We start from the raw sequence: 47,139 nt of genomic DNA on the forward strand, positions 1-47,139 counted from the left end.
CAAAGGTGGGATTTGTTAGAAATAGCATTTACGAAAAAGGATTAAAGAAAATGGCTAAAGCATGACGTAATGCTGTAGAAAGAAGAATGTCGGAAAGCCGTGTGAGGGAGACCCTCATGCACGGTTTGATGAGGGGCGGATGAAAGGTTCATCCGCCTACTCTACCATACATATGAGAAAATCAACCGTTATATTCAGAATGGAGAAAATTCTTGACAGCAGAGTGAGAATTTGTTAGGTTTAAAGAAAAAGAAATGGATGAGGTCAGCTTAAGACGCCGTTTGAATCGGGGCCGAAGCAGCAAAGATTACAGCCAGATGCATCCAGTGTAATCGGGAAACTAGCAGGCAAAAGGAAGGCCGACTGACAATTCTTTGGAGAGAATACGAACGCAGGATTTCTGAAATTCTGGACGGGTATCACCTACGAGGACATAACCAACTGGTAAAAGGACAGAGAAGATCAAGATGCACGATGGGAGTGCGTCTTGTTTTCTTTTTTTGCCGGGTAGAGAATAGAATAATGAGACAACGATCCGGAATATGGATGCCGGTCAGGAGGTAAGGTTATGAGAATGATGCTTGTGGGAAGCGGAGCTGTAGGTGAGTGCATCGTGAAGATGCTGAAAGAACGTGATGAGGCGGGGGAATGGTTTGAATTCTGTCTGCTTTGTGACATCAGTTTGGAAAGAGCGGAGGAAGTGCAAAGGAATCTGAATGATGCAAGATTTTATGCAGAATACTTGGATGCGACTAAAAAAGAAGAAATAAAAAAGTTGATAAAAGAATATAATATTGATTTTGTAATGGATGCATCCAGCCCATTTTGCGCAAATTACATTTTTGATGCAGCTTTTGAGTCGGGCGTGGACTATTCCAATATGGGAACTTGGTCTGTTCCTAAGGAGAATCCTGCCTATGGACTTGGGATTGAGAACAGCTATGATGAAGTGATGACGGCCTATAATTTTGACCGAGATGATGCTTGGCGGAATCAGGGAAATACGGCGCTGATCTGTCTGGGAATCGATCCGGGTGTGGTAAATGTGTTTGCAAAATATCTCTGTAAATACGAATTTGATGAAGTGGAAGAACTTCACGTGCGGGACGGCGGCAATCTGGAAGTGGCCGGCGAGGAAGATGATATTGTATTTGGATTTAATGTCTGGACGGTGCTGGATGAGGTTATGAATCCGAATGTAGAATACGATAAGGACCGTGGAGGATTCCTGGTGGAGAAGCCGTTCGCCGGGCAGGAAGTCTTCTGCATGCCGGAGGTCGGAGATAATACCTTCGTCAAGGTAGAGCATGAAGAAACGGTAACCATGCCAAGATATCTCTCTCAATATGGACTGAAGCGCTGTACGTTTAAGATTTCTCTTGATGAGAAGCTGATTCAGGCACTGAAGGTTCTGGACCATCTGCATTTGAATACGACGAAAAAGGTTAAGGTCGGGGATGTGGAAGTGGTACCGCGTGATGTGATCGCTGCATGTGCACCGGCACCGAAGAATATCAAGGACGAGATGTCCGGAGAGATGGTGGTGGGTGTTCTTGCTATCGGGAAAAAAGATGGAAAAACAAAGAAGATAATGATGTATCAGTCGTATTCCAATGAAGAAGCGATGAAACGGTTCTCCATGCAGGCGGTCGTGGCACAGACCGGATTCGGTGCAGCGCTTGCGATTGAACTTTATGCGAAAGGGATTTACAGGAAACCGGGTGTCTTTTCGTTGGAAGCATTTGAGCCGGAACCGTATCTGGCGCTGATGAATGAAACGGGATTCACATATGCGTTCCGGGAATATGAATAGAGTGGAGTTTTTATTATGATGACAGAACTGGAGAAATACTATAACAAGTTTAACGAGGAGAAGCGCTTGAACAGCCGCCATGGACAGGTGGAATTTCTGACTTCTATGAAATACATTCACGAATATCTTCCGGAGGATAAATCCGCGAAAATCCTCGACGTTGGTGCAGGAACCGGACGTTATTCGGTGGCGCTGGCGGAAGAAGGATATGATGTGACGGCGGTGGAACTTGTAAAGTATAATCTTGGAATTCTGAAGAAGAAGAACAGTACTGTCAAAGCATATCAGGGAAATGCCATGAAGCTTTCCAGATTCCCGGATAACGAGTTTGACGTTGTGTTGGTGTTTGGGCCGATGTATCACCTGTATACGATGGAGGACAAGGTGAAGGCGCTGAAGGAGGCGAAGCGCGTTGTTAAAGAGGACGGCGTGATTCTTGTGGCGTATGTTATGAATGAATACAGTGTGCTGACGTATGGATTTAAGGAAAATCATATTCTGGAGTCTCTGGAGAAGGGGAAGCTTACAGAGGATTTCCACGTGATCGCAAAGCCGGAAGATCTGTACGATTATGTCCGGATAGAAGATATCGATGCATATAACCAGGCGGCAGGACTGGAACGGATCAAATTGATCTCTGCGGACGGAGCGGCCGATTATATGCGTCCGATTTTGAATGCAATGGATGAAAAGACATTTGAAAGTTTCATAAAGTACCATTTAATGACATGCGAACGGAAAGAACTGTTGGGGGCAACAGCACATACAGTGGATATTTTAAGGAAACAGAAGAAGTCTGCGGACATCCATGACAGTGTACGACGTGATTATGGAAAGATTGCAAGGGAAGAATTTGAGGGATCTGTTCTGAGTGGAAATAATGGTTCCAAGGAAATATCGTCCAGTGTGGGGTATACGCAGGAAGAACTGGCATTAGCTCCAGAAGGGGCAAATATGGGACTGGGATGTGGAAATCCGCATCGGAAGGCAGAGATTTCTCAGGGAGAAGTGGTGCTTGATTTGGGAAGCGGAACCGGACTTGACTGTTTTATCGCAGGGAAAAAGGTCGGCAGAAGAGGAAGAGTGATTGGCGTCGATATGACACCGGAGATGATCTCTAAGGCGCGCAAAATTGCTAAGGAAAACAAAATACGTAATGTAGAATTCCGACTGGGAGAGATTGAGAATCTTCCTGTCGCTGACTGTACGGCGGATGTATGCATTTCCAATTGTGTGATCAATATGTCCGATAATAAACCAAGAGTGTACCGGGAGATTTACCGGGTGCTGAAGCCCGGAGGAAGGATTTCCCTGTGTGATATTGTGATCATGAAAGAGCTGACCGAAGAAATGAAGAGGGACGAAGCCATGCATTCCTGCTGAGTGTCCGGAGCGTCTTCGGTAGAAGAATTGGAAAAAATTATTAAAATGGCAGGATTTGAGGAAGTGGAAGTGATTGCGAAGCCTGTCTCCAAGGAATATGAAGAACGATGGGGACGATCCCTGGCGATTGGTGAATATATCATGTCTTCAGCCATCACGGCAAGAAAACCATTATAAAAAATATTTTATAAAACCTACAAAAATCGATAAAAATATTCGGTAATTTTATGTATTATGCTTCTTGAATTCAACGTCTTAAAGTGGTAAAACAATGAGGTGAGAATTGAGGAAAGAGACGAAAGAAAAGAGACGAAAGAAAAGAGGAGTGATTTTATGAATGGTATTTTAATGATGGTGATCGCCATTGTGGTGTTGAGTGCAGGATACCTTTTCTATGGACGATACCTTGAGAAGAAATGGGGAATTGACCCGAATGCCAAGACACCGGCGTATGAGCTGGAGGATGGCGTAGACTATGTGCCGGCTGATACAAATATTGTATTTGGTCATCAGTTTGCATCGATCGCAGGAGCGGGACCGATCAACGGCCCGATTCAGGCAGCAATTTTTGGATGGCTTCCGGCATTCTTGTGGATTCTGATTGGCGGTGTTTTTGTAGGAGCGGTACAGGACTTCGCAGCAATGTATGCTTCAGTAAAAAATAAAGGCCGTACAATCGGATATATTATTGAAGAATATATTGGAAAGTTGGGAAAGAAATTATTTTCAATCTTTTGCTGGCTGTTTTGTATTTTGGTTATTGCAGCATTTGCTGATGTGGTTGCAGGTACATTCAACGGCTTTTCGGCAGATGCATCCGGCGCTGTGACGAAAGTGGCGGCAAACGGGTCTGTTGCGACTACTTCTGTACTGTTTATTTTTGAGGCGGTTGCACTTGGAATGATTCTGAAATACGCAAAGTTGAATAAATGGGTGAATACAGCAATTGCGATTGTCATGCTGGTAGCGGCAGTTGCAATCGGACTTGCCTGCCCGGTTTATATGAGCCTTGGAACCTGGCACATTATTATTTTTATATATATTATGATTGCCTGTGTAACTCCGGTGTGGGCACTTTTACAACCACGTGATTATTTGAACAGCTATCTGCTGATTTTCATGATCGGAGCCGCAGTGATTGGCGTTTTTGTGGCAAATCCATCATGCAACCTTCAGGCGGTGACAAGCTTTAATGTAGATGGAAAGAGCATGTTCCCGATCCTGTTTGTGACGATTGCGTGTGGTGCGGTATCCGGATTCCATTCACTGGTTTCATCAGGAACTGCTTCAAAGCAGATTAAGAATGAAAAGAATATGCTTCCGGTTTCCTACGGAGCAATGCTTTTGGAGAGTATGCTTGCGGTATTGGCACTGATTGCGGTTGCTTCCTTCGCTGAGGGAGAGGCTGCCAGTCAGGGACTTCTGACCCAGCCTCAGATTTTTGCAGGAGCGATTGCAAATTTCCTGTCAGTGATCGGGCTTCCGCATGATCTGATCTTTACATTGATCAATCTTTCCGTATCTGCATTCGCACTGACATCTTTGGATTCTGTTGCACGTGTGGCACGTATTTCTTTCCAGGAGTTTTTCCTTGAAGACGGAGATACTTCGGATACAATGCCTGCATGGAAAAAAATTCTGACGAATAACTATGTTTCTACAATTGTGACTCTGATTGTCGCATATATGCTTGCGAAAGTTGGATATGCTGAGATCTGGCCATTATTTGGCTCAGGAAATCAGCTTCTTGCAGTACTTGCTCTGCTGGCTTGCGCTGCATTCCTGAAGAAGACACATCGTCAGGGTGTTATGCTTTGGATTCCGATGGTATTTATGATGGCGGTAACTTTCACTGCGCTTGCGACAACAAGTATCAATCTGTCAAAACAATTGATGACAACAGGACTTAGTCTTGGAAATACACTTCAGCTTATCTTTGCTGTACTGCTTCTGATTCTCGGTATTATTGTAGCGGTACAGGGAATCAAGAAACTGACAGAGAAAGAAGATACAGTTCCTGCATCAGCAAAATAAATAATATAGAAGAAAGTATACATGGAAACAGCCCGGCGTTTTGATTTGAACGCCGGGCTGTTTCTTATGGGTTCTATGAAATTATTCCAGCACGGCTCCTTCCGGAATCGTGGCTGTTTCGGTATGTGCGAAACGCTTCTTGAATACGGTTGATCCAACCACGCCTGCTGTAATTCCTCCAAGGATTGCAAGTCCGATGGCAGCAATTACTTTAAGCGGCGGATTAAAAGCAAACGGTGCCAGAAGTCCCGGAATCGGGGAAGCAGTACCGGGAGCGTTGTTAATTATACCAAATACTGCAGCTGATAATCCAGCCAGTGCTCCTCCGCAGAAGTTTGAACAATAAATAGGTATCGGATTCTGTGTTATAATATCTGCCTGAGTCAGTGGCTCCAGCATGACGGCGATAATGTTGCTTCTGTCACCCAGTTTTAAGCGATGGAAAATAATTCCGTTTGTAAAAGATCCGCCCACACATGCGATGGCTGCGATTCCCATTGCAAGTCCGTCGAGTCCGAGCATGGCGGTAAGCGCCATGGAACTAAGAGGAGAGGTACAGATCATTTTCATGATGCCTCCGAGCAGAAGTCCCATGACGATCGGAGACTGATCTGCAGCAGCGGAGATTGTCTGGCCGATTTTCAATAAAGTAGAGTTTACTACAGGATCTACGAGGATTGCGATCGCTCTGGCAGCAGGAGCGATGATCAGTGCACCTGCTATGATATTCAGCCCTTCAGGAAGTTTCTTTTCGAGTATCGGAGAAATCAGTCCTACGATGTAACCGGCGATAAATCCAGGAAGAATTCCGTAACCGCCTACAGCAACACCGGCTACGACAGCAAATACCGGATTCGCACCCATGCTGATTGGTACTGTGATCGCTGCAGCAACACCGCCAAGACTTCCGGATGTTGCGCCGAGTTCCTGAAAGAAAGCAAGTCCAAGCAAGTCGCCTGTGATATAACGATGAACAGCCTCTATCAGAAATGTAGCGATGGCAGCATTTGCCATACCCGACATGGCAGCCTGGCCTTTCGGCATTTTCAGACTGAAGAGAGAGAAACCAGCGAGGGTCAGAAGTAACAAACCAATTCCAGAAATAATTGTAACCATAATTGCCTCCTAATTAAATATTTGTTTTCGTGATAACATTGAATATGCGGATATCATAGGAAGCAAGTTTCAAAAAGATTCAAATGGTATCAAAATGGAAAGAAAGTTCTAAAAAAGTCACAAAAAAAGAGCCTGGCAATTGTATATTTTGTCAATAAACGGCTCCTTTTATAGATGAAATTAATATATGTATATTAGTGATCTTCGCAGGCAAGAACCAGTGAATTCAGAAAGTTTTTAATTTTTACATTTCCATGTTTGTCACTTTTTCCACGGATATAGTCCATTTCCCGACGTACTTGCTCGAAATTGTAGAGTGTATTGGCATACGTCGTGAAAATATCATTTGAGTAGTCTTCCAGCCCGAGATTCGCAAGATTTACCATGCCGGTAAAGGCAGTGCGTCGAATGCGCTGCTCCATAGATTTCGGCGAATCCGTGAAGTTGCTGCAGAGATCACTTAAAGTGGTGTCGTCCATATTTTCATCATTTTCCATCAGATAATCGACCAGAGTAATGATGTCACGGCTTCCTTTTTCGCCGATGATTCCAAGTTGACGGAGGATGCTCCTGAGTCGTAAAATCTGTTGCTTTTCTGCCGTTTCTTCCACCGCAGGAGAGGGTGTACGCATCTGCTGGTCAAGAAAGATGTTTTGTACTTGAGTCAGAGTCCGTCTTGCACCCAGGGAATCGATCACCTTTCGGATCACAGACTCTACTTCGATACTGTTGACCGGTTTCTGGATATAGAATTCAATCCCGCTTTCGTAAGCACTTGCGATCATATCCTTGGATGTAACCTGAGAAAGCATGATATAGGCACAATCCGGAAGAATATTGCGGGCTTTTTTGACGAAAGAGATACCATCTATTTCCGGCATCAGAAGGTCGACTATGATAATGTCGGGCTGGGCCGTAAGCAGATCATCCAGTCCGTCGGTTCCACTCTGGGCGGTTCCGCATACTTCGCCGAGCTGCCTGCTTTTGATAATCAATTTCAGAATATTCAGAACATTGCGGTCATCATCGATTAAATAGAATTTCATTTTATATTACCTCCAGTCACTTTTGGGTATGCGGATGTGAAATGTAGTGCAGCCCGGAACGGAAGAAACCTGGATTTCCCCGTTCCACTGGTTTTTAATCAGATCCTGTACCAGATTAAGGCCAAGTCCCCGACTGATTTCGCCCGTTGTAAAATTAATCTTGGTTGAAAAACCGGGAGAAAAGATCTGCTCCAGATCCTCAGGCAGAATTCCCGGACCGTCATCGGTAACGTCAAAAAGGTAAGAGTCAGCATCTGTGGATTGGATCACGTGAATCTGCGGATTGTCTTTCTCAGAAGCTTCAATCGCATTCGTAAGAAGATTACGGAATACACTCATCAGGAAATAATGATTTTCCGTGTAGAGATTTTCCTGAATCTGGAATGAGATGTCTGCTTTTTTATCCGAAGATTCTGTGGTGAGGCTTTGCTTTAGGACGGTGAGAATATCGGTCAGATACATTCCTTCATCTTTCAGATTCAGGTCCAGAGCTTCCGATAAACCTCGGAGAATCAGCAGATATTCTTTTTTTATCTCGTGGATATCTTTCGCAACACCAAGTGCCTTGCGGGAAAGTGTCTCATCGGTTCCGTTTTCTTCTAGCTCGCGGTATAGCTGGTAGGAGGTATTCATGGTTTCTTCAATCAGACCTGTATTCTTCTTCATCCACACAACTTCTCCGTTTAATTTCGAGATCAGCAGAAGAAGACGCTGATAGCGCAGAGCATGTTCCCGGCGAAGAAGGCTGAACTTATAATGATGAAGGCAGAACAGTATTCCATAAATAATGAGGGAACGTGAAAAAGCAACCAGCAAAATCCCAAACTGTGATTTTATGTTAAATGCGCCTGCCCCCAGTCTTACCAGCAACTCCGTCAGATTGGAAATATAGTCAAAGATAAAGAGTACTGCTGCACAATCTGGGGAAAGTGTTTCTTTCTTGTGGCTGTAAATATAGAACAGAGTTCCGTAAACCAGATAAAATATCATTTCCGGGAAAAAACTGTAGAATTGAATCTGATCATATCGCAGCCATTCTGAGAGAACACGTGAAGTCAGCACACCGACAGCGGAGATAAATGTTACCGGAAGAACCGGATATTTCCCAAACATAACAAAGGTAATAGGAAAGATCAGAGTGCCGATCGAAATTCTGAAGTTGTCAATAAAAAGATTCATATTGATCTGTGCACCGATGATAATGAAAATGCCGATCAGAAGAATCTGCTGGAAATGTTTTGCATATTTTTCTGCCATAGCTGCCTCCTTATGAATGAGACTGTTTTAAATTCCGGTTATCAGTTCGACCAGAAATACACTGATGCAGGAGATCAACGATACACTGATCAGACTTCGTTTCTGCCATGCGAGGATAAGCGCGACTGCAAATCCCACGGCAGCTGACCATATATTCGCCGTTGCACTCAGAATGGCGGGGAAAGTCATAACTGCCAGCGTGACATACGGCACATAATACAGAAATGAGCGTATAAACGGATTCTTGATCTCTTTTCGGATCAAAGTCAGCGGTACCAGCCGGATCAGATAGGTGACTACTGCCATAACAAGTATGTAAATGTAAATATTATGCTTCATTTTCAGAACCCTCCTTTGCGGATGCAGGACTGTTTTCAGCGGTGTCGGGATTTTCTTCCTTTACAGGGAAGAAAAACGCAGCAGCGCCTGCGATAACCAAAGTCAAAATAATGATCCGAAAGCCGGATGAGATCTGGTTCAAATAAGGCGCTTTCGTAAATATAAGGCTCAGGATCATGGAAACAAGAACCAGAGCGCGAATCACCCGGCTCTCTTTGGCAGGAGGAATGATGACTGCGATGAACATTCCGTAAAGCGCAACACTGAGTGCACTGACAACTCGTGTCGGGAGGACATTTCCCATAACAATCCCGAGAAACGTGCCAAGAACCCATCCGGGAGCAGCAACACTGATCACACCGTAGGAATAATAGGGGCTTAATTTGCCTTTACAGCCTATGGACACGCCGAAAATCTCATCTGTAACACCGTAAGCAATGAAGAAACGGTGAAAGAACGGCAGATGATTATCCAGCTTCTGAGACAAAGCGCAGGACATCAGGCAGTATCTCAGATTGATGATGAACTGGGTGACTGCCATTTCCATGTAGGACGCGGATGCGCTGATCAGGGACAATCCTGCAAATTGTCCGGCACTGGTCAGATTGGTCGCGGAAATGAGCACAGCCTCCCAGGCTGAGATTCCGGCATTTCTCCCCATTATGCCGAACGTAAAAGAGACTGCCATGTATCCGAGAAAGATTGGAATTCCATCCCGGACTCCGGCAGTAAAATTCGCTTTTTTATTCATTTGTAAAACCTCTCTTCAGTTTAAATTGGCATATATTGGAATTACGTATACTTTATCATTCTAACACCTGAACAGCGGTTTGTAAATTCTAGATTATAGCTTCTTGAGCACGGTCCGGCGCATGGTCAGATAGCAGGCAAGTCCGCCGATGACATTTGAAATCGGTTCTGCGAGAAAGACTCCGTTCACACCCAGTCCTCCGATATGAGGCAGGAGTAAGGTAAGGGGCGTTACGATGATTGCCTTCCTGAGAATCGAGAAAAATACGGCATATTTTGCTCTGCCCAACGCTTTGAACACGCTCTGTCCGGTAAACTGAAAGGCCATCATACAAAATCCGAAGAAATAAATATGCATGGCGGGGATTGCTTTTAGCATCAGCGAAGGATCCCGGTTGAAAATTCCGATAAATAACTCCGGAAACAGGGAAATGAGTCCCCAGATGCAGACGGTGTAGCCAATGCCGAGCTGGCTCATGAAGCGGATCGCTTTTTTCATCAGTGGGATCTGATCGGCCCCGTAATTGTAGCTGATGATCGGAGATGCTCCGTCAGCAATGGCCAGAACCGGGGCGGAGGCAATCTCACGGACGGAATTCAGTACAGTCATGACCGTGATGTAGAGGTCGCCTCCGTATATCTGCAGCATGGAATTGCAGGCGATCTGCACAAGCCCGTTGGTGAAAGACATTACGAATGAAGAAATTCCCAGTTTCGTGATTTCGGCAATACATGCAAAATCAGGGCGGAACCCTTTGAAATCCAGAGTGAGCTCAGCATGCTTTCCGGTGAGGAAGAAAAGTACCCACAAGGCAGAAAAAAACTGGGAAAGGACGGTAGCGATCGCAGCACCTTTTACGCCCATATGGAAACCAAAAATAAATACAGGATCCAGAATCAGATTACATAGAGCGCCGAGCAGGACGGTCTTCATCCCTGTCCGTGCAAAGCCCTGGCAATTAATGTATGGGTTAAGTCCGAGGGAGATCATGACAAAGACCGTACCCAGAAGGTAGATGATCATATAGCCGGAGGCATAAGGATAAAGCCGGTCACTTGCGCCGAAAAGGTAAAGTAGCGGCTTGTGAAAGAGTATGCCAAGCAGTGTGATCAGAATTCCAGTGATTATTAGGCAGAAACAGGCATTGTTCATGATGCCCCGGGCCGTTTTCGTGTCCCCTTTGCCCCGGGCGATGGAGCAAAGGGGAGAGCCGCCGGTGCCGAACAGGTTCGCGAAGGCAGTCACCATTGTAATGACCGGGAAACACAGTCCCAGTCCGGCGAGCGCAGTACTCCCTTCACCCGGAATCCTTCCGATATAGATACGGTCTATGATATTGTAGAGCAGATTGATGAGCTGGGCAACAAGCATCGGAGCCGCGACAGAGAGGACACTGCGGCGGACATGATTGCTGCCGAAATCGACTTGTTCAGATACCATGAGTTTTTCCTTTCTATATTTCGCTATAGTTTTTAATTATAGTACAATTTCAGGATGTGAGTATACGCATGTATTGTAACGCCTTGAGAGATAGGCTTCAAGTAAAAAATGTGGTTAAATCTGTGAAGATAAAAAATATTCTGGAATGCAGTGAAAAATTACAGCGCGTTTTCATATTTTTTCGAAATTCAGAAATTGTGCAAAATAATTATGGAATACGAAACAACAGCGTGTTAAAATATTGTCAAAAAGTCATTTGGGAGAGAAAAGAATGCGAAGGTATTCTTGAACGGGGGAGATATGGATCAAGATAATAAAAAAAATGCAGACATGTTATTGACAAAAGAAACAGCTGGTAAGCTCCTGCATATATTTCTGAATATGGGAGAAAAACTCATGGGATGCGGCGCGGAAGTGAAGCGTGTGGAAGATACACTGATCCGTCTGGGAAATGCGTATGGTGCAGTGAAAATGAATGTATTCGTAATCACTTCCAGCATTGTAGTTACGATGGAACTGCCCGGAGGAGAGAGAATTACACAGACAAGAAGAATCCTGGGCGCGGGAGGAACGGATTTTACAAGGATGGAGTGTCTGAATGAATTGAGCAGACGGTGCTGTGAACACCCTATGGATCCGGAAACGTTTCAGTATGAGATGGAGCATTTGAAAAAGGCACCCGGTGGTCTTTTGTTGTATGCAGGAAGTGCACTGGCTGCAGGAAGCCATGCGGTTTTTTTTGGCGGAACACTGATTGATGCGATGTTTGCCGCAGTATTCGGAATCCTGATATGTTACCTGCAGAAGGTTCTTCCGAAAATATGTCCGAACAATATGATTTTTAATCTGACGGCGGCCTTTCTCGCCGGATCGGGAATCTGTGCTGTGGGAAGAGCACTTCCGTTTCTGCATACTGACAAAATCATGATTGGTGATATTATGCTTCTTATTCCGGGGATTGCGATGACGAACTCGATTCGTGATATTCTGGTAGGGGATACGATATCGGGCCTTATGAGATTGATAGAAAGTATTCTGTGGGCCGGAAGTCTGGCGTGCGGATTCATGACGGCGATTTTGCTGATTGGGGGTTAAAAAATGAAAGAAATCATAGTACAGCTTTTTATGGCTTTTTCTTGCTCTTTGGGTTTTGCTATTGTGTTTGGCGTCAGGGTTGGACTTATGATACCGGCTTCTCTGGGGGCGACGCTGAGCTGGGCGGTTTATCTGATTGGTATTCACTATGAAAAAGGAATTTTTATTTCCTGCCTTGCCGGAGCTGCAATGGCAGCACTCTATGCTGAGATTCAGGCGCGTGTCTGGAAGGCTCCTGCAACTTTATTTCTGGTGCCGGCTCTGATACCTCTGATTCCGGGAAGCACGCTGTATTATACGATGAGCGGCGTGGTAGGAAGAAACTGGGAGATGGCAAGTGATTACGGGAGCAGGACATTGCAGTATGCGTTGGCAATTGCGGCGGGCATCAGTCTTGTATGGGCGGTAACCTCTATGATTTTTTATATAGTAAAAAAAGGAAATGAATAAAAATAAAAAAAGGCTTATCGGGCCTTTTTTTATTTGACATGCATAAGTGCCCGGTATTATAATATACTTAGCAATACAAAGTATATGAGGTGATGATTCTGAACGATAAATATGAGACGCAGATGAAGAAGGGAGTTCTTGATATGCTGGTGCTCAGACTGCTCAAAGAGGAGGAAAAGTATGGATATCAGATTATCAGTGAGATGAAGGAAAAAAGCAATGGAAGATTCGCACTGAAAGAAGGGACTTTGTATCCGGTGCTTTATCGCCTGGAGAATGACCGTTTGGTAGAGAGCCGGTGGAGTGAACCGACAGGGAAGCAGGCATCCAGAAAATATTACGCACTGACACCGCAGGGAGAGACCGAGCTTTGCGAGATCGAGAAGGTATGGAGCGAGATTACGGACAGTGTAAGAATGATCATGGAGGAGTCGTAATATGAATGAGAGATTCGATGAGAAGCAGTATGTTCAGCAGGTTGTAAAGATGCTTAAGTGTTCCAAAGAGCAGAAGGAAGAGATACGCAGGCAGCTGGAGGCTGATATCAGGGATGCGAGAGAACGAAATGAAAGTGATGCAGAGATAAAACAATCTCTTGGTTCACCGGTTGCGATGGCAGAGGAATTCAATCGTACTTTCCCGGAAAGCGAAGGAAGAAAATACAGGAAGGCTAAACGGATTCGCATTCTTCTCTTGATTCTGGGAATCGCAGTGATCGTGGCAGTGGTTGTATATCGTATGCTTCCCAAGGGTGTACCGATTGAAGAAAGCAGTATCTTTAAGGAAACAGAAGTGGAGGCTCAGTCTGAGAAACTCATTGCTCTTCTGGATGGAGGGGATTATGAGGCGATGGCAGAGATTGCAACTTCGGAAATGCAGCCTTACCTAACCGAAGAAAAAATGGAAGAAGCAAAGAAAACGATTGGCGACGATTGGGGAACATTCCGGAATTTTGGGAAAACGTATATGACAGAAATAAGGCAGAATGGGCAAAGCTTTGCCATGGTACAGATGAATGCTTCTTATGATAATGTAAGTGTCACCTATACCTTAACGTTTGATGCCGAGATGAAGCTGGCGGGAATCTATATGAAATGATTCGGGGATAACGGTTTCTTAGAATAATATGAATTTTGAAAAGTGAGATGTGACAAGGAGGGGAAGAAAATGGGTTTCTGGATATTTATGCTGGTAATGAATTTGTTGATTCCGATCACTATGATTGGATTCGGAAAAATGTTTATGCGAAACAGTCCGAGAGCAATCAACGGGATCTTCGGTTACCGGACGGCAAATTCCATGAAGAATATGGATACATGGCAGTTCGCGCACAAGTATTTCGGAAAAAGATGGTATAAGCTGGGATGGCTGATTCTGCTACCGTCTATACTGGGGATGATACCGGTGATCGGGAAGGATGACGATATTGTGGGAATTGTGGGATCGGTTATCATAACGATACAGTGTGTGGTGTTGATCCTTCCGATCTTCTCGACGGAAAAAGCTTTAAAAAGAACCTTTGATAAAGACGGAAAACGGATCAACAAGGAAGAATGGGAGGATGAGTAGGATGACTGAGGCTGGAATTGGATTTATCATATGGGCACTGGCGGGAGCCGCATTTATCGGATTGGGGATATATTGTATTTTCAGCAAAAAGTCTGCCGCATTTGGATTCTGGGCAAATGCGAAGATGTTCGAAGTGGAAGATGTGCGGGGCTATAATCGGGCATTGGGAAAATTGTGGTGTGCATACGGAATCGGTTTTATCCTGCTTGGGATTCCTTTGGTTAACTACGAGCAAAATTCTCCGGTAATCCTGCTGTCTGTAATCGGTGTGATGGCTGAGACCATTGCGGTTATGGTAGTTTATATAACGAAGATCGAAAAAAAGTACCGGAAAAAGTAAAAACAGAGAAATCTTAATTATTTTGCAGAAATACTGGAAATATGTCGTATGGTTGGTTATAATTAATCTGATAAATCGTCGTATAAAAATAAGTACAAGTTATAAAAGGAGAATCAGACATGGATATGTTATCTATTGAAAAAGAACTGCAGAGCAATTCTTATCCGGGAAGAGGTATTATCATCGGCAAGTCTGCTGACGGAACCAAAGCGGTAACTGCTTATTTTATCATGGGCAGAAGTGAGAACAGCCGCAACCGTGTATTTGTGGAAGAAGGAGAAGGAATCCGTACACAGGCTTTTGACGAGTCAAAGCTGACAGACCCGAGTCTGATCATTTATGCACCGGTTCGTGTATTGGGGAATAAGACGATCGTAACGAACGGAGATCAGACAGATACGATTTATGAAGGCATGGACAAGCAGATGACATTTGAACAGTCCCTGAGAAGCCGTGAGTTCGAACCGGACGGACCGAACTATACACCTCGTATTTCCGGTATTATGCATATCGAAAGCGGAAGATATAACTATGCAATGTCTATTTTGAAGAGCAACAATGGCAATCCGGAAGCATGCAACCGTTATACATTTGCGTATGAGAATCCGGTGGCCGGAGAAGGACATTTCATCCATACTTACAAATGTGACGGCAATCCGCTGCCGAGCTTTGAAGGAGAACCGAAGCTGATCGCAATTCCGGATGATATGGATGCATTTACGGACACATTATGGAACAGCCTGAATGAAGACAATAAGGTTTCACTGTTTGTCAGATATATTGACATCGCAACCGGTAAATATGAGACCAGAATTGTAAATAAGAACAAATAAGCAAAAGGAGCATATGTCATGAATGAATTAGAATTAAAATACGGATGTAACCCGAACCAGAAACCATCACGTATCTATATGAAGGACGGAAGTGAGCTTCCGATCAAGGTGTTATGCGGACGCCCGGGATACATCAACTTCCTCGATGCATTTAACGGATGGCAGCTTGTCAGCGAGCTGAAGAAAGCGACCGGACTTCCGGCGGCAACTTCATTCAAGCACGTATCTCCGGCAGGAGCGGCAGTCGGACTTCCGCTCGACGAGACACTGGCGAAGATTTACTGGGTGGACGATCTGGGAGAACTCTCTCCGCTTGCAAGTGCTTATGCGCGTGCGAGAGGTGCGGACAGAATGTCTTCTTTCGGTGATTTCATTTCTTTATCTGATGTGTGTGATGTAGATACCGCAAAGCTGATCAAACGCGAGGTTTCCGATGGTGTGATCGCACCGGGATATGAACCGGAAGCACTGGAGATCCTGAAACAGAAGAAGAACGGTAATTATAATGTGATCCAGATCGATCCGGATTATGTGCCTGCTCCGCTGGAACACAAAGATGTCTTCGGCATTACCTTTGAACAGGGAAGAAATGAATTGAAGATCGATGAAGATTTCTTCGCAAATGTAGTGACTGAGAATAAGGAAATTCCGAAAGAAGCGAAGATCGATCTTGCAATCTCCATGATTACGTTGAAATATACACAGTCCAATTCTGTATGCTATGTAAAGGGCGGACAGGCAATCGGTATCGGAGCAGGACAGCAGTCCCGTATCCACTGTACTCGTCTTGCCGGACAGAAGGCAGATAACTGGTGGCTGAGACAGTGCCCGAAGGTTCTGGAGCTTCCGTTCAAAGAAGGAATCAGACGTGCAGACAGAGACAATGCGATCGATGTGTACATTGGAGATGAATACATGGATGTGCTGGCAGACGGCGCATGGGAGAACATCTTCACAGAAAAGCCGGAAGTCTTCACAAGAGAAGAAAAGAGAGCATGGCTTGATAAGATGACCGATGTTTCTCTTGGATCCGATGCGTTCTTCCCATTTGGCGATAACATTGAGAGAGCACATAAGAGCGGCGTGAAATACATTGCACAGCCGGGCGGATCTGTGAGAGATGATAATGTTATTGAGACATGTAATAAATATGGAATGGCGATGGCATTTACCGGAATCCGTTTGTTCCATCATTAAAAATGCAGCTTATGTGTGTATCATAAGAATAAAAAAATCCCGTGGGTTCACGGGATTTTTTTTTGCCCTGAAATTAGCAAATGTTATGAAACTTATAACTCTGAAAAAACGACAAAAACAGACAATTGTAGTAAAATTTTGAACAAAAACAGAAGTTTGAAGATTTATTATCCGTATGTCGGGTCATAGAATAGGAAGGGAGAAAAGGAAAAGCAAAGGAAAAGCAAAGGAGGCATATCTGTGGGTATATTAGAAATTCTTTTGATTTCTATAGGTCTTTCGCTGGATGTGGTGGTTGTGCACGTCTGTGTAGGAGCAGGGTTTTCCAGACCTCACAAACGGGATGCACTGATATCGGGGATTCTGTTCAGCGGTTCTCAGCTTCTGGCGCTTCTTCTGGGAAATGCGGTTGCCTGGGTTCTGAGACCGGGGAAGGCAGGAGAGGAACGACTCTTTGCTGCGGCAAACAGTTGGGAAATAGGTTCCGTTTTCATTTTTATCGGACTTGGAATCTATATGCTTCTGAAGGCAGAGAAGAACGAAACGGTATTTGAGAGGAGAAATGACCAGATCAACTGGAAACGTATGGGGATGCTTGCGGCAGCGACTAGTGTGGATGCATTGTTTGCGGGAATCGGGATTGGATTCTGGAACGTGGATTTTGCGAACCAGATGCTGATTATGGGCCCCATCACAGTGATCCAGTCCATTCTGGGAATCTATATCGGATACCGGCTGGGATGTGAACACAACCGAAGAACCTATGGAATAGGCGGAATTATGCTTTTAATTGCAGGATTTGATATTGCGATCACCTGTATACTCCGATAGGAGAAAGCAAAACATTTTATTTTTCATCTTTTTGTTTCGAGAGGAGAAAGAATATGAGTGAATTGACACACAGAGCTGCAAGGGCTACATTCGGAAAAACAATTGATGTGGTAATCAAACATGTAAACAAAGACAGAGAAAAAGGGTTTCTGGAAATGGTGGACCTGACGGAAAGGTATATGGGGGATCATTTTCCAAAGTCTGCCTATGAGGGAGCGAGAAAATTGATCCAGGACCCCGAATCAAAATGGATGAAATATGTGGAGTGTCTTTTGAAAGAAATTGATCCGAACGTGATCCGGCAGACCGCATTGAATCTTGGGGTTGAAGCGGCACTCAACGGTACAAAGAAAATAAGAAGTATGCGTGAAGTGCATCAGTGTAATATTCCGTGGCTGATCCTGATGGATCCGACAAGTGCCTGCAATCTGCACTGCACCGGCTGCTGGGCGGCCGAATATGGTCACAAGATGAATCTTACATATGAAGAAATGGACCGGGTCATCACACAGGGCAAAGAACTTGGGATTTATTTCTATATGTATACGGGTGGAGAGCCCTTGGTGAGGAAGAAAGATATCATCCGGTTGTGTGAAAAACACTATGATTGCGCATTTCATGCCTTCACGAACGGAACGCTTGTGGATGAGGAATTCTGCGAAGAAATGAGAAGAGTCGGGAACCTCTCGTTATCGATCAGTCTGGAAGGGTTTGAGGAGGTTAATGACCTAAGGCGCGGAGCGGGTGTGTTTGATAAAGTCATGCATACAATGGATCTGCTGAAAAAGCATGGTCAGATTTTCGGCACTTCAATCTGCTATACAAGCAAAAATATTGAGACGGTCACTTCCGATGAGTTCTTGGATATGATTATTAAAAAGGGATGCCGTTTTACATGGTATTTTCACTATATGCCGGTCGGAAATGATGCCGCACCGGAGTTGATGCCGACCAGGGAACAGAGGGAATACATGTATCACAGAGTTCGGGAGATCCGTGGAATGTCCGGTGGAAAACCGATCTTTGCGATGGATTTCCAGAATGACGGAGAGTATGTGGGAGGATGCATTGCAGGAGGAAGAAATTATTGCCATATTAATGCCAACGGAGATGTGGAACCGTGTGTTTTTATCCACTATTCTTCTGCAAATATCCGGGAAATGACGCTTCTGGATGCTCTGAAACAGCCGCTTTTCATGGCGTATCGTGACCGGCAGCCATTCAATACGAACCATCTGCGTCCGTGTCCGATGTTGGAAAATCCGGAGATACTTCAGGAAATGATCCGGGAGAGCGGTGCGAAATCTACGGATCTGATGTCACCGGAAAGTGCAGAGCATCTCTGTGGAAAGTGTGTGGAGTATGCGGCAAGCTGGCAGAAGACGGCAGATGAACTCTGGGAAAAACATCCGCGTCAGACAAAAGGATATACAAATTATAAAAAGAAAACGGCTGTGCATTCCTGAAATGCTGGCGGCATAGTTTGAAAATGAGATGCTTTTGTGCTATGATAGCCATAAATGCAGTCCGGACAAGGGCAGGAGGGAGTCTGTATTTCAGGATAAATCTGTGAGAATCAGGGTGTTTACATGGAGAAGAAAAGAGAACTGACGAAGAGCCTTTTGGCGGAAAGCTTTAAGGAACTTTTGATCAAAGGATCGTTTGACAAAATAACAATTAAGACGATAACGGATCTGGCTGGAGTAATCAGACCTACATTCTATAATTATTTTCAGGATAAATATGAAGTGATGGAGTGGCTCCTGGAGACGGAAGTGTTTCAGAATGCCCGTGAAATGGTTGTATCGGATATGCCGAAGGGAGCCATACATCTGGTTTTTAAAAAGATGGAGAAAGACAGAGTATATTATCAGAAGGCATTTGAAGTGACAGGGCAGAACGGTTTTGAAGAAATACTGACTCGTCAGGTCATGGAACTGCTTGAACTCCTTCTGAATAAACATGGAGTCAAACTGGAGAAGATGCAGGGCCTCAGAAACCGGGAGACCTTCGTTCTCTTTCAAACGATTTCGGTGGTCAATGGTTTGAAATACTGGATTACAAATAAAAATACTACACTTACAGCAGATGAGGCAATGGAATTTTGCAATTTCATGATGTCACACTCGATTCTGGATATTATGGATTAGGAAGAAACTAAATGATCCGGATCAAAAAGCGCAGAAAGGAAACGATGAGGTATCTCCGGGAAAAGGGAGACCTCATTTTTTTCGCCTTTTAAGAGGCCCTTAGCGGTAGTTTAGCCTTTTTGTGTATTTACTGGACTTTACTGGAAGAAAGTGTTAAAATGATAACGTTTTTTGTAAGGGTTACCCGAAAGTAAGGATTATGAAAAAAATCTCTGATTAGCAGAATGGAGGAGAGAGATGTTTTTACTGTATTTTTTATTGTGGATTATCTTTAACGGAAATTTCACATTAGAGATATGTCTGTTTGGTATGGTTATCGCATCGGCAATGTTTGCGTTTACATGTAAATTTATGGATTATAGTATTGAAAAAGAAAAGCGAAATATGTGTCGAATCTTTCGTTTCCTGAAATATATTTGTGTGTTGGTCAAAGAGATCGTGAAAGCCAACCTTGTGGTAATTCACATGATCTTATCGGAAAAGGAGGAAATCGAGCCGGCGCTGGTAAGCTTCCATTCGGATATGAATACACCGGCAGGAAAAGCGTTCCTGGCTAATGCGATTACGCTGACACCGGGGACGATCACGGTGACTTTGGAAGAGTCGGACTATACCGTGCATTGTCTGGATGAAAGTCTGGCAGTGGGGATTGCGGATTCTGTATTTGTGGAGATGCTTAGCGAGCTGGAAGAGGAGGATGCAAAATGGGAAGAGGAATAGCAGGGCTTGATAAGATGTATCATATTGTATTTATTGCGGCGCTTATTTTTCTGGCGGTGATGCTGATGCTTTGCTTGATTCGTGCCATCATAGGCCCGCGGATTGCAGACCGGATCGTCTCGGTCAATATGATGGGAACGATCGTAATGGTGATGATTGCGATTCTCGCACTGATGCAGGAGGAAGGTTATCTGGTTGATATTTGTCTGATCTATGCGATGATCAGTTTCCTTGCAGTGATTGTGCTGACAAAGGTTTATATGGGAGTATATATCCAAAAGAAAGAAGAGGAGGAGAAGAAAAATGGCAGTCATTGAGTGGGTAAGATTTCTGGCAGGCACAGCGCTTCTGGTGAGCGGTCTGATTATTTTTGCGATTGAGATGATCGGTGTGTTCCGGTTTAAATATGTATTGAACCGGATGCATGCAGCGGCAATGGGTGATACACTGGGGATCGGCTTCTCGCTGGCAGGTCTGATTCTTATGAGTGGTTTGAATTTCACATCCTTGAAGCTTCTGTTTGTTATTGTGTTTTTGTGGTTTTCATCTCCGGTATCATCTCATCTGATCGCGAGACTCGAGGTGACGACAGACGAAGAGAAGGAAAAGCATTATAAGATTCTTTCGTTGGAAGAATTGGAGAAAGAAGTGGAGGAATAGGATATGCAGATGTTTATATGGATATTACTTAGTTTCCTTGTAGTGTGCGCAATCTCAGCCAGTCTGTCCAAGAATCTTCTGAATTCTATTTTGATATTTATGTCGTACAGCCTGATCATGTCAATTATATGGATCCTTCTGGAGTCACCGGATCTGGCAATTACGGAAGCAGCAGTTGGGGCAGGGATCACAACGGTACTTTTTCTGGTCACTTTGAAGAAAATCCATGCAATCATGAAAGAGGATGAGGAGGAACAGAAGGATGAGTAGAAAATTAACGGATGAACAGTACCGGAAGACGAAATCCTGGAAATTCAGGCAATGGCTGGATGGGACAAAAGATCCCTATCTTGATGCAGTGGAGATGAAGCCTCAGATAGCTTATCAGGAAGACAAGAAGGCAAAACATTTACGAAGTGAGGAGAAGCGGGAAATTGTAAGGCGTGTTTACGATATAGAGCATAATGCAGAGATGAAGATATTCCGAAAAATTTATCGTATTTTCAGTGTGATCTTCTGTATCGCACTGGTATTTATGCTTCTCGTCGCCGTTTCCAATCTGCCGCCTTTTGGAAATGCCGATAATCCGGCCAATAATGAAGTCGCTGCGCGTTACATTGAGCAGGGACTTGAGGAAACCGGCGCGGTCAATCTTGTGACCGGAATGATTTTGGACTACAGAGCTTTTGACACACTGGGAGAGTCCCATGTACTCTTTATTGCAACTTGCACCGTCCTGATTCTGCTTCGGACAGACCGGAAGGAAAGCCGTGAGTATATGGAGGCAAATGACAGGACCTATGAACCGAAGAATGATGTGATCCTTCAGACGGCAGCCAGGATTCTTGTGCCGCCGATCATGATTTTCGGTGTTTATGTGATTCTGGCAGGCCATCTGGGACCGGGGGGTGGATTTTCCGGCGGCGCCGTGATCGGAGCCGGTCTGATCCTGTATCTGAATGCATTCGGATTTGCCAAAACAGAACGTTTCTTTACAGTAAAAACCTATAAAAAGATGAGTTTTGCAGCACTGGCATGCTATAGTCTGGCAAAGAGTTATTCCTTTTATACCGGTGCGAATCATATCGAGAGCGTGATCCCGCTTGGAACACCCGGAGCGATCCTGAGCAGCGGTCTGATCCTGATCCTCAATATCTGTGTCGGGGTTGTTGTCGCAGGAACGATGTATACGTTTTATGTTATGTTCAGGAAGGGAGGCTATTAGGATGAATCTTGCAAATCTATTGAATAATTACGAAGAGGCGGTCGCAATGATTCTGTTCGGTATCGGGTTCTCGAATCTTCTATTGCAAAAGAATCTGATCAAAAAGATCATTGGACTTAATATTATGGACACGGCAACTTATTTGTTTCTTGCACTAAAGGGATATGTATCCGGAAGGAAGGCACCGATCGTTGTAGACGGGGTGCAGAGTGTGGAAGCTTACATCAATCCGATTCCGAGCGGGCTGGTGCTCACCGGAATTGTCGTTTCGGTTTCTGTGACAGCACTGATGCTTTCACTTACGATCCGGCTATACCGCCGTTATCATACGCTGGATCTGGATGAGATCACAACGCGCTTAAAGAAGGAGGGGCGGTAAATGGAATTTGTACAGAATTTTCCTTTTATGACGATCATCCTTTCGCTGTTTTCCGGACCTCTTTCTTCGGTGCTTGACGGAAAGAAAGCCAAAAGGTTGAATCTTGCCGTGATATCCCTGATTGGAATGATGTCAGCTGCCGTGCTCGGCTATGTGCTGAAGACTGGGGAACCTTATGTGTATTTGATGGGACATTTCCCCGCACCATGGGGGAATGAGATCCGTGTCGGGTATCTGGAAGCGTTTATGGCGCTCTTTTTCTGTGTGATCATGCTGCTTTGTATGATCGGCGGGGCGAAGGAGCGGGAAAACCAGATCGAGGAAACAAAACAGAATCTTTATTATGTCATGGTGAATCTGCTGCTCAGCTCACTGCTGGCACTGGTCTATACCAATGACCTTTTTACGGCATACGTGTTTGTTGAGATCAATACGATCTCTGCCTGCGGGCTGATCATGATACGGCAGAACGGAAGGACGATCGAGGCGGCGACCCGGTATATGATCATGAGCCTTCTCGGATCCGGATTGCTCCTTCTTGGAATCTGCTTTTTATATGATCTGACCGGACAGCTTTTGATGAGCAATATTCAGGAGGCGGTCCGGACGCTGTATGAGACTGGTGCATACCATATTCCGCTCCTGGTTTCTCTGGGACTGATGTCGGTAGGGCTTGCAATTAAAAGCGCACTCTATCCGTTTCATGCCTGGCTGCCGGATGCATATGGGTATTCCACTTTGTCATCTGCCGCAATTTTATCTTCACTGGTGTCAAAGGGATATATTATTTTATTGATTAAAATATTTTATCGTGTTATTGGGTTTGACATTGTGCGTGACAGCAAGGTTATCCATGTTCTCTTTGTTTTTGGAATTGCGGGAATGATCATGGGATCGTTAAGTGCGATCAGAGAGGATAATATACGGAGAATGATCGCATTTTCTTCTGTTGCGCAGATCGGTTATATTTACATGGGATTTGGACTTGGAACGCCGGCAGGTGTGCTGGCGAGTATCTACCATGTGGTTTCCCATGCCGCGACGAAATCACTGCTGTTTACGGCTGCGTCCGGACTTACGGATGCATCGGGCGGGAGTGTGCGGTATGCAGATCTGACCGGTGCAGGGTATCGCAACAAGCTTGCGGGCGTGGCATTTACGGCAGGCTCTCTTTCCATGGTAGGCTTTCCGATGTTTTCGGGCTTTATTTCCAAGCTTCTGTTTGCACAGGCGGCGGTGGGGCATACCTATAAAATGCTTCCTACGCTGATCGCTCTGGCGATCAGTACGATACTGAATGCGGTTTATTTTATGAAAACGGTTATCCGAATTTACACGCCAATGAGGGTGCCGGAGGATTCCGGAAAAGCATGTCGGATCGGAATTCTGGATCAGCCACAGAAGTCGCTGGCACTGGTATGCTTCATCATTTTGAATCTGTTATTGGGACTTTCTTCGGAACCGCTGATCCAGCTGCTTCAAAATGGTCTGGAAATGTTTCATTAGGAGGGGATTGCTATGGATAAATGGATTTTATTTCCGATTCTTCTGCCTGTCATTGCAGGAAGCGGGCTTCTGAGTTCGGCATTTCTGGAATATGTTCGGGCAGCAAAACGGCACGGCAATGGAAAAACTGCGGGATTTGCACCATCCGAAGGGAATCTGAAGCGCATTCATATTTTGACCGGGACCGTGCTGGTTCTGACGGCTGTTTCGGCGGCAGGCCTTGCGTGGACGGGAGATCGCAGCCTGATTGTGTTTCATTTGATGAAGGATATTCCGATCTGTTTTCGCATTGATGATGTGGGCAGACTGTTCGTCACGATCGTCAGTGTGGTGTGGGTAGCAGCCGGAATCTACTCTTTTATTTATATGAAACATGAGGGAGAAGAAAAAAGATATTTTGGATCGTATCTGATAGTATTTGGTATTCTTGTAGCGCTTGATTTCTCGGGAAATCTTGTGACGATGTATTTCTTCTACGAATTGATGACACTGGCATCGGTTCCGCTTGTACTTCACAATGGATCGCGGGAAGCGATCATGGCAGCACTGAAATATTTGTTTTATTCCATGTGCGGTGCATATCTCGGCCTTTTTGGAATATTCTTCCTGTATCGCTATTGTGATACGCTCACATTCACAGCGGGCGGTACGCTGAATAGAATACTGGCTCAGGGAAACCGGGAGATTCTGCTGGCAGCAGTGTTCGTTATGTTGATCGGTTTTGGGGCAAAGGCGGGCATGTTTCCACTTCACGCATGGCTTCCGGCGGCACATCCGGTGGCACCTGCACCGGCTTCGGCTGCATTGTCCGGAATCATCGTGAAATCCGGGGTCCTGGCAATTATTCGCGTGGTCTACTATATTGTGGGCACGGATTTTATCCGGGGAACCTGGGTACAGACGGCCTGGATCGTGCTGACGCTGATCACGATATTTATGGGATCCATGCTGGCGTACGGTGAGCCTGTTTTTAAGAAAAGGCTGGCATATTCGACGGTGAGCCAGATATCCTATGTTCTGTTTGGACTTGCACTTCTAACCCCGACGGCGATGGAAGGTGCGCTTCTGCACACGGTGTTCCACGCATTTGTGAAATGCGCATTGTTTCTTACTGCCGGGATCTTCATTTTCCAGACCGGGAAAACCCGTGTGGAGGAGTATCGGGGAATCGGAAGAAAAATGCCGGTTACTTTATGGTGTTATACCTTTGCCTCGCTGGCACTGATTGGGATTCCTCCGGCAAGTGGCTTTATCAGCAAGTGGTATCTTGCAGAAGGTGCGCTTCAGGCAGAAGTAGGGATTTTTAGATGGATCGGACCGGTCATTCTTCTGTTGAGTGCACTTTTGACGGCAGGTTATCTTCTACCTGTTGCTATGAACGGTTTTTTCCCGGGGAAAGAATTACGGGAAGAAGCTGATAAACAGGAACCACATGCGGCGATGCTGATTCCGCTGATCGTGCTGGCGGCGCTTGCACTGGTACTTGGCATTTGGCCCAATCCGCTGATTGAGTATGTGAGAAGGATCGCAGTAGCTGTGATGTAGAGAGGAGGAGAGGATATGAATAAGATGATTATGATGATCGTTGTACTTTTACCGATGCTCTCGGGGGTACTGATTCCTTTGCTCCCGTTTCGGAATCGAAGACAGATGATGATCTATATTGAAACGGCGGTACTTCTAAACACGATTCTGGTGTTCCTGATGTTGGCAAATCCTCCGCAGAATGCACTGGTTCTGTTTAAGTTCACAGGAAATCTTAGTGTCAGTTTCCGACTGGATGGACTGGGAAGGATATTTGCAGGTCTTATTTCCGCATTATGGCCTTTGTCAGTTTTGTACTCGTTTGAATATATGAAACATGAGAAGCATGAAAAATATTTCTTTATGTTTTACACGATTACTTATGGAGTAACTCTGGGGATAGCTCTCGCGGAGGATATCGTGACGATGTATTTCTTTTTTGAAATGCTAAGTCTGATCACGCTTCCGTTGATCATGTATACCCTTACCCGTGAGGCGATCCACGCAAGCCGGACGTATTTCTACTATATGACCGGTGGTGCGGCTTTTGCCTTTATCGGCATGATTTTTATTCTGAGTTATGGAACGACTTCCAATTTTGTCCCGGGCGGTGTGATCGATCTGGCGAAAGTAGGAGATAAGACGAATCTGTTGCTCATTATATATGTTCTTTGTTTCTGCGGATTCAGTGTCAAAACGGCAATGTGGCCGTTTTCTTCCTGGCTTCCGAAAGCGGGAGTTGCGCCGACACCGGTGACGGCGCTGCTTCATGCGGTGGCGGTGGTAAATACAGGAGCATTTACACTGATGCGCGTGACCTATTATAGTTTCGGAACAGAACTTCTTAGGGGAACCTGGGCGCAGAAGGCGGTTATGACGCTGGTGATCATTACGATCGTTTACGGATGCAGCCGGGCACTGAAGGAAACACATATCAAGCGCCGTCTGGCCTGGTCTACGGTGAGTAATCTGTCCTACATTCTGTTTGGTGTGGTATTGATGAGCCCGCTGGGACTGACCGGTGCACTGAGCCATATGGTATTCCATTCCGTGATGAAGATTTGTTCTTTCTTCTGTGCCGGTGCGGTGATGTACCAGACAGGAAGAACGTATATTTATGAGCTGGATGGATTTGCTCACAAAATGCCGAAGGTTTTTGTTCTGTTCACGATATCCGGCATGGCTCTGATGGGAGTTCCGGGACTTTGTGGATTTGTCAGTAAATGGAATCTGGTGAAGGCTGCAGTCGCATCCAGGATGCCGCTGGCCTATGTGGGTGTCGCGGCATTACTGATATCGGCACTTCTCACAGCAATCTATATGCTCTCAATTTCGGTACGCGCCTTCTTCCCGGGAAAACAGTTCGATTACGGAACGATCCGGGACGTGAAGGATCCAAACTGGATGATGATTCTGCCGTTGACGGTTTTCGCTGTGGCTATGTTCTGCTTCGGATTGCACCCGGCACCTCTGCTGGAACTGTTCCGTCAGGTGGTTTCGGTGTTTTAAGGAGGGAAGATCATGAATAGAAATATATTACTTGCCATTCTGGTGTTTTATCCGTTTCTGGGAGGAATTCTGGTGTATTTGGCGGGAAAATACCGGGAAATATGCAGAGATTATCTGGCAGATTTTATCACTGTCAGCGAATTCCTGGCAGCGGCAGCGCTTATGACTGTGGACGGTGCAGAGCTTCAGGTACCGGGAATCTGTGGATTCGGACTCGGGTTTGCGTTGGACGGTTTCCGGGGAATTTACGGATGCATTGCTTCTTTGATGTGGATGATGGTGACTGTTTTTTCCAGAGAATATTTCCGGAATCATGAAAACAAAAACAGATTCTACCTGTTCTTGCTCTGGACTTTGGGGGCAACGATGGGAATCTTTTATTCGGCTGATCTTTATACTACATTTATATTCTTCGAGATTATGTCCTTTACTTCCTATGTATGGGTCGTTCAGGAAGAGACGGAGGATGCAATCCGGGCGGCACAGACGTATCTGGCTGTTGCGGTGACCGGCGGTATGGTCATGCTGATGGGATTGTTCCTGCTCTACCATGAATTGGGAACTCTGGTGATCGCTGAAATGCTTCCGGCATCCGCAGCGTGTGCGGATAAAAGCCTGCTTTATGTGGCGGGGACCTGTCTTCTGGTTGGATTCGGGGCAAAAGCCGGAGCATTCCCGCTTCATATCTGGCTCCCAAAGGCACACCCTGCAGCACCGGCACCGGCTTCTGCGCTGCTCTCCGGAATTCTTACAAAGACAGGAATATTTGGAATTCTGATCATCAGCTGTCAGCTGTTTTTCGGAGATGGCGTATGGGGAAAGCTGATTCTTGCGATTGGAGTTGTGACGATGTTTATGGGAGCACTCCTTGCGTTATTCTCAGTGGATATCAAGAGGACGCTGGCGTGTTCCTCCATGTCCCAGGTTGGATTTATTCTGGTGGGCATCGGCATGCAGGGACTGTTGGAAACGGAACAGGCGCTTGCCGTGCACGGAACCTTTCTCCATATGGTCAATCATTCTCTGATCAAACTGGTGCTTTTTATGGCAGCAGGCGTAATTTACATGAATACGCATGCACTGAATTTAAACGAAATCCGCGGGTTTGGACGAAACAAGCCGCTTTTCAAGGGAATCTTTCTGACAGGAGCACTTGCTATCGCGGGAATTCCTTTCTTCAGCGGCTATATCAGCAAAACGCTGCTTCATGAGAGTATCGTGGAATTCGGCGGAGGAATGCCGGGGAAAATGATCGAGATCCTGTTCCTGATTTCCGGCGGGCTGACTGTTGCTTATATGACGAAGCTTTATGTGGCAGTTTTTGTAGAAGAAAACACAGATTCTGAAAAACAGAAATCCTTTGATGAGACTGAGAAGTTTATGAATCGGGAATCCGGATTCGCCCTTGCTGCAAGTGCTGTGATTCTTTTGATCTGGGGATTGTTCCCGCATAGTCTGATGGATCGTGCAGCCACCTATGCACAGAGCTTCATGAATCTGCAGGAAACAGGAGAGCGTGTGAGCTATTTCGCACCGGAAAATCTCCTTGGAATGGTGATCTCTGTCGGAATCGGGGCAGCGGTCTATGTTCTGATCGTACGGAAAGTTCTTATGAGAAAGATGGAAAATGGAACGGTACAGTATGTAGATCTGTGGCCAAAATGGCTGGATCTGGAAAATCTAATCTATCGTCCTGTGGTCCTGGGAATTCTTCCGTCGGCAGGAAGAATATTAAGCAGAATTTTGGATACCATATTGGATGGGATTGTTGTGCTTTTGCGGAAAACCATTTACCATGACAGTCCGTTGCCTCATGAACGTGAAGAAGGAAATATACTAACCGAAATACTTGGAAAAATACTGAATGCCGTGCAAACTGTGAAGAATCATACTGTCCGGAGAAAACATCCTGTTTATCGTGACTATATTCACGAGATGGCAGTGAGAAATGAAGAGTTTAAGGAAAATAACCGGGTTATTGAACGAAGCCTGTCATTTGGCCTGATGCTCTTTTGTATCGGGCTGACGCTGACGCTGATTTATCTGATCTGGTGGTAATTTACGGTGTTATGGTGAGAAAAGGTGTTGGTGGTAAATGGATCGTCTTGGACGGTGGGAGGTGTGCCCTGTATATGAGGCACACCTCCCACTGTCTTTTTGTTCTTGCTCATGTGTTGTGATAAATGAAAAAGAAATTCATTTGTGGTATTGATATATATAAGTATTATATAAATCAGGTATTGACTATTCCGGAAAATGAGAGTATTATAAACATATGAACAATTGCTCATATGTTCAAAAATATTTTCAGGAGGATTATACATATGAAGAAAAAATTTAAAATGGTAGATCTGGATTGTGCAAATTGTGCGGCGAAGATGGAAGCTGCAATCAAGAAGCTGGATGGCGTGAATGATGCAACGGTAAGCTTTATGATGCAGAAGCTGACAATTGATGCGGACGATGCCAGATTTGATGAGATTATGCAGGAAGTTGTGAAAGTATGTAAGAAAGTGGAGCCGGACTGTCAGATTCAGCTGTAACGGATGAAGGCAAGAAAGTCAGGCTAAGAGGTGCAGGAGATGACGAAGAAACAGAAAACAGTGCTTTATCGTATTATAGCAGCAGCAATCATTTATATACCGCTTTTTGTACTGGAACATATGGGAAAATTGGAGTTCCAGACACCATGGCCGGTGAAGTTCCTCCTTTTTCTGGTCCCTTATGCGATCATTGGATGGGATATCATTTACAAGGCAATCAGAAATATCTGCCACGGGCAGGTATTTGATGAGAATTTTCTGATGTGTATTGCCACATTTGGTGCGCTGGGAGTCGGAGAGTATTCGGAAGCGGTAGCTGTAATGCTGTTCTATCAGGTGGGAGAGTTGTTCCAGAGTTATGCGGTGGGCAAATCTCGTCAGTCGATCAGTGAGATGATGGATATCTGTCCGGAGTATGCGAATATCGAGCAGGAAGGACAACTGGCACAGGTGGATCCGGATGATGTGGGGATCGGAGATGTGATTGTTATCAAAGCCGGCGAAAGAATTCCGCTTGACGGAATCGTTCTTTCCGGGAATTCTTTTATTGATACATCGGCACTCACCGGAGAATCGGTACCCCGTGAAGTACGGGAAGGAAGCGAGATCATCAGCGGATGTGTGAACGGAAGCGGACTTTTAAAAGTACAGGTCACAAAAGAGTTTGACGATTCTACTGTTTCCAAGATCCTTGAGCTTGTGGAAAATGCGAGCAGCAAGAAGGCGAAAGTAGAGAATTTTATCACCAGATTTGCGAAATATTATACACCTGTGGTAGTATGTGCCGCAGTGCTGCTGGCGATACTTCCTACCCTTCTGTTCGGACAGCCGTTTACAGAATGGCTGAAGCGGGCCTGCATTTTTCTGGTTATTTCCTGCCCGTGTGCACTTGTAATCTCCGTGCCGCTCGGATTCTTCGGCGGGATCGGCGCTGCCTCCAGACAGGGCGTGCTGGTCAAAGGAAGCAATTATCTGGAAATCCTGTCTGAGATGAAGACGATCGTTTTTGATAAAACAGGTACTTTGACGCGGGGAGAATTTGCCGTGAACAAGGTCATTGTAAATGAGGGAAATGAGTCGGAAATCCTGGAGCTTGCGGCACTGGCGGAAGGGTATTCCGATCATCCGATCGCAGGAGCGTTGCGTGCAGCATGTCAAGAGGAGCTTTCCATGGAGCGGGTGAAAGACAGTGAAGAAATCCCGGGTCATGGAATCCGCTCTGTGATCGACGGCGAGATCGTTTATGCCGGAAATGCAAAGCTGATGGAACGGGAAGGAATCTGGTATGAGCCGTGCGATGAGGCGGGAACCGTCGTATATGTGGCAAAACAGAATCTGTTCCTCGGAGCGATCGTGATCGCAGATACGGTGAAACCGGAAGCAAAGCGGGCAATCCGGCAGCTCAAGAACAGCGGTGTAAGGAAGACGGTCATGCTCACCGGAGACCGCAGAGAGGTCGGAGAAGCGGTTGCAGCGGAGTTGGGGATCGATCAGGTCTACACCGAACTGCTCCCGGGTGATAAAGTCGAGAAAGTGGAAGGTCTTCTTGCAGAACTTGGAGAGAAGGAACGTCTGGGATTTGTCGGTGACGGTATTAACGATGCACCGGTGCTGGGAAGAGCGGACATTGGAATTGCGATGGGAAGCATGGGATCGGATGCGGCGATCGAAGCTGCGGACATTGTTCTGATGGATGACGATATCATGAAAATTCCGTCTGTCATCCGGATCGCCGGTCAGACAATGAAGATCGTAAAACAGAACATTGTATTTGCACTGACTGTGAAGGCTCTGGTTCTGTTCCTTGGAGCGCTCGGCATGGCGAATATGTGGGAAGCAGTATTTGCGGATGTCGGAGTTTCAGTAATTGCGATCCTGAATTCGATGAGGACTCTGAAAACAAAATAAAAGATATGGTCAAGGGAAAAATGAATTGCTCATTTTTCCCTTGATTTTCGTCCCGTGGTAAGGTAGAATATACACCATTCGGAAAGGGTGGATGATATGGAGCTTATGATAGATATTTTTATGGATGCAGTGATTGATACGGCGAAACTGATTCCGTTTTTGTTTCTGACTTATCTGGCAATGGAGTACCTGGAAAATAAAGCAGGGGAAAAGACTGTGAATATGTTGCTTGGAGCAGGTAAAAAGGGACCGCTGATCGGGGGAATCCTTGGTGTTGTCCCACAGTGCGGATTTTCGGCTGCTGCGGCAAGCCTTTATTCGGGCGGGGTCATAACGATTGGAACGATGATTGCGGTATTTCTGTCTACTTCGGACGAAATGCTGCCGATTCTCATTTCAGAGCGTACAAAAGCAAAAGAAATTGTCTGGATTCTTGGTGTGAAGATATTCATCGGTGTAATAGCGGGAATCCTTGTTGATATCGTGGTTAGAATGCGCACTGGCGGGACACAGAAAGGACTGCATATTCATGAAATCTGTGAACGGGATCACTGCCACTGCGAAGAGGGGAGCATCCTGAAATCCGCAGTGACACATTCTCTGCAGACGGTGCTGTTTGTTTTTTTAGTAACGCTGGCATTGAATGCACTGGTAGAAGGGATCGGAATGGAACAGGTCGTCAGAGCGGCAGCCGCACATCCGGTAAGAAGTATCCTTCTGACTGCTTTGATCGGGCTGGTTCCAAACTGTGCATCTTCGGTTATGATTACAACATTTTATCTGGAAGGGGTTCTTTCGGTGGGAAGTATGCTGGCGGGGCTGTTGTCCTGTGCCGGTGTGGGGCTCCTTGTATTGTTTCGTACAAATAAGAACTGGAAAGTGAATCTGATGACCGTAGCATCGCTATATGGAATCAGTGTGTTCTGTGGTCTTGCTGCCCAGTTGATTCTATAAAAAGAATAAAGATTTTTAGGTAAAGGGAACCAGGGATTTACCATGGTAAAAAATGGTTGCTTGTATCAGTTAAAAGCGGTAGAATACATGTAGTATTATACGAAAGAGAGGAAAAATTATGGCTAAGAAAGGATTTGTTGCGGAATTTAAAGAATTTATCAGCCGTGGTAATGTCATGGATATGGCAGTCGGTGTTATCATAGGCGGCGCCTTCCAGAGTATCGTGAGTTCATTAGTAGGAGATGTTGTGATGCCTGTCATTACCGTGATTACAGGAGGCATCAGCTTTTCATCATGGAAGCTTGCTCTGACAGAGGGAGAAGAACCGTCTTATCTTAATTATGGTAATTTTATCACTGCAGTGATCAACTTCTTGCTCATGGCATTCATTATTTTCTGCTTTGTGAAACTCATGAATACATTGAGCGCGAAAATGCTCAGAAAAGAAGCAGAAGAAGCACCGGCACCGACGACGAAGAAGTGCCCGTACTGCTGTTCAGAGATTCCGATCGAAGCAACCAGATGTGCCCATTGTACATCGGAACTTCCGGTAGAAGAAGAGAAGACAGAATAGGCTGAATCAGCATATTATAAAGAAGAGGCAGAGAGGAAATACAGAAAATGGAAAAAATAATTTTAACAGGAGACAGACCGACCGGCCGTCTTCATGTAGGACATTATGTTGGTTCTCTGAGACGAAGAGTGGAACTGCAGAATTCCGGAGAATATGACAAGATTTTTATTATGATTGCAGATGCCCAGGCATTGACAGACAATGCGGATAATCCGGAAAAAGTACGGCAGAATATCATTGAAGTGGCATTGGATTACCTGTCTTGCGGACTGGATCCGGAAAAATCTACATTATTTATCCAGTCCCAGGTTCCGGAATTAACAGAATTATCTTTCTATTATATGAATCTGGTGACGGTGTCCCGTCTGCAGAGAAACCCTACTGTAAAATCCGAGATACAGATGCGGAATTTCGAAGCAAGTATTCCGGTTGGATTTTTCACGTATCCAATCAGTCAGGCTGCGGATATTACAGCATTTAAAGCGACAACCGTTCCGGTCGGAGAGGATCAGCTCCCGATGATCGAACAGTGCCGTGAAATCGTTCATAAGTTTAACACAGTTTACGGGGATACATTGGTAATGCCGAAAGCATTGATCCCAGAGAATGAAAGCTGCTGCAGACTTCCTGGAATTGACGGAAAGGCAAAAATGAGTAAATCCCTCGGCAACTGTATCTATTTATCTGATACGGAGGAAGAGGTTCAGAAGAAAATTATGAGTATGTATACCGATCCGAACCATCTGAAAGTATCTGATCCTGGGCAGGTGGAAGGAAACTGTGTGTTTACTTATCTGGATGCATTCTGTCGGGATGAGCATTTTGCCAAATATCTTCCTGACTATCAGAACCTGGATGAGCTGAAGGCACATTACCAGAGAGGCGGACTTGGGGATGTGAAGGTGAAACGGTTCCTGAATGCAATCATGCAGGAAGAACTTGCGCCGATTCGTGCAAGAAGAAAAGAACTGGAGAAGAGGATACCGGAAATTTACGAGATCCTTCGTAAAGGCAGTATCGAAGCGGAGAAAGTGGCTGCTCAGACACTGAAAGAAGTGAAAGAATCCATGAAGATCAACTATTTTGATGATATGGAACTGATTCGGGAGCAGAGTAAACGTTTCGCTTCCGAAGCTTAAAAAAGTAAGCTTACAAAGTGTAAAATGTTAAACAGATATGAAAATATGTTGCGTAATTATTAAAAGGACGCTATAATAGACTCCATAAGTGACTGATTGTGCAAAAAAAACGGTCAATCAGCCAAAGATAGGCCGAAGGAGATAATTATATGGGTAAATATTTTGGAACAGATGGCTTCCGTGGGGAAGCAAATGTGAATTTGACAGTAGAGCATGCATTCAAAGTTGGACGATATCTGGGATGGTATTACGGGCAGGAGCACAAGGCGAGAATCGTGATCGGCAAGGATACCAGACGGAGCAGCTATATGTTTGAATATGCACTGGCAGCAGGGCTTACTGCTTCCGGAGCAGATGCGTATCTTCTGCATGTAACGACAACCCCCAGCGTTTCTTATGTGACGAGAACCGAAGATTTTGACTGCGGTATTATGATTTCCGCCAGCCATAATCCATTCTATGATAACGGTATCAAAGTAATTAATGGAAAAGGACACAAACTGGAGGCAGAAGTCGAAGATAAGATTGAAGCTTATATCGATGGGGAAACAGGAGAAATTCCGCTTGCACAGAAGGAAGCGATTGGAAGAACGATTGACTATGCGGCGGGAAGAAACCGGTATATCGGACATCTTATCTCGCTGGCCACACGCTCTTTCAAGGATATGCGTATCGGACTTGACTGTTCGAACGGAAGTGCATTTGCCATTGCGAAAAGTGTTTATGATGCACTTGGAGCTAAGACTTATGTGATCAACAACGAGCCGGATGGAACGAACATCAATACAAACTGTGGCTCCACACATATCGGAGTGCTGCAGAAATTTGTGAAAGAGAAGAAACTGGATGTAGGATTTGCATTTGACGGAGATGCAGACCGCTGTATCGCAGTCGATGAGAACGGCAATGTCGTTGATGGAGACCTGATTCTGTATGTCTGTGGAAAATATTTAAAAGAGCGCGGACAGCTTAACGGAGATACGATCGTGACAACGATCATGTCAAATATCGGTCTTTATAAGGCGTGTGACAAAGTTGGAATCCGTTATGAAAAGACAAAGGTTGGCGATAAATACGTTTATGAGAATATGGTCCAGAATAATTTCATGCTGGGCGGCGAACAATCCGGTCATATTATTTTCAGCAAACATGCTACGACCGGTGACGGAATCCTGACTTCTCTTATGATTATGGAAGTGATTATGGAGACGAAACAGTCTCTTGCAAAGCTGACGGAGGATGTGACCATTTACCCGCAGCTCCTCAAGAATGTGAGAGTATCTGACAAGAAGACGGCACGGGAGAATCCGGAAGTGGTAAAAGCAGTTGCTGCGGTTTCAGAGGCACTTGGAGATGACGGACGTATTTTGGTACGCGAAAGCGGAACAGAACCGGTAATCCGTGTTATGGTGGAAGCCACCACGGATGAACTGTGTGAAAAATATGTAAATCAAGTCGTTGATGTGATGGAAAAAGAAGGCCTGATCGTCGGTTAACCCGAACAGATTTAAGGGATTGTGTGAAATGCACAGTCCCTTTTTTGTCATACATACGCCAAAAAGAACCGATGGATCGTTTTTTGGTTCATGGCGGGATCATCTTTATTACTTTACAAAAAATGCCTTCTGTGCTAACATGAATATAACAAAAAACAGCAAAAGAAAAAGTAAAGAGGGAATTTTTATGCTGATAGAGATTGATTTTAACAGTGATGAAGCGATTTATTTGCAATTGAGAAATCAGATTATTATGGGGATTGCAACGTCCACGATCCACGAAGGTGATCCGCTTCCTTCGGTTCGTACACTCGCCGAGAATATCGGGATCAACATGCATACGGTAAACAAAGCATATAATGTACTAAGACAAGAAGGATTTATTCAGCTGGACAGGAGAAAGGGTGCCGTGATCTGTATTGATGTCAATAAGATTCAGGCGCTTCAGGATATGAAGGAGCAGCTCCGGATTCTTCTGGCAAAGGGGAGCTGCAAAGGAATCACCCGGGAAGAAGTACATGAATTGGTAGATGAGATTTATGAAGAATATAAATGATGCCTGTAAAGGCTGTCATGCGGCAGTACTGCATGAGTGGTGAGACCGGATTAATAAGAGATAAGGAGAGACTTACGAGGTTATGACAGAGAATCAGTATACAAAGCAGGCGCAGGAAGCGCTGAATATGGCAAAGGAGATTGCGGAGGCGAACCGGCATCCATATATCGGGACGGAACATCTTCTTTTCGGATTGAAGAGAATCTATACAGGAGTTGCAGGTCAGGTACTTGACAAGAATAAAGTGGACGAAGAGCAGATGGAAAAAGCGATGGATCTGCTGATATCCAGTCCGGCAGGAGGAACACCTGACAGACGAAGAATCGAAAGAAGCCCCAGACTGGAATATATTTTGGAGGAAAGCAAGAATGAGGCGGCACATTTCGGATCCAGAAAGATCGGGACGGAGCATATGCTTTTGGCGATGCTCAAAGACGGTGACTGTGTGGCAACCCAAATGCTTATGACCTTGAATGTCAATATTCAAAAGGTGTTTCAGGATCTTCTGCAGGCTATGGGTGAGGATCCGAAAGAATATATGGAAAGTCAGCGTGAAGGAGAAGGTCAGGGAGGAATCCTCGAACAGTACAGCACAGATCTGACGGAGGAGGCCAGAGAAGGCAAGCTGGATCCGGTGATCGGGCGTCAGGAGGAAATCGGAAGGATCATGCAGATTTTGAGCCGCAGAACCAAGAATAATCCTTGTCTGGTCGGAGAGCCGGGTGTCGGTAAGACTGCGATCGTGGAAGGGCTTGCAATGCAGATTGCAGACGGGATCGTACCGGAGAGTATGCGGGACAAGAGGATTCTTGTGCTGGATCTTCCGGGCATGATTGCAGGATCAAAATACAGAGGTGAATTTGAGGAACGTATGAAGAAGCTGATCCGGGAAGTAAAGGCATCCGGCAATGTGATCCTGTTTCTGGACGAGCTGCATACGATCATCGGAGCAGGTGGGGCTGAAGGGGCTATCGATGCGTCAAATATTTTGAAACCCTCTCTCGCACGCGGAGAGCTGCAGCTGATCGGTGCGACGACACTGACGGAGTACCGCAAATATATTGAGAAAGATGCTGCGCTGGAGCGGCGTTTTCAGCCGGTGACGGTAGAAGAGCCGGATGAGGAAAAATGCCTTGTGATCCTGAAAGGGCTCCGGAAAAAATATGAGGCACATCATGAAGTGGAGATTGAAGAAGAAGCACTGAGGGCCGCAGTTCATTTGTCATGCCGTTATATTAATGACCGGTTTCTGCCTGATAAAGCAATTGATGTGTTGGACGAAAGCTGTTCCAAGGTGAAGCTCAGAGGCTTCAAAGTACCGGAGAATATTGCAAAATTAGAGATACTTTATAAGGACCTTGGCGCCGAGAAAGAAAATTGTATTAAAACCGGGAACATGGAAGAAGCTTCGCGCCTCCATCGGGAACAGAAGGAAACCATGAAGAAACTGGAGCAGGCAAAAGCCCGGTTTGAGAAGAGCCACGAGAATAAAAAGGTATCGGTTACAGAAGAGGATGTGGCTGAGGTGATTTCTGCCTGGACAAGAATCCCGTTGAGCAGACTGAACGAGACAGAGACGGCAAGACTTGGAAAATTGGAAAAGACACTGGAGAAGAGAGTCATCGGCCAGGAGGAAGCTGTGAAGGCTCTGGCGAAAGCTGTCAAGAGAGGAAGAGTTGGTCTGAAAGATCCGAAGAGGCCAATTGGTTCTTTCCTGTTTCTTGGGCCTACCGGAGTCGGTAAGACCGAACTTTCGAAAGCACTGGCAGAGGCACTTTTTGGAAATGAAGAGGATATGATCCGGGTTGATATGTCAGAATACATGGAGAAACACAGCGTCGCAAAAATGATTGGGGCGCCTCCGGGATATGTGGGACATGATGATGGCGGACAGCTCAGTGAAAAAGTGCGCAGAAATCCATATTCCGTAATCCTGTTTGATGAGATTGAAAAAGCACATCCGGATGTGTTCAATATCCTGCTGCAGGTGCTGGATGACGGGCATATTACAGATTCTCAGGGGAGAAAAGTGGATTTCCGCAATACAGTCATCATCATGACTTCCAATGCCGGAGCGAAAGCGATCACTGAACCGAAGAAGCTCGGCTTTACGCAGCAGGAAGATGTGGCGGGCGATTATAAGCGCATGAAGTCTAACGTTATGGATGAAGTGAAGCAGCTGTTTCGTCCGGAATTCCTGAATCGTATTGACGAGATTATTGTATTCCACCCGCTCGGTGAGAATGATATGAAGAAGATCGTGGGTCTGATGTGCAAGGAAGTGACACAGCGTGCAAAAGAACAGCTGGATATCACGCTCGTGATCCGCGATTCAGTGAAAAAGCACATCGTCGAAACCGGAACGGATAAGAAATACGGTGCAAGGCCGCTTAGAAGAGCCGTGCAGAATCAGCTGGAGGATAAACTGGCGGAGGCGATCCTGAGCGGTGAAATCAAACGGGGCGATCATGTGGAAGCCGGAATTTCTAAAAAAGAAATAAAATTTACTACAAAGGGAATAAACAACTAGAAAAAGAAAAGGGATATGGTATAATAAGATTAACTCAAAAGAGAATACCATTAGGAGGAACATGGAAATGGCATTAATCAAGGAACTTATTAAGAGCGAGACTGACGGAACACTTAGCTTTGGAGATTACAGTCTTGCGGAAAAGACGAAGAAAGATGGTTTTGAATTTCAGGGAGATTTATATAAAGTTAAGACGTTCAAAGAGATTACCAAATTAGAGAAAAACGGAATGTTTGTATACGAATCTGTGCCGGGAACTGCCGTTGAGAATTTCAAAGTCTCTGAAAATGTAGTTTCGTTCAAAGTATCCGGTGAAGGGGATGCGCAGATTACGCTGGAACTGGAAGCGGACAGCGAATATACAGTTTACATGAATGATGTAAATGTCGGAGATATGTCAACGAATTTAAGTGCAAAACTCAGTATCAGTGCAGAATTAGGGAAAGAAAGCGTTGAAGTAGAAATCGTTAAGAAATAGGACACGGATACATAGTGATTTTGAGAGAAGGGCTGTTTGATGCAGCCCTTTTCCTGTCACTGGAATTGAATCTGTCTGTGAACCGCAGCGTGAGAAAGGAAAAGCAGGAAATATGGCGAAAGGGAAGAAGACAGTTTTTTTCTGTCAGAATTGTGGACATGAAGAGTCAAAGTGGCTGGGACAGTGTCCCATGTGCAAGGAATGGAATACTTTTGTTGAAGAAAGGGTAACGATGGCGAAAACGGCTGCCGTGAAGGACAGGAAGGAACTACGCGCAGTTCCGCTTTCCCAGGTGCAGACGGAAGCAGAAGAGAGAGTAAGTACTCATATTAATGAACTGGATCGTGTGCTTGGAGGCGGGATCGTTCCCGGTTCTTTGATTCTTGTCGGAGGTGATCCGGGGATCGGCAAATCAACATTGCTTCTGCAGGTTTGCCGTGAACTGGCACGCACGGAGAAGAAGGTGCTTTATATTTCGGGAGAAGAATCACTGCGGCAGATCAAGCTGCGTGCACAGCGCATGGGAGAATTTACGGAACATCTGCTTTTGCTCTGTGAGACCAATCTGGAACTGATCCGTCAGGCAATCGAGAGAGAAAGACCGGAAACGGTCGTGATCGATTCGATTCAGACCATGTTCAGCGAAGAGGTGGGGTCTGCACCGGGCAGTGTGTCACAGGTCCGGGAGGCGACCAATGCTCTGATGCAGCTTGCAAAAGGCCTGTGTATCACGATATTTATTGTAGGGCATGTGACGAAGGAAGGTACGGTTGCGGGTCCGAGAGTATTGGAGCATATGGTGGACACAGTGCTTTATTTCGAAGGGGACCGGCATGCATCGTACCGGATCCTCAGGGGGGTGAAGAATCGTTTCGGTTCAACCAATGAGATTGGTGTATTTGAAATGCGTCAGGACGGACTGCGCGAGGTGAAAAATGCATCGGAATTTATGCTGGACGGCAGGCCGGAACATGCGTCGGGATCCGTCGTGGCATGTTCCATGGAAGGGACCAGGCCGATCCTTCTGGAAATACAGGCTCTTGTGTGCGAAAGTAATTTAGGCATACCCAGGAGGACTGCGGCTGGAACGGATTACAATCGTGTCAATTTGCTGATGGCGGTACTCGAGAAACGGATCGGTTACCGGTTGGCAAACTATGATGCATACGTGAATATTGCAGGCGGAATTAAGATCAATGAGCCGGCGGTCGATCTGGGAATTGTGATGGCAATCGTATCCAGCTATAAAAACAGACCACTGGATGAGAGAACGATTGTATTCGGAGAGGTTGGACTGAGCGGAGAAGTACGGGCAGTCAGTATGCCGGAACAGCGCGTGCAGGAGGCAAAAAAGCTTGGATTTGAGACCTGTATCATGCCGGCTGTCTCTTATGACAGTGTGAAGAACATCGAAGGCATACAGATCATTGGTGTAAAAAATATCAATGAGGCGATCCGGCTTTTCTGATATAAACGAAGATTTATAATAAAATAAATCAATTGACATTTGGAAATATCGGAATATACTGTAGTAAATTAAAACACTAAACCGATGAACAAGAGGAGTAGGTAAAGATATTTGTTCCCAGAGAGCTGCCGGATGGTGGAAAGGCAGCGGCAAGAGTTTTTACTGAATGGACTTGTGAGGGCAGCTTGAAAGCAAATTTTGAGAATATCATATATTTGCGAGTAGACGCTGACGGGATTCTAGCCCGTTATCAAATAGATATGTATGTTAGTACATAACAGAGTGGTCAGTATATTGACAAATTGGGTGGTACCGCAGAAGATTTAAGCTTTTGTCCCTTTAAGAGGGGACAGGAGCTTTTTTTGTGCCATGCTTATGAAAAAAAGGTCCACAAAACAAATACTTTTTGAATTAGGAGGAGCGTACATGTATCCAGATTGTAATGAAATCCTGAAACTTGCATCAGATTATGACATCATTCCGGTATGCCGTGAAATCTACGCAGATGTTGTTACGCCGATTACCTTGCTTCGGAAAATTGCGGCTGTGAGTAAACGGTATTATCTGCTGGAAAGTATTGAAGGCGGGGAAAAATGGGGCAGGTATTCGTTCCTGGGATATGATCCTCTGATGCGCGTGTACTGCAGTGACGGTAAAGTCGCGATCGAGCAGGATCGAATTTACCTGCAACGTCTCAAAAGAAGAGTATTGCCGACTGGTTGAACGGACCAAGAAATACATCGTGGACGGCGACATTTTCCAGGCGGTTATATCCAGACAGTTTACCAGTCCGTATGAAGGAAGCCTGATCAATCCATACCGGTTTCTGAGGACGACAAATCCATCCCCTTATATGGTGTATATGCATATTGACGGAGAAGAGATCATGAGTACGTCGCCGGAAACACTGGTTCGTCTCCAGAATGGCAGAGTGACGACATTTCCTGTGGCTGGTTCCAGACCGAGAGGAAAAACGGAGGAAGAAGATAAAGAACTGGAAAAAGACCTACTGGCAGATGAGAAGGAATTGTCAGAGCACAATATGCTGGTGGACCTGGGCCGAAATGATTTGGGACGAATCGCGAAATTCAATTCTGTTGGAGTGACAGAGTATATGATGATCCACAGATATTCCAAGATCATGCACATCTGTTCACAGGTGGAAGCAGATATCAAAGACGAATGTGACGGACTGTCTGCGATTGAGTCGGTTCTTCCGGCAGGGACGCTTTCCGGTGCGCCGAAGATCCGTGCCTGTGAGATCATTGAAGAGATGGAGAGTGAGGAAAGAGGAATCTACGGCGGAGCGTTGGGATACCTTGATTTTACAGGGAATATGGATACCTGTATCGCGATCCGTATGGCAGTGAAAAAAGACGGAAAGGTATATGTACAGGCGGGAGGAGGAATTGTAGCCGACAGTGTTCCGGAAAAAGAATATGAGGAATCGGCAAATAAAGCGGCCGCAGTTATGAACGCAATCAAATGCGCAGGGGAGGTGTTGGAATCATGATACTTTTGATCGATAATTATGACAGTTTTTCTTATAATCTGGTTCAGCATAGTAAAATATGAAAATAAGACCGCAGGAGGTAAATGAAATGATCAGAGAAGCAATCGCAAAATTAAGCAAAAAGGAAAATCTTACTTATGAAGAAGCAAAAGGTGTCATGGAGGAAATGATGGATGGAACCGCTACACAGGCGCAAATGGGTGGGTTCCTGATGGCACTCAGTATGCAGGGAGAGACAATCGAAGAAATTACGGCGTTTGCCAATGTAATGCGTGATAAAGGCATTAAGATCCAGCCGGAGAGAGAAGTCATTGATATCGTGGGGACCGGTGGCGATCAGGTGGGAACATTTAATATTTCCACAACTTCTGCATTTATCGTGGCGGCAGGTGGTGTGCCGGTAGCTAAGCATGGTAACCGGAGTGTTTCAAGCAGGAGCGGGGCAGCAGATGTTCTGGAAAAACTGGGAATACAGGTTGCACTTTCCGCACAGCAGAATGAGGAAGTATTGAACAAAACGGGAATCTGCTTCATGTTTGCACCTGTTTACCATTCTTCCATGAAATATGCGGCGCCGGTCAGAAAAGAACTGGGAGTCCGCACCGTGTTCAACATCCTCGGACCTCTTTCCAATCCTGCCGGAGCAACGATGCAGCTTCTTGGTGTTTATGATAAAAAACTGGCTGAACCGCTGGCTCAGGTTTTGGCTAATCTTGGAGTGACCCGCGGTGTGGCAGTGTGCGGTGAGGATGGTCTGGATGAAATCACACTGACCGGCGAGACCGATGTTTATGAAATCCGGTTTGGGAAAATCACTTCCTATACGATCAGTCCCGAGCAGTTTGGATTAACCAGATGCCCGCTGGAAGAACTGATTGGCGGAACTCCGGAAGAAAATGCACAGATTACGATGGATATTTTAACTGGCAAAGAAATCGGTGCAAAACGTGATGTGGTACTGATGAACGCCGGAATGAGCTTATACCTTGGAATCGATGGAATTACGCTGGCTGACGGAATTGAAATGGCAAGAGATTTGATCACGAGCGGAAAAGCACTTGCCAAATACGAAGAATTCCGTGATGCTACCCAGGCAGCAGCAAAGGAATAGGGGAAAACAGGATGATATTGGATAAAATAGCAGCATATACACGGCTTCGAATAGAAGAGGCAAAGAAAGAGCTTTCGCCGGACGAGATAAGAAGACTTGCACTTTCATGCAAAACGGACACCGGATTTCCATTTGAAAAAGTGTTGAAAGAACCCGGGATCCACTATATCTGTGAAGTGAAAAAAGCATCTCCGTCCAAGGGAGTGATTGCAGAGGATTTCCCTTATCTGAAGATTGCAGAAGAATACGAAAAGGCAGGTGCGTCGGCAATCTCCTGCCTTACGGAACCAAAGTATTTCATGGGAAAGAATGTATATTTGAAAGAAATTACCGGTAAAGTGAAGATTCCGGTTCTGAGAAAAGATTTTACAGTGGATGAATATATGATATATGAAGCAAAATTGCTCGGCGCAAGTGCGGTACTTCTGATCTGTGCCATACTGGATACAGAAACAGTACGGGATTATATTCATATCTGCGATGAACTTGGATTATCTGCACTGGTTGAGGTTCATGACGAGAAGGAAATGCGGTCCGCAATCGAAGCCGGGGCGAGAATCATCGGAGTAAACAACCGGAATCTGAAAGACTTTACCGTAGATATCGGAAACAGTGTCCGCCTCAGAAAATTAGCTCCGCCGGATGTATTGTTTGTGGCGGAAAGTGGAATTCAAAATGCAGAGAATATCAGGAATCTCAAAGAAGCCGGTGTGAATGGAGTGCTGATCGGTGAGACACTGATGCGAAGTCGGGATAAAAAAGCAATGCTCGTGGAACTGAACGGAGGCCTTCTTCGCGGGAGGGATTCCGAATGGTAAAAGTAAAGATATGTGGTTTGAGACGAGCAGAAGACATTGCGATGGTAAATGAATTTCACCCCGATTTTGTCGGATTTGTTTTTGCAGACAGCAAACGGAAAGTTGACAGTAAAACAGCAAAGTTGCTTCGAAAAGAATTGCGAAGAGATATTCCGGCAGTCGGAGTGTTTGTAAATGAGGATGTGGAGATCATTCGCAGTCTGTGCATACAGGAAATCATACAAATGGTTCAGCTCCATGGCGATGAAGACGAAGAATACATGAAAGAACTGAAGAATCAGCTTCCCGAAATTCCGGTGATCAAGGCTGTCAGGGTGAGGTCGAAAGAACAGATACTTGAGACAGAAAAAACAGAGTGTGATTACCTTCTGCTGGATACTTATATAAAAGATATGTACGGTGGAAGTGGGAAGACATTTGACAAGGGTATGATCCCAGATTTGAAGAAACCATATTTCCTTGCCGGCGGGCTGGATGCGTCGAATGTAATAGACAACATACGGGTATGTCATCCGTATGCGGTGGATGTTAGCAGTGCAGTGGAAATAGATGGATGGAAGGATGCCGGAAAGATAAAAGAATTTTTGGAAAGGATTAGAGAACATGAGTAAAGGAAGATTTGGAGTATATGGAGGCCAGTACGTTCCGGAGACGCTGATGAATGCGGTGAATGAGTTGGAAGAGGCCTATGAGAAATATAAAAATGATCCGGAATTTAACCGGGAGCTGGATGAACTGCTGAAAAATTATGCAGGACGTCCGTCGCTTCTATATGAAGCAAAAAAAATGACAGAAGATCTGGGTGGAGCGAAAATCTATTTAAAACGGGAGGATTTGAACCATACAGGCGCACATAAGATCAACAATGTCCTGGGACAGGTCCTTCTGGCAAAAAAGATGGGAAAGACACGGGTGATTGCAGAGACAGGAGCCGGGCAGCACGGCGTTGCGACAGCGACAGCAGCAGCCCTTATGGATATGGAATGTGAGATTTTCATGGGAAAAGAAGATACCGACCGTCAGGCGTTGAATGTGTATCGCATGAAACTCCTGGGGGCCAAAGTACATCCGGTTACAACGGGAACTATGACGCTCAAGGATGCAGTAAACGAGACGATGCGTGAATGGGCAAGCCGGATGGATGACACACTTTATGTGCTGGGGTCTGTCATGGGTCCACATCCCTTCCCAACAATCGTGCGGGATTTCCAAAAGGTTATCGGAAAAGAAATCAAAGAACAGATCATGGAAAAGGAAGGAAGACTACCGGATGCGGTGATCGCATGTGTCGGCGGTGGCAGCAATGCAATCGGTGCATTTTATGAATTTATTCCGGATAAAGAGGTACAGCTGATTGGATGTGAGGCTGCAGGTCTGGGAATTGATACCGAAAAACATGCGGCAACAATTGCGAAAGGAACGAAAGGAATTTTCCATGGTATGAAATCTCTCTTCTGCCAGAATAAAGATGGGCAGATCGCTCCGGTATATTCCATTTCGGCAGGTCTGGATTATCCGGGAATCGGACCGGAACATGCGATGCTGGCTGAAGAAGGACGCGCCAAGTACGTTCCGATCACCGATGAAGAGGCTGTTAATGCATTTGAATATCTGTCACGTACAGAAGGAATCATACCGGCTGTTGAAAGTGCACATGCGGTGGCGTATGCTATGAAGCTGGCACCAACCATGTCAAAAGACAAAATTATCGTAATCAATATTTCCGGCCGCGGAGACAAAGATGTGGCTGCAATTGCAAGATACAGAGGAGTTGAAATCTATGAGTAAGATTCAGGAAGCATTTAAAAATAAAAAAGCATTTATTCCATTTATCACAGGAGGAGATCCTGCACTGGATGTAACAAAAAAACTCTTGCTTGCCATGCAGGAGGCAGGAGCTGATCTGATTGAAGTGGGAATTCCATTCTCAGACCCGATCGCGGAGGGACCTGTCATTCAAGAGGCAGATGAACGTGCGCTGAAAGGCGGATGTACAACGGACAAGCTTTTTGACGCGATGAAAGAAATAAAAGATGAAATGTATGTGCCGCGTGTGTTTATGACTTATGTAAATGCAATTTACAGTTACGGGAAGAAGCATTTTATGGAACGTTGCGTTGAATGTGGAATGGTCGGCGTAATCGTACCGGATATGCCATATGAAGAAAAAGGAGAATTGGAAGATGTCTGCCGTGAATACGGAATCGAATTAATCTCTCTGATCGCGCCAACATCGGACAAAAGAATCCAGATGATCGCCAGGGAGGCGGAAGGATTCCTTTATTGTGTATCATCGCTTGGGGTAACCGGAGTGCGCAGTGAAATCAAGACCGATATTGGAGCAATGATCAGAAAAGTGAAAGAAGTGTCCGATATTCCATGTGCAGTCGGATTTGGAATTGCGACTCCGGATCAGGCAAAAGATATGGCAGCTGTGGCTGACGGAGTGATTGTAGGATCGGCGATTGTCAAAATAGTGGCAAAGTATGGAGAAGAATGCGTACCATATGTAAGTGACTATGTGAAAAGCATGAAAGAAGCGATATAACAATGAAATTGTTTGAATTGTCTGAAATAAATAAAAAACAAAAACATTATTGACAATTTCAAAATGAAGTGGTAAGATATGACTCGTTGATTGGTCAGTACTCAGAAATGAGACGGCGGGCAACGGGTCATAACTTATTTTAGAAGGGCTGAGACAGAGGCCAGGGGCGGTATGCAGAAGTCTGGTGAAAAAAAGTTGTTGACAAACGTCGAAAGATGTGATAACCTAATATAGCTGTCGCGAGACAGAGAAGAAAGAACATTGATAACTAAACAATAGACAACAACCCTGAAAATTCTTTAAGAGATTTTTCAAGAACGGTTGAATCGACAGATT

At 45.3% G+C, this 47,139-nt stretch carries 46 protein-coding genes, 2 pseudogenes and 1 other annotated feature; of the genes and pseudogenes, 42 read left to right on the forward strand and 6 right to left on the reverse strand.

The annotated features are described in order from the left end of the window. The first annotated feature begins 568 nt into the window (after window positions 1–568). The 5 genes and pseudogenes from ACTNBR_RS10955 to ACTNBR_RS10975 all read left to right on the forward strand — a co-directional run bounded on the left by ACTNBR_RS10955 (window position 569) and on the right by ACTNBR_RS10975 (window position 5,230). Entirely contained in the window at window positions 569–1,813 is a 1,245-nt protein-coding gene (locus ACTNBR_RS10955) for a saccharopine dehydrogenase family protein (RefSeq protein WP_441018328.1), read from the forward strand. Between the two features lie 15 nt (window positions 1,814–1,828). Further along, a pseudogene (locus ACTNBR_RS10960) lies at window positions 1,829–2,599 on the forward strand (class I SAM-dependent methyltransferase); the annotation flags it as partial. A 168-nt stretch (window positions 2,600–2,767) separates the two neighbouring features. Then, window positions 2,768–3,196, forward strand: a complete 429-nt coding sequence (locus ACTNBR_RS10965; protein WP_427807030.1) for a methyltransferase domain-containing protein — start codon at window positions 2,768–2,770, stop codon at window positions 3,194–3,196. A 45-nt stretch (window positions 3,197–3,241) separates the two neighbouring features. Continuing rightward, window positions 3,242–3,373 (forward strand): hypothetical protein, encoded by a 132-nt coding sequence (locus ACTNBR_RS10970; protein WP_427806984.1) that lies wholly within the window; start codon window positions 3,242–3,244, stop codon window positions 3,371–3,373. A 156-nt stretch (window positions 3,374–3,529) separates the two neighbouring features. Then, complete coding sequence (locus tag ACTNBR_RS10975) at window positions 3,530–5,230, forward strand: carbon starvation CstA family protein (protein WP_441018326.1); 1,701 nt, start codon at window positions 3,530–3,532, stop codon at window positions 5,228–5,230. An 81-nt stretch (window positions 5,231–5,311) separates the two neighbouring features. On the opposite strand, the gene ACTNBR_RS10980 is transcribed toward ACTNBR_RS10975, so the two are convergent. The 6 genes from ACTNBR_RS10980 to ACTNBR_RS11005 all read right to left on the reverse strand — a co-directional run bounded on the left by ACTNBR_RS10980 (window position 5,312) and on the right by ACTNBR_RS11005 (window position 11,179). Further along, window positions 5,312–6,346, reverse strand: coding sequence for a PTS sugar transporter subunit IIC (locus ACTNBR_RS10980; RefSeq protein WP_427806986.1), 1,035 nt, complete (start codon window positions 6,344–6,346; stop codon window positions 5,312–5,314). A gap of 194 nt (window positions 6,347–6,540) precedes the next feature. Beyond that, window positions 6,541–7,392 carry a response regulator gene (locus ACTNBR_RS10985; protein WP_427806987.1) on the reverse strand — a complete coding sequence of 284 codons (852 nt, stop codon included), beginning with the start codon at window positions 7,390–7,392 and terminating at the stop codon, window positions 6,541–6,543. 6 nt (window positions 7,393–7,398) lie between these two features. After that, on the reverse strand, window positions 7,399–8,649 hold the full coding sequence (locus tag ACTNBR_RS10990) for an ATP-binding protein (RefSeq protein WP_427806988.1): 1,251 nt from the start codon (window positions 8,647–8,649) through the stop codon (window positions 7,399–7,401). Between the two features lie 27 nt (window positions 8,650–8,676). Further along, window positions 8,677–8,988: an AzlD domain-containing protein gene (locus ACTNBR_RS10995; RefSeq protein WP_427819661.1), complete on the reverse strand. Its 312-nt coding sequence runs from the start codon at window positions 8,986–8,988 to the stop codon at window positions 8,677–8,679. Next, on the reverse strand, window positions 8,978–9,739 hold the full coding sequence (locus ACTNBR_RS11000; RefSeq protein WP_427806990.1) for an AzlC family ABC transporter permease: 762 nt from the start codon (window positions 9,737–9,739) through the stop codon (window positions 8,978–8,980). The genes ACTNBR_RS10995 and ACTNBR_RS11000 overlap by 11 nt, the downstream gene beginning before the upstream one ends. Before the next feature lie 93 nt (window positions 9,740–9,832). After that, window positions 9,833–11,179 carry an MATE family efflux transporter gene (locus ACTNBR_RS11005; RefSeq protein ID WP_441018324.1) on the reverse strand — a complete coding sequence of 449 codons (1,347 nt, stop codon included), beginning with the start codon at window positions 11,177–11,179 and terminating at the stop codon, window positions 9,833–9,835. A gap of 300 nt (window positions 11,180–11,479) precedes the next feature. On the opposite strand from ACTNBR_RS11005, the gene ACTNBR_RS11010 reads away from it, so the two are divergent. From ACTNBR_RS11010 to trpA, 37 genes and pseudogenes are all read left to right on the forward strand, one after another. Continuing rightward, window positions 11,480–12,274: a threonine/serine exporter family protein gene (locus ACTNBR_RS11010; RefSeq protein WP_441018322.1), complete on the forward strand. Its 795-nt coding sequence runs from the start codon at window positions 11,480–11,482 to the stop codon at window positions 12,272–12,274. Window positions 12,275–12,277: 3 nt separating this feature from the next. Beyond that, window positions 12,278–12,724, forward strand: a complete 447-nt coding sequence (locus tag ACTNBR_RS11015) for a threonine/serine exporter family protein (protein WP_427806993.1) — start codon at window positions 12,278–12,280, stop codon at window positions 12,722–12,724. A 92-nt stretch (window positions 12,725–12,816) separates the two neighbouring features. Then, window positions 12,817–13,161 (forward strand): PadR family transcriptional regulator, encoded by a 345-nt coding sequence (locus ACTNBR_RS11020; RefSeq protein ID WP_441030100.1) that lies wholly within the window; start codon window positions 12,817–12,819, stop codon window positions 13,159–13,161. Window position 13,162: 1 nt separating this feature from the next. Beyond that, complete coding sequence (locus tag ACTNBR_RS11025) at window positions 13,163–13,822, forward strand: DUF3887 domain-containing protein (protein WP_441018318.1); 660 nt, start codon at window positions 13,163–13,165, stop codon at window positions 13,820–13,822. A 69-nt stretch (window positions 13,823–13,891) separates the two neighbouring features. Further along, entirely contained in the window at window positions 13,892–14,293 is a 402-nt protein-coding gene (locus ACTNBR_RS11030) for an SdpI family protein (RefSeq protein WP_427806996.1), read from the forward strand. Next, window positions 14,286–14,633, forward strand: coding sequence for a hypothetical protein (locus tag ACTNBR_RS11035; protein WP_427806997.1), 348 nt, complete (start codon window positions 14,286–14,288; stop codon window positions 14,631–14,633). Before ACTNBR_RS11030 ends, ACTNBR_RS11035 begins: the two co-directional genes overlap by 8 nt. Window positions 14,634–14,752: 119 nt before the next feature. Further along, window positions 14,753–15,466 (forward strand): IMP cyclohydrolase, encoded by a 714-nt coding sequence (locus ACTNBR_RS11040; RefSeq protein ID WP_427806998.1) that lies wholly within the window; start codon window positions 14,753–14,755, stop codon window positions 15,464–15,466. Window positions 15,467–15,484: 18 nt separating this feature from the next. Then, on the forward strand, window positions 15,485–16,663 hold the full coding sequence (locus ACTNBR_RS11045; RefSeq protein ID WP_427806999.1) for a phosphoribosylaminoimidazolecarboxamide formyltransferase: 1,179 nt from the start codon (window positions 15,485–15,487) through the stop codon (window positions 16,661–16,663). 240 nt (window positions 16,664–16,903) lie between these two features. Then, window positions 16,904–17,494, forward strand: coding sequence for a manganese efflux pump MntP family protein (locus tag ACTNBR_RS11050; RefSeq protein ID WP_427807000.1), 591 nt, complete (start codon window positions 16,904–16,906; stop codon window positions 17,492–17,494). Between the two features lie 53 nt (window positions 17,495–17,547). Beyond that, window positions 17,548–18,960 carry a radical SAM protein gene (locus tag ACTNBR_RS11055; protein WP_427807002.1) on the forward strand — a complete coding sequence of 471 codons (1,413 nt, stop codon included), beginning with the start codon at window positions 17,548–17,550 and terminating at the stop codon, window positions 18,958–18,960. A gap of 123 nt (window positions 18,961–19,083) precedes the next feature. Continuing rightward, window positions 19,084–19,644 carry a TetR family transcriptional regulator gene (locus ACTNBR_RS11060; protein ID WP_427807003.1) on the forward strand — a complete coding sequence of 187 codons (561 nt, stop codon included), beginning with the start codon at window positions 19,084–19,086 and terminating at the stop codon, window positions 19,642–19,644. A 237-nt stretch (window positions 19,645–19,881) separates the two neighbouring features. Beyond that, window positions 19,882–20,364: a Na+/H+ antiporter subunit E gene (locus ACTNBR_RS11065; RefSeq protein ID WP_427807004.1), complete on the forward strand. Its 483-nt coding sequence runs from the start codon at window positions 19,882–19,884 to the stop codon at window positions 20,362–20,364. After that, window positions 20,349–20,681 (forward strand): monovalent cation/H+ antiporter complex subunit F, encoded by a 333-nt coding sequence (locus ACTNBR_RS11070; RefSeq protein ID WP_427807005.1) that lies wholly within the window; start codon window positions 20,349–20,351, stop codon window positions 20,679–20,681. Before ACTNBR_RS11065 ends, ACTNBR_RS11070 begins: the two co-directional genes overlap by 16 nt. Continuing rightward, a complete protein-coding gene (locus ACTNBR_RS11075; protein WP_427807006.1) occupies window positions 20,668–21,024 on the forward strand; it encodes a cation:proton antiporter in 357 nt (118 codons plus the stop codon). Before ACTNBR_RS11070 ends, ACTNBR_RS11075 begins: the two co-directional genes overlap by 14 nt. 3 nt (window positions 21,025–21,027) lie before the next feature. Beyond that, on the forward strand, window positions 21,028–21,294 hold the full coding sequence (locus ACTNBR_RS11080) for a hydrogenase subunit MbhD domain-containing protein (RefSeq protein WP_427807007.1): 267 nt from the start codon (window positions 21,028–21,030) through the stop codon (window positions 21,292–21,294). Next, entirely contained in the window at window positions 21,287–22,249 is a 963-nt protein-coding gene (gene mbhE / locus ACTNBR_RS11085; protein WP_427807008.1) for a hydrogen gas-evolving membrane-bound hydrogenase subunit E, read from the forward strand. Before ACTNBR_RS11080 ends, mbhE begins: the two co-directional genes overlap by 8 nt. 1 nt (window position 22,250) lies before the next feature. Further along, window positions 22,251–22,628 (forward strand): sodium:proton antiporter, encoded by a 378-nt coding sequence (locus ACTNBR_RS11090; RefSeq protein WP_427807009.1) that lies wholly within the window; start codon window positions 22,251–22,253, stop codon window positions 22,626–22,628. Further along, entirely contained in the window at window positions 22,629–24,134 is a 1,506-nt protein-coding gene (locus ACTNBR_RS11095) for a complex I subunit 5 family protein (RefSeq protein WP_427807010.1), read from the forward strand. It abuts the gene before it with no gap. 12 nt (window positions 24,135–24,146) lie between these two features. Beyond that, on the forward strand, window positions 24,147–25,679 hold the full coding sequence (locus ACTNBR_RS11100) for a complex I subunit 5 family protein (RefSeq protein ID WP_427819668.1): 1,533 nt from the start codon (window positions 24,147–24,149) through the stop codon (window positions 25,677–25,679). Between the two features lie 15 nt (window positions 25,680–25,694). Further along, window positions 25,695–27,167: a complex I subunit 5 family protein gene (locus tag ACTNBR_RS11105; protein WP_427807012.1), complete on the forward strand. Its 1,473-nt coding sequence runs from the start codon at window positions 25,695–25,697 to the stop codon at window positions 27,165–27,167. A 12-nt stretch (window positions 27,168–27,179) separates the two neighbouring features. Continuing rightward, on the forward strand, window positions 27,180–29,225 hold the full coding sequence (locus tag ACTNBR_RS11110; protein WP_441018316.1) for a complex I subunit 5 family protein: 2,046 nt from the start codon (window positions 27,180–27,182) through the stop codon (window positions 29,223–29,225). A gap of 266 nt (window positions 29,226–29,491) precedes the next feature. Beyond that, window positions 29,492–29,710 carry a cation transporter gene (locus tag ACTNBR_RS11115; RefSeq protein WP_427807014.1) on the forward strand — a complete coding sequence of 73 codons (219 nt, stop codon included), beginning with the start codon at window positions 29,492–29,494 and terminating at the stop codon, window positions 29,708–29,710. A gap of 39 nt (window positions 29,711–29,749) precedes the next feature. Continuing rightward, on the forward strand, window positions 29,750–31,618 hold the full coding sequence (locus ACTNBR_RS11120) for a heavy metal translocating P-type ATPase (protein WP_427807015.1): 1,869 nt from the start codon (window positions 29,750–29,752) through the stop codon (window positions 31,616–31,618). Window positions 31,619–31,714: 96 nt separating this feature from the next. Next, window positions 31,715–32,572, forward strand: coding sequence for a putative manganese transporter (locus ACTNBR_RS11125; protein WP_427807016.1), 858 nt, complete (start codon window positions 31,715–31,717; stop codon window positions 32,570–32,572). 118 nt (window positions 32,573–32,690) lie between these two features. Then, window positions 32,691–33,146 (forward strand): large conductance mechanosensitive channel protein MscL, encoded by a 456-nt coding sequence (mscL, locus tag ACTNBR_RS11130; RefSeq protein WP_427807017.1) that lies wholly within the window; start codon window positions 32,691–32,693, stop codon window positions 33,144–33,146. 47 nt (window positions 33,147–33,193) lie between these two features. Further along, window positions 33,194–34,285, forward strand: a complete 1,092-nt coding sequence (trpS, locus tag ACTNBR_RS11135) for a tryptophan--tRNA ligase (RefSeq protein ID WP_427807018.1) — start codon at window positions 33,194–33,196, stop codon at window positions 34,283–34,285. Between the two features lie 149 nt (window positions 34,286–34,434). Beyond that, window positions 34,435–35,781 carry a phosphoglucosamine mutase gene (glmM, locus tag ACTNBR_RS11140; protein ID WP_427819672.1) on the forward strand — a complete coding sequence of 449 codons (1,347 nt, stop codon included), beginning with the start codon at window positions 34,435–34,437 and terminating at the stop codon, window positions 35,779–35,781. A gap of 187 nt (window positions 35,782–35,968) precedes the next feature. Further along, complete coding sequence (locus ACTNBR_RS11145) at window positions 35,969–36,337, forward strand: GntR family transcriptional regulator (RefSeq protein ID WP_427807020.1); 369 nt, start codon at window positions 35,969–35,971, stop codon at window positions 36,335–36,337. 82 nt (window positions 36,338–36,419) lie between these two features. Beyond that, window positions 36,420–38,867, forward strand: coding sequence for an ATP-dependent Clp protease ATP-binding subunit (locus ACTNBR_RS11150; protein ID WP_441018314.1), 2,448 nt, complete (start codon window positions 36,420–36,422; stop codon window positions 38,865–38,867). Window positions 38,868–38,934: 67 nt separating this feature from the next. Next, on the forward strand, window positions 38,935–39,345 hold the full coding sequence (locus ACTNBR_RS11155) for an endosialidase (protein WP_427807022.1): 411 nt from the start codon (window positions 38,935–38,937) through the stop codon (window positions 39,343–39,345). A 112-nt stretch (window positions 39,346–39,457) separates the two neighbouring features. Beyond that, entirely contained in the window at window positions 39,458–40,813 is a 1,356-nt protein-coding gene (gene radA, locus ACTNBR_RS11160; RefSeq protein ID WP_427819673.1) for a DNA repair protein RadA, read from the forward strand. Between the two features lie 75 nt (window positions 40,814–40,888). Then, window positions 40,889–41,155, forward strand: a binding site (T-box leader). Between the two features lie 84 nt (window positions 41,156–41,239). Then, a pseudogene (locus ACTNBR_RS11165) lies at window positions 41,240–42,326 on the forward strand (anthranilate synthase component I family protein). Between the two features lie 88 nt (window positions 42,327–42,414). Further along, the gene (gene trpD, locus ACTNBR_RS11170; RefSeq protein ID WP_441018312.1) at window positions 42,415–43,437 is read left to right on the forward strand and encodes an anthranilate phosphoribosyltransferase; all 1,023 of its coding nucleotides are present in this window, start codon (window positions 42,415–42,417) and stop codon (window positions 43,435–43,437) included. Window positions 43,438–43,448: 11 nt separating this feature from the next. Continuing rightward, window positions 43,449–44,255, forward strand: a complete 807-nt coding sequence (gene trpC, locus ACTNBR_RS11175) for an indole-3-glycerol phosphate synthase TrpC (RefSeq protein WP_427819675.1) — start codon at window positions 43,449–43,451, stop codon at window positions 44,253–44,255. Beyond that, window positions 44,249–44,866 (forward strand): phosphoribosylanthranilate isomerase, encoded by a 618-nt coding sequence (locus ACTNBR_RS11180; RefSeq protein ID WP_441018310.1) that lies wholly within the window; start codon window positions 44,249–44,251, stop codon window positions 44,864–44,866. Before trpC ends, ACTNBR_RS11180 begins: the two co-directional genes overlap by 7 nt. Then, on the forward strand, window positions 44,859–46,043 hold the full coding sequence (gene trpB / locus ACTNBR_RS11185) for a tryptophan synthase subunit beta (protein WP_441018308.1): 1,185 nt from the start codon (window positions 44,859–44,861) through the stop codon (window positions 46,041–46,043). Before ACTNBR_RS11180 ends, trpB begins: the two co-directional genes overlap by 8 nt. Continuing rightward, window positions 46,036–46,803: a tryptophan synthase subunit alpha gene (gene trpA / locus ACTNBR_RS11190; protein ID WP_441018306.1), complete on the forward strand. Its 768-nt coding sequence runs from the start codon at window positions 46,036–46,038 to the stop codon at window positions 46,801–46,803. The genes trpB and trpA overlap by 8 nt, the downstream gene beginning before the upstream one ends. The last annotated feature ends 336 nt before the right edge of the window (window positions 46,804–47,139 follow it).

It is taken from the genome of Bariatricus sp. HCP28S3_F11 (genome assembly GCF_052065395.1).
In the GTDB taxonomy this organism is placed as follows: Bacteria; Bacillota; Clostridia; order Lachnospirales; family Lachnospiraceae; genus Allocoprococcus.

Excerpts from the sequence above, each read along its gene's own strand:
- ACTNBR_RS11070 (WP_427807005.1), top strand. The coding sequence starts at position 20,349 with ATGGGAAGAGGAATAGCAGGGCTTGATAAGATGTATCATATTGTATTT.
- ACTNBR_RS11105 (WP_427807012.1), top strand. The coding sequence starts at position 25,695 with ATGAATAAGATGATTATGATGATCGTTGTACTTTTACCGATGCTCTCG.
- ACTNBR_RS11125 (WP_427807016.1), top strand. The coding sequence starts at position 31,715 with ATGGAGCTTATGATAGATATTTTTATGGATGCAGTGATTGATACGGCG.
- ACTNBR_RS11110 (WP_441018316.1), top strand. The coding sequence starts at position 27,180 with ATGAATAGAAATATATTACTTGCCATTCTGGTGTTTTATCCGTTTCTG.
- ACTNBR_RS11075 (WP_427807006.1), top strand. The coding sequence starts at position 20,668 with ATGGCAGTCATTGAGTGGGTAAGATTTCTGGCAGGCACAGCGCTTCTG.
- ACTNBR_RS11045 (WP_427806999.1), top strand. The coding sequence starts at position 15,485 with ATGAATGAATTAGAATTAAAATACGGATGTAACCCGAACCAGAAACCA.
- ACTNBR_RS10955 (WP_441018328.1), top strand. The coding sequence starts at position 569 with ATGAGAATGATGCTTGTGGGAAGCGGAGCTGTAGGTGAGTGCATCGTG.
- ACTNBR_RS11040 (WP_427806998.1), top strand. The coding sequence starts at position 14,753 with ATGGATATGTTATCTATTGAAAAAGAACTGCAGAGCAATTCTTATCCG.
- ACTNBR_RS11035 (WP_427806997.1), top strand. The coding sequence starts at position 14,286 with ATGAGTAGGATGACTGAGGCTGGAATTGGATTTATCATATGGGCACTG.
- ACTNBR_RS11030 (WP_427806996.1), top strand. The coding sequence starts at position 13,892 with ATGGGTTTCTGGATATTTATGCTGGTAATGAATTTGTTGATTCCGATC.
- ACTNBR_RS11000 (WP_427806990.1), bottom strand. The coding sequence starts at position 9,739 with ATGAATAAAAAAGCGAATTTTACTGCCGGAGTCCGGGATGGAATTCCA.
- ACTNBR_RS11180 (WP_441018310.1), top strand. The coding sequence starts at position 44,249 with ATGGTAAAAGTAAAGATATGTGGTTTGAGACGAGCAGAAGACATTGCG.
- trpD (WP_441018312.1), top strand. The coding sequence starts at position 42,415 with ATGATCAGAGAAGCAATCGCAAAATTAAGCAAAAAGGAAAATCTTACT.
- ACTNBR_RS11150 (WP_441018314.1), top strand. The coding sequence starts at position 36,420 with ATGACAGAGAATCAGTATACAAAGCAGGCGCAGGAAGCGCTGAATATG.
- ACTNBR_RS10975 (WP_441018326.1), top strand. The coding sequence starts at position 3,530 with ATGAATGGTATTTTAATGATGGTGATCGCCATTGTGGTGTTGAGTGCA.
- mbhE (WP_427807008.1), top strand. The coding sequence starts at position 21,287 with ATGAGTAGAAAATTAACGGATGAACAGTACCGGAAGACGAAATCCTGG.
- ACTNBR_RS11065 (WP_427807004.1), top strand. The coding sequence starts at position 19,882 with ATGTTTTTACTGTATTTTTTATTGTGGATTATCTTTAACGGAAATTTC.
- ACTNBR_RS10990 (WP_427806988.1), bottom strand. The coding sequence starts at position 8,649 with ATGGCAGAAAAATATGCAAAACATTTCCAGCAGATTCTTCTGATCGGC.
- glmM (WP_427819672.1), top strand. The coding sequence starts at position 34,435 with ATGGGTAAATATTTTGGAACAGATGGCTTCCGTGGGGAAGCAAATGTG.
- trpC (WP_427819675.1), top strand. The coding sequence starts at position 43,449 with ATGATATTGGATAAAATAGCAGCATATACACGGCTTCGAATAGAAGAG.
- ACTNBR_RS11145 (WP_427807020.1), top strand. The coding sequence starts at position 35,969 with ATGCTGATAGAGATTGATTTTAACAGTGATGAAGCGATTTATTTGCAA.
- ACTNBR_RS11005 (WP_441018324.1), bottom strand. The coding sequence starts at position 11,179 with ATGGTATCTGAACAAGTCGATTTCGGCAGCAATCATGTCCGCCGCAGT.
- radA (WP_427819673.1), top strand. The coding sequence starts at position 39,458 with ATGGCGAAAGGGAAGAAGACAGTTTTTTTCTGTCAGAATTGTGGACAT.
- trpB (WP_441018308.1), top strand. The coding sequence starts at position 44,859 with ATGAGTAAAGGAAGATTTGGAGTATATGGAGGCCAGTACGTTCCGGAG.
- ACTNBR_RS10985 (WP_427806987.1), bottom strand. The coding sequence starts at position 7,392 with ATGAAATTCTATTTAATCGATGATGACCGCAATGTTCTGAATATTCTG.
- ACTNBR_RS11015 (WP_427806993.1), top strand. The coding sequence starts at position 12,278 with ATGAAAGAAATCATAGTACAGCTTTTTATGGCTTTTTCTTGCTCTTTG.
- ACTNBR_RS11020 (WP_441030100.1), top strand. The coding sequence starts at position 12,817 with ATGATTCTGAACGATAAATATGAGACGCAGATGAAGAAGGGAGTTCTT.
- ACTNBR_RS11080 (WP_427807007.1), top strand. The coding sequence starts at position 21,028 with ATGCAGATGTTTATATGGATATTACTTAGTTTCCTTGTAGTGTGCGCA.
- ACTNBR_RS11060 (WP_427807003.1), top strand. The coding sequence starts at position 19,084 with ATGGAGAAGAAAAGAGAACTGACGAAGAGCCTTTTGGCGGAAAGCTTT.
- ACTNBR_RS11115 (WP_427807014.1), top strand. The coding sequence starts at position 29,492 with ATGAAGAAAAAATTTAAAATGGTAGATCTGGATTGTGCAAATTGTGCG.
- ACTNBR_RS11055 (WP_427807002.1), top strand. The coding sequence starts at position 17,548 with ATGAGTGAATTGACACACAGAGCTGCAAGGGCTACATTCGGAAAAACA.
- ACTNBR_RS11095 (WP_427807010.1), top strand. The coding sequence starts at position 22,629 with ATGGAATTTGTACAGAATTTTCCTTTTATGACGATCATCCTTTCGCTG.
- ACTNBR_RS10965 (WP_427807030.1), top strand. The coding sequence starts at position 2,768 with ATGGGACTGGGATGTGGAAATCCGCATCGGAAGGCAGAGATTTCTCAG.
- ACTNBR_RS11010 (WP_441018322.1), top strand. The coding sequence starts at position 11,480 with ATGGATCAAGATAATAAAAAAAATGCAGACATGTTATTGACAAAAGAA.
- trpS (WP_427807018.1), top strand. The coding sequence starts at position 33,194 with ATGGAAAAAATAATTTTAACAGGAGACAGACCGACCGGCCGTCTTCAT.
- ACTNBR_RS10995 (WP_427819661.1), bottom strand. The coding sequence starts at position 8,988 with ATGAAGCATAATATTTACATTTACATACTTGTTATGGCAGTAGTCACC.
- ACTNBR_RS11120 (WP_427807015.1), top strand. The coding sequence starts at position 29,750 with ATGACGAAGAAACAGAAAACAGTGCTTTATCGTATTATAGCAGCAGCA.
- ACTNBR_RS10970 (WP_427806984.1), top strand. The coding sequence starts at position 3,242 with ATGGCAGGATTTGAGGAAGTGGAAGTGATTGCGAAGCCTGTCTCCAAG.
- ACTNBR_RS11025 (WP_441018318.1), top strand. The coding sequence starts at position 13,163 with ATGAATGAGAGATTCGATGAGAAGCAGTATGTTCAGCAGGTTGTAAAG.
- mscL (WP_427807017.1), top strand. The coding sequence starts at position 32,691 with ATGGCTAAGAAAGGATTTGTTGCGGAATTTAAAGAATTTATCAGCCGT.
- ACTNBR_RS10980 (WP_427806986.1), bottom strand. The coding sequence starts at position 6,346 with ATGGTTACAATTATTTCTGGAATTGGTTTGTTACTTCTGACCCTCGCT.
- ACTNBR_RS11090 (WP_427807009.1), top strand. The coding sequence starts at position 22,251 with ATGAATCTTGCAAATCTATTGAATAATTACGAAGAGGCGGTCGCAATG.
- trpA (WP_441018306.1), top strand. The coding sequence starts at position 46,036 with ATGAGTAAGATTCAGGAAGCATTTAAAAATAAAAAAGCATTTATTCCA.
- ACTNBR_RS11100 (WP_427819668.1), top strand. The coding sequence starts at position 24,147 with ATGGATAAATGGATTTTATTTCCGATTCTTCTGCCTGTCATTGCAGGA.
- ACTNBR_RS11155 (WP_427807022.1), top strand. The coding sequence starts at position 38,935 with ATGGCATTAATCAAGGAACTTATTAAGAGCGAGACTGACGGAACACTT.